Below are 57,671 nucleotides of genomic sequence, written 5' to 3'. Positions count from 1 at the left end.
GCCGCGGTATAGAACTGCACAGCGTCTTCGGCATTGCCGTTGAACCACAGGCACGGCGTAATCGTGGTCATGGTGTTCCTCCTCGAACCCATGTCGTCGCAACGCGCGGCGGCTAATGATCTGAGCCTAAACCCATCTCGGGGCATCCTCTAGAGTGCATGATCTGAAAGGAGCACCGCGGGGGTCGTGCGCCAGTTCCGTATCCTTCCGCTTAAACTGACCGGATGGGATCTTCCGATGCGACCAGCAAGCTCCGCAGTGCGCGCGGTGAGTGGTGGTATGCGTTCCGTCGTGCCTATCACGGCTTCATGCTGCACCGCGGAATCGACTCCGCAGCGACGCTCGCCTTCTTCTCGGCGCTCGCCACTCTGCCGGCCGCGCTGAGCGTCGTCTCTGTATTGGCGATCGCTGAGGGCAAAGATCAAGCCGCCGACACCGTGATTGATCTCGCCACCGAAGTGCTCAAACCGAGCACCGTCGAAGTCTTGAAAGAACCTCTCACGCAGCTGTTCTCCATTGGCAGCCCGGGAGTCGCGCTCACCGTCGGGCTCCTCTTGAGCGTCTGGTCACTGTCGAGCTATGCGACCGCCTTCGGCCGCGCCGCGAACAGCGTGTACGAGATTCAAGAGGGGCGCCGCTTCGTGAAGTTCCGCGGGCTCATGCTCGTGCTGTCGACCTTCTTGCTCGCCGCCTTCGCCGCCGTCGTTGTCCTCCTGCTGACCACCAGAAACGTAGCATCCGCCGTGGGCGAGGCGCTCGGCATCGGCGAGCCCTGGATTACCGTCTGGTCGGTGGGGCGCTGGCCGGTGCTCGCCGTCATCCTCACCATGATCATCGCGGTGCTCTACTACTACACGCCCAACGTGCGACACGAACGGATGCGGTGGGTGAGCACCGGAGCAATCTTTGCGATCGTGACATGGGGGATTGCGACCGCGGGCTTCGGTTTCTACGCCTCCAACTTCGCGAGCTATGACCGTGTGTACGGCTGGCTCGGGGGAGCGCTCGCGCTGCTCATCTGGCTCTACATCAGCAACCTCGCGTTTGTCGCCGGCCTCGAAGTGGATGCCGAATTCACGCGGTTGCGTCAGTTGCTCGCCGGGGTGCCCGCCGAGAACACGGTTCAGTTGCCGCTGCGCGACACCTTCCGCAATCACGTGCTCGCCCGGCGCCAAGCGGAGGATGAGGCGCGCGCGATCGTTATTCGCGAGCGCGATCAGGACCCCAGCAGCGACTAACGCGACGGCCGCAGCGGGCACGGGTGGCGCATCCGGAGCTAGCGGCGCATCACGGGCTAGCGTTCCGCGCGCACGCTCGACTTGAATCCACGCAACCGCAGACTGTTCGTGACGACGAAGACCGACGAGAAGGCCATTGCCGCGCCCGCGATGAGCGGATTGAGCAGGCCAAGCATCGCGATGGGCAGGGCCGCCACGTTGTAGGCGAAAGCCCAGAACAGGTTGCCGCGGATGATCCCGAGGGTGCGCTTAGCGAGGCGAACCGCGTCGGCGACAACCATGAGGTCACCACTGACGACCGTGATGTCGCTGGCGGCGATCGCGGCATCCGTGCCGCCACCCATGGCAATGCCGAGGTCCGCGGCGGCCAGAGCGGCAGAGTCGTTCACTCCATCGCCGACCATCGCAACAACACGGCCTTCGGCCTGCAGCTGGCGGATGACGTCGAGCTTGCCCTGCGGAGTGATGCCGGCGTGCACGTCGGTGATTCCGACCGTTGCGGCGACGGATGCTGCAGCGCCGGCGTTGTCGCCGGTGAGCAACACGGGGCGCAAGCCGAGGCGGATGAACTCGGCTACGGCGTCCGCACTGCTTGCCTTGATGGTGTCGCCGACAACCAGCACGCCTCGCGCTTGACCGGCCCACGCGATGACCATCGCGGTCGACCCGGCAGCCTCGGCCTTCTCGACCAGGCTGAGGGCGGCATCCGACACTGTTTGTTGGTGGTCGGTGGTGAGCCACGAGGGCTTGCCAACGAACACTACGATGCCATCGATGGTGGCTTGAACGCCGGTGCCCGCATGGGCGGCGAAGTCGGTGACAGCGGGGAGCGTGAGGCCTCGGTCGTCGGCTGCGGCAACAACGGCACGGCCGACCGGATGCTCGGAGCCAGCCTCGGCGGCGGCGGCGCGAGCCAGCACGAGCTCCTCGTTTTCGCCCTCGAGCACCTCGATCGGGCTGAGGCGCATTTCGCCGGTCGTGACGGTGCCGGTCTTGTCGAGCACGATGGTGTCGACCGAGCGGGTCTGTTCCAGAACTTGGGGGCCGCTGATCAGGATGCCGAGCTGCGATCCGCGACCGGTGCCCACGAGTAGGGCGGTGGGCGTTGCGAGGCCGAGGGCGCACGGGCACGCAATGACGAGGGTCGTGACGGCGGCAGTGAACGCGAGTTCGATGGGGCCGCCGGCGATCATCCAGCCGACGAAAGCCACGACAGCGAGGCCGAGCACGACCGGAACGAAGATCGCCGAAACACGATCGGCAAGACGCTGGATGTCGGCTTTGCCGGTTTGAGCTTCTTCGACCATGCGACCGAGTCGGGCCAGTTCGGTGTCGCGGCCGACGCGAGTGATTTCGATGACGAGTCGTCCGCCGACGTTGAGGGTGGCGCCGGTGACGCGATCGTCGGGGCCGACTTCGACGGGCACTGATTCGCCCGTGAGCATGCTCGCGTCGACGGCGGAGTTGCCTTCGATGACGAGTCCGTCGCTGGCGATCTTTTCGCCCGGGCGCACGACGACGTGGTCGCCGACGACGAGCGAGGACACGGCAACGCGCTGTTCGACACCACCGCGCAGAACGGCGGCATCCTTCGCGCCGAGCTCGAGCAGGGCACGAAGAGCAGCACCGGACTCACGGCTAGCGCGGGCCTCGATGTACTTGCCGAGCAGAATGAAGACGGTGACGGCGGCGGCAACTTCGAGGTAGATCTCGCTTGAGCCACCGTGGGGTGTTCCGAAGAATGTCATCGTCATGTGCATGCCGGCCTCGCCAGCACCGCCGAAGAAGAGGGCGTAGAGCGACCAGCCGAACGCCGCGATCACGCCGAGGCTGATGAGGGTGTCCATGGTGGCGGCACCGTGGCGGAGGTTCACGGCCGCAGCGCGGTGGAACGGCCACGCACCCCACACGACAACCGGCGCGGTCAGCGTGAGGGCCAGCCACTGCCAGTAGGTGAACTGCAGCGCTGGGATCATCGACATCAAGACGACGGGCACGGCCAGTGCGGTCGAGACGAGCAGGCGGTGCAGCAATTGCGAAGCCCAGTCGTTGTCGCTGCTCGTGGAGTTAGCGTTGTCGTTCTCGTCACGCTCGTGAATGGGCGCCGGGATGATGGCGCTATACCCCGCAGCCTTCACGGTTTCTAGAAACTGCTCGGGATCCATGCCCTCAGGCGCGCGAACGCGAGCCTTCTCGGTGGCGTAGTTCACGGTCGCCTCGACGCCGGGGAGCTTGTTGAGCTTGCGCTCGATGCGGCCCGCGCAGGAGGCGCAGGTCATTCCGGTGATGTCGAGTTCGACATCCAGCAGGTTGACGGTGCTGGGTGCTGCGGTGGTGGCGGTGCCGTCGGTAGTTGTTGCGTTGTCGGATGCCGCGACCATTAGAGACTCTTCACGAACGTGTAGCCGGCCTCCTCGATTGCGGCGCTGACAGTGGCGTCGTCGAGAGGAGACTCAGACGTGACAGAAACGGTGGAGGGAAGGCCCGAGGCGAGGTCAACCGAGACCTCGGTGACGCCATCCACTTCAGAAAGCTCTTCGGTGACGCTGGAGACGCAGTGGCTGCAGGTCATTCCTTCGACCAGGTAATCGGCGGTGTGAGACATGGTTCTCCTTCGATTGCCGCAGGCGCGAGGCGCGGGCGGAAGGTGTTGTTAGGAACGAGTTCTAGGAACGAACGAGGCGCGCGATGGCGGCGCTCGCTTCGCGAAGTTTTTCGTCGGCGACAGGGCCGCCTTCACGGCTGGCTTCGGCGACACAGTGAGTGAGGTGGTCATCAAGCAGCGCGAGCGCTACAGACTCGAGGGCCTTCGTGGCGGCAGACACTTGCGTGAGCACGTCGATGCAGTAGGTGTCTTCTTCAATCATTCGGTGGATGCCGCGAACTTGACCTTCTGCGCGACGAAGGCGCTTGAGCAGCACTTCTTTGTCTTCGACATAACCGACCATGATATTCCCTCCAACTGGATACCCCCAAGGGGTATTCCCATTAGACGCCTCTCGTGCTGAGAAGTCAACCCGAAACCACGTGCGGCGCGAGCTGGCCCGCTGGCTGCGGTGGCGGCGGCGCGGCCGGGGCGCGAGCTGGCCCGGTGGCTAGGCTGCGAGCGCAGGCTGAGTGAGTGCCGACTCGAACGCGTCTACTGAGCCGGCCACGGCATCCAGCTCGCTGTTGTGAAGAACGGTGCTGATGCTGCCATCGGCGTGATGCGCGAGCACGACAGGCAATCCTGTGGTGGCGACGTGTGCGATCTCGGCGGGAGTGATTTCGTTGCGGTGTCGCACGGTGAAGGGCACACCGAGGCGCGCCACCATGGCGTCCCACTGGGGTTTGCGGCGAATCGGTGAGTGCGTGATGTCGCACAGCGAGCACGCGGCGGTGCCGAGCATGTGACCGATCACGTACCGAGTTTCGCCCCAGACGCCGCCATCAGCGTTGTAGATGCCGGTGTAACGGATGATCGCCATGATGCCTCCTCGCCCGGCACGGTGCCGGAACTCCTGTGTGAGGAGTTATTCGGAGACCTGGGCTGGTGCGTTTGGCAAGGCGGGTGTGTGCAGGCCGTGGGTGTCAGTCGGGAACGCTGAACGACCGCGCCCATCGCGCTTTTCTCAACAGGATCACCACGGAGACTACTGTCACGATCGTGATGGAGACGATGATCAGCACCACATTGGCATCGACCCAGGTCGCGAAGAATCGTGCAAAACCAGAGCTGAGGATGCCGCCGGTGCCGCCGTCGTAGAGGTAGGTGAGAAACAGGCTGTACGGGTAGCTGATCGCGGCCGCAATGATCATCGTCACAATGCCGATGCCCGCGGCGACGCCGAAGCCGTGCTCTTGAACGGGAAAGCGGTCGGAGGCGCGAGCGAAGAGCGAGAAGGCAATCAGAATCGCAAAGGGGGCGGTAGCGGCTCCCGCAGTTGGCGAGGCGAGGCCGAATAGTGCGGCGAGTGCGGCAGCAAGGGGGATGGTGAGTAACGTGACGAGCACTCCGCGGCGAAAGCGGTACGGCCCGTCAGGCTCGAGGATTATGTTGCCGCGGCCGTGCTCAGCGGCAGCGATTTGGGCTTCGACTTCGAATACGCGCCCTTGAGCGTGGGCATAGTTGCCGGGGCCAGGGTTCTGATACATCTCTGACACTGTGACCACCTCGTGTGGCGCGGCGGGAGTTTCTCGCCTGGCACCTTTCGCTAGCTCTGAGGATAGCTAAGTATTCCTCCGTTGTGCGCTTTGGAGGCGAGGATCTTGATGCCGCGTCGGTTGCGCGGCTGCTTCGCGTGGCTGTTTCCCGTGGAGGGCTATCTTTCCGTTCGAAGACCTGACCATGCCCTAATCGCCTTGTGGGCGAGGTCGCTCAGCCTCGACGAGAACCCCTGAGTGATTTCTTGTTCATCGAGTGGCTTTCCGTTGAGGATGATGCCGGGGGATGACGCATTGATGGTCATGACGTGATTGGCGAACCGATTGGCTGCGTTCGCCGAGTTGGTGGCGGATGACGACAACGCTTGTCGCGACGTCTCGAAGCGGGTAGTCGCTGATGTTGCTGCAGCATTGGCTTTCGCGATGATGCTTTCGCGGTGCGCAGCGAGGGCTTTGGCGACGTTCATGACAATCACGAGGATGGCGACAACCGCGGTGACGGTAAGCGGAATGGCGACTTGTTCGGCCCTGGTCGGGAAAGGAAAATCGGCGCGCCCCGTGAGGATATCCTCAATGATTCCGGTCGTGCCGCCGTTAGAAACGAAGCTGGTGTAGACGTCAGAGAGCAGGCCGGAGAGGGCTCCGAGAACGGTAGCGATGGTGCCAACGACGAGGGCGAACATGAAGTCACGACCGCGTGTGACGGTCTGGCGAGAACCTAGGGCAAAGAGTTGAAAGGCCGTGAGCATTCCGAGGGCGCCGAAGATGGCTCCGATTCCGAATCCCAGCAGGCCAATAAGGATTGCGGCGGCGATTGCGAGGGGGATCGCGAACAGCGAGAGAAATGCTCCGAGGGCGAAGTTGTAGGGCGTGGTGTCGGTGGAAAGAGTGCGACCGTTGGTGTTTGCGGCGGAGATCATGGCGTCTGAGTGGCGTTCGAGCGAGCGCGCGTATTTGGCGGGGCTCTGCTGTGAGAAGAGACCTGACATCGTGGCGACCTCCGATCGCACCGCAACGGCTTCGTTGCTCGAGTTAACAGAATAGCTTTCTTGCCGGTGAAGCGGCAGGGAGCGTGCGAAGTGCCCGTGGGGCGCGGATGCCCTGTGGTGGGTTCACTGCACACGGTTAACGGTTGCGAGGCCCCGAGGGGTTCGCCGCCTGCGGTTACCCGCGCAGGGTTACCCGCGCAGCGCGAGCGCGAACGGGAGCACGGCATCCGCCCCGGCTTCGCGGAGTGCTTTTGCGGCGATCGTGAGCGTCCAGCGCGAGTCGACCAGATCATCCACGAGCAGGACTGGGCCTTGAGGTAGTTCGTCACCGGCCCACGCGAACTGTCCCCACACGCTCGCGAGCCGGTAGGCACTGTTGCCGCCGGGTTCGCCGTGCGGCCCATCGCCGGTGAGCGAGAGTGCACCGAGGTAGGGCAGCTTGCCGGCACTGGCGAGGGCTTCGGCGACGGATGCCACGAGTTGTGGTCGGCTGCGTGACGGCATCGAGACGACGGCGACGGGTCGCTCATCCCAGCCCCAATCGGCGAGCACCCGGACGCAGGCCGCGACGAGCGCGGGGCTCGCGGGCGCGTCGGGGGTGCCGGGGGCGAAGAGGGTGCGCAGGGTGCCGCCCCAGCCGAGGTCGGTGAGGCGGGCGAGGGCGCGGCCTTCGGTGGCGCGCAGTTCGGGGTTGATGCGTCCGCGCACGGGGACGCCGAGCTTGTCGGCTCCGGTGGGCCATTGGGCGCGGGGCTCGATGGGGACGCCGACTTTGTCGAGGGTGGCGGTGGCGCGGGTGGTGGCATCCGTGCTGATGTCGGTGGGGTACCAGACGCCGGCGCAGTTGTCGCAGCGGCCGCAGGGGGTGGCGGTGTCGTCGTCGAGAGCGCGTTGCAGGAATTCCATGCGGCAGCCTTCGGTGCCGGCGGGCAGTCGTTCGTAGTCGAGCATGTGTTGTTGTTCGGCGCGGCGGGCGGCGGTGACTCCGGCGTAGCGTTCGGCGTCGTAGCTCCAGGGTTGGCCGGTGGCAGTCCAGCCGCCTTGGACCCGGGCGACAGCACCATCCACGTCGAGCACTTTCAGTAGCAGTTCGAGGGGTGTGCGGCGCAGGTTCACGCGGGCTTCGAGCGCGGGCGTGGAGACGGGCCCGGCGCCGGAGTTCGCGGCCTCAGTCAGTTCGGCGATCACGAGTTCGGCGTTGGCTTGGTCGGGCATGGATGCGGTGGCGAAGTATTCCCAAATGTCTTCGTCTTCGCGGCCCGGCATCAGCAGCACGTCGGCATTGTCGGTGGCGCGACCGGCGCGGCCGACCTGTTGGTAGTAGGCCACGGGGGAGGAGGGGGCTCCGAGGTGCACGACGAAGCCGAGGTCGGGTTTGTCGAAACCCATGCCGAGCGCGCTCGTGGCGACGAGCGCTTTCACGGTGTTGTTCTTGAGTGCCTGTTCGGATTCTTCGCGTTCTTGCGGGTCGGTTTTGCCGGTGTAGGCGCGCACATCCATGCCACTGTCGCGCAGCAGCCTCGCGGTGTCTTCGGCGGCCGAAACGGTGAGCGTGTAGATGATGCCGCTGCCGGGCAGTTCGGCGAGGTGGCTTAGCAGCCAGCCGAGGCGAGCTCGGGCATCCGCAAGTTTAAGGACACCCAGGCGGAGGGATGCTCGCGCCAGAGGCCCGCGGATGGTGACGACTTCGGTGCCGCCCGTGGCTGTGTTTTCGGTGCTGTCGCTGCTCCCGGTTTCGAGTTGCGCGGCGATGTCGGCGACGACGCGGGAGTTGGCGGTGGCGGTGGTGGCGAGCACGGGGACACCGTCGGGCATGGTGGCGATGAGTTCGCGCAGGCGGCGGTAGTCGGGGCGAAAGTCGTGGCCCCAGTCGCTGATGCAGTGCGCTTCGTCGACGACGAGCATCCCGATGCGGTTGATCAGTGCGGGCAGTTGGTTGTCGCGAAAGCTGGGGTTGTTGAGGCGTTCGGGGGAGACGAGCAGCACGTCGACTTCATCGTTGGCGAGTTGCTGCTGAACTTCGGCCCACTCGTGGGGGTTGGTGGAGTTGATGGCGACGGCCCGAACTCCGGCGCGGGATGCCGCAGTAATCTGATCCCGCATGAGCGCAAGCAGTGGCGACACGAGCACGGTAGGGCCCGCACCTCGCCGGCGCATGAGCAGCGTGGAAACGAAGTAGACGGCGGACTTTCCCCACCCGGTGCGCTGCACGACAAGCGCGCGGCGGCGCCCATCGACGAGCGTCTCGATCGCCTCAAACTGTCCCTCATGAAAATCGGCAGTCTCGTTGCCCACAAGCGTGCGGAGAACGGCCAGGGCATCGGTGCGGGTATCTGTCACGTGGCTAGTGTGGCAGGGGGTGCTGACTTTTCGGTGCGGGCGTCTTCTTCGTGGGCACATCGCCTTGCTGTCGGGTCACTCTCACCGACCTCCGGCGGAATCAGCTGCCAAGTCGCCAATGCTGGCTGCCCACGTCTCATCAACCTTTTGCATTGGTGCTATACATTCGGGGAAATCCTTGTGTGGCGCGAGATCCGATGTCAACTTGAATCGGAAGATCCACTCGCCCGTTGCCGAATACAAACAAGCAGCCACTACATCGAAAGCGTTGGTGCGATAGAACCTGCTCGATGGGTCGCCTTTGGAAGCTCTAGTCTTTTGGACTTCGACTTTGAAACTTCTGTCCGCATATCTGTTTGGGCTCGCGTTTTTGCATTCGACGCGAAGTGTCTCACCTGACTTCATTGACACGTCGAAATCATGCATGGCGTCGATGTCGAGGCTAGAAACGCGCTCGACCTCCGCGGCTGACTGGAAGAAAGATTGAAGATGGTGCTCCGCCACTCCTCCACGTACCGCAACCGATAATCTCGTTCGACTAGCGATGATCTCCATTATTTGTGAACTGGAGAGCTGAAACTGTTCTTCTAACTCATGCGTCCCGACTAGGTTGACCGAAAAATCAGGCTCCTTGTATTTCTCGGCAGCGCTATGTCTTAGTGCAGTGTCGAGCATCAAGTCTGTGGCTGAACGCTCAAATCGGACGTAGTCAAGCAACCTAGATTTTTCGAACGCAACAACTGTTTCTAGCCCGCTCTCAGACCGGGCAGACCGCTTCTTGCCTGTTCTGTTGTCCTTCTCCCAGACCGACCAACCTGAGTCGCCCATCGAATCTAAGTTTGATTGCTTCGCGTAGAAGGAGATTCCCATAGGGAGCGGGTCCCAGAGGTTAGGGTCAAGCGCGATGAAAAGGCCCGCATCAGGCTGGATGCCAAGCAAGAGAGTGATGTCAACACCTGCGATGTCGTGAGCAACCGGGTGATCCTGGTTCCAGGATTCTTCTGATCCGAATCGTAGCTGGCCACGCACTTCGTCGTCCGGGCGATTTTTCGTCTTTCCATTTACTATTCGGAACGCGTAAATGAGGATACCGAAGCGTTCGCCTCTAAGCGTCTGGATTCCGAAATAGAACGGCGCTCGGGTCGGCGAGCTGGAATATAAGACTTTGCCGCCGGATTCCGAGATTGCTTCGAGGATCGCAGTGTGTAGATCACTCCGTCCGCTGACTTTGTAAACACGGGGATACGAGCGCCCAGCAATGATCGATTCAGGACTCAAGAGCTTCTCCTTCAACGTGGCAGGGCAGCTGGTCTATACACGCGTCATTGTCGGTCGCTGTTGCGAGGATGTATATGGGAGATACTTTATTCGACCATATTGCCACTTGGTGTTGCCGGGCGCTTCTCCACGAAATGTTTATTGAGGTGTACGAAATTGAGTGATGGCATTCCGGTACTGAGCCTTTTTTCTGGGGCAGGCGGCCTAGACCTGGCAGTCGAGCGCGCTGACGCCGAACCTCTGGTTCCTAGCGACCCTGGCACTGGGCTTGCCCATGTCGCTGTTGCCACCGATTACAACTCGCCAGCTCTTGAGACGCTTGCAAAGAACTTCCCGAACACGCACTCAATCAACGGGGACATCCGAACCCTCGACTCTGCTGATTTGCTCGGCGCGGCGGATCTCAAAAGCGGTCAGCCCGTTCTCGTCGTAGGTGGTCCTCCGTGTACGCCGTTTAGTAAGTCAGGATTCTGGCTTGAACAAAAACGAGAGAGTCGTGACCCGAACGCGTCTTTGCTGGACGAATACGTTCGAGTTGTCAAGGACACAAGGCCAGAAGGCTTCATCCTTGAGAATGTGCAGGGTCTCACCTATAAGACCCATAAGGCTCAGTTTGATCGACTGCTGAAGAGCATGACGGAACTAGGCTACAACCCTCAGTGGAAGGTGCTTCTGGCTGCGGACTATGGGGTGCCCCAGCTCCGACGCCGCGTATTTGTCGTGGGCCGGAGGGATGGACTTGCGTTCGAATTCCCTCGCCCGACACACTCAGGCTGGAGCGAACACACTCGTGTGTTCGATACCTCTCTCATTCCTCACGTCACGGCAGCGCAGGCGTTCGAGGGTCTCGAAAGTCGGACTACGAATGATGACTACGTCGCGGGCCGGTACGGTGAGTTGGCTTCGGAAGTCCCTCCGGGAGGAAACTACCTCTGGCACACCGCTCGGAATGCGGGCCGCAATGAATTCGAATGGCGCAGCCGTTATTGGACGTTCCTTCTCCGCCTTGATCCGAATCGCCCGTCTTCTACATTGCAGGCACAGCCTGGGCCGTACGTCGGGCCGTTTCATTGGGAGAACATGCGAACGCCTGAAGGCGATCAGCGCGCTCGCCGCCTTAGGGTTAACGAGCTTCTCCGGCTTATGTCTTTTCCCGACGATTTCAAAGTGCCAGATCGAAAAATTGACACTCAGCGACAACTTGGAAATGCTGTGCCGCTTGAGTTGGGTAAAGCCGTATCTCGCGCGCTGCTCACGCAGCTGGGCTATATACGTCCGATAGCGGACAAATCATCCAAAATCCTCGACAGTTAGTAGAGCTTCAACGAGCAAACACAGAGGAAGCGATCTGATGTCGACCACCAAGCGCAGCTGGATTCTGATCCTCGGAGCGGGCGGCCTCGGGGTTCTCTCAGTTCTTGGCGGTGTCGCGTCAGGAGGACTCTTCGGAGCCGGATACGCAGCTGGCGGCCTTGCCATTTTGTTGACGATATCCGTGCCTACGACTGTGTATGTTTTCATCTCACTGATGTCGTTGGGCATGGCCGCGCCCTATAAGCCTCTCGTGCCACGCGACTCTCTGCTTTGGTCGTGGCTCAACTTTGTGGGCAAAGGATCTGCAGGTGTGTTGCTTTTGGTCTCTGGTTCGCTGATCGGTGGCTTATTGGGCAGCCAAATTGCTTCCCCTAATGGTGATTGGGCCGCTTTGATCGGATTTGCTGCGGTTCTAGTTTTCCTGTGGATGATGGTCGTTGTAGCGCTGTGGACGGTCAGAGCTGTAGTGGATGTAATGCGCCTCGGCGATCAGCGCTGCGAGCTGCTTCGCGTGTGGCTCGACTCTTGGGGCTCACGTAACTCGACGCGCAGAGCTAAAATTTTATCGTTGGGCACAGAATTCACCGCGGTGGTGCTCGCCGGCTTCGTGATGCTTTGTTTGTTGGCTGTCGGGTACTTGGCGCTCGGCAGGGTCGTAGGCTTTTTCCCGCCCACGTAGTCGACATCGCCTCGCGATTCAGTCTTTCACGCAGCTGAAGCCGGCTGTCCGCGGCGCTAAAGACAAACAAGGGGTTCATCTCAGCGTCATCAGATTCAGCTCTGACATGTCTTCCGATTATCACCACGCCAGTTGGGTATCAGTAGCGGCCATGCACGCGGACTCGATGTCATTCGGCTGAGAGGTTTATTGCTGCTGTGACCGAATGCTCGCCGCTTTCTTAATCAGCTCGACGGCTGGGATGTCGGCAGGCGCCCATTCCAGCTGGCTCAGCTCGGCACGCGCGAGCCAGCGAACTTCTGCGTGCTCAGTCAGCGCTGGTGTGCCGGAGAGCAGCTCGCAGTAGAACGTGGTCAGCACGACAATCCCGAAGTCGTATTCATGAGTCGTGGTGGTGATCAGCTCGCCCACGGCCACCTCGCACTCAAGCTCTTCGGTGATTTCGCGTGCGAGTGCATCGCGAGGAGCTTCGCCGGTCTCGATCTTGCCGCCGGGGAACTCCCACATGCCGGGCAAAGCCCCGCCTGATCCGCGCTGAGCACACAAGATCAGGCCGTCGCGAACGATGACCGCACCGACGACATTGATCTGCTTCTTCATGACTGGTCCTTCTGGGGTGCTGATCGATTCCAGAGGCTCTTCTTTTCTGGCTGGATCGCCAGCGGCTCACCATTCAGCAGGGTACCTGGGCTGCTGTGTGGAGCGGCGGATGCTGGAGCGGTTCCGCGGTCAGCGGCGTGAGCATCCGAAGCGTCAGCAGCGTGAACGTCGGTAGCTGCACGACGGGCGGCGACGGCACTTCTGGCCGCGCTCACGATCAGGATTACAGAAAACGCAATCGCGAGGAGCGCCGGGATCAGAACCTCGAGAAGGCTATTGCTGAGCTGGAGTTCGACACGGCGCGCGAAGACGCTGCCGAACAGGCCGCCCTTATCGCCGACCGAAATGAAGGAGCGGTAGACGTCTGCCAGATACCCGCTGATGAATCCCAGGATCACTGCGATAGTGCCGATCACAGCACTCAGAGCGAAGCCGGCGCCACTGATGGCTTTGCGGCGGGAACCGAAGGTGAAGAGCGCGAAGACGGCCAGCATCCCGACCGCGGCGAAAGCGGAAGCGAATCCCAAGCCGAGCGACGCCAGCACCGTTGTCACCATGACCGCCAGCGGGATCGCGAGCAGTGCGAACGCAATGCCGCGCCCGAAACTGTAGGGGCGCGGGGCGGGGTCAAGAACCTCAGTCACAGCAGGGCCTCCATCGGTATTCACTCGAGCCAGTGTGCGGCAGCGGCTGTCGGGCAGCCCCGCAGCCAGTGCACGGGCAGGGTGCGTTCCCTGCGATCATCACCGAGACTACTGGCCGGATGCAGCCGCAGGCTATTTCTGGCAGCTCGGGCACCACCACATGTAGCGGGTGTCGGTGGGGCCGGTGCCGAGCTGATCTGACTCGATGCGGGTGCCGCAGCGCAGACACGCTTCGCCGCGCCGCCCGTGCACCCAGTAGCGGGGTTTGCCGCGCGGCAGACCCGTGAGATTGCGGATGGGGCGGTCCTTGTTCACCATGATCGCCTTGAACGCGAGCGCGACGAGGCGCTTCGGGTCGGCGATCTCGCCGATGGGGGTGTGCGGGCGAACACCGCGCAGAAAGCTTAACTCGTTCGCGAAAACGTTGCCGAGGCCGGCGAGGTTCCGCTGATCGAGTAGCGCGAGCGCAACCGGACGCGCTGGGTCCGACAGTAGGTTCGCCAACGCGAGTTCGGCATCCCAATCGGGGCCGAGCAGGTCAGGGCCCAGGTGCCCCACAATGCTGTCTTCGGATGCCGTGGGCACCACTTCAAGCAGCCCCAGTTCGAAACCTACCGCCGTCTTCGTTGCCGTGCTCAGCACTCCGCGAGCCAAGTAGGACGGCTTACGCCACCGCTCGCCGGCGCCGTAAATCTGCCAGACGCCCTCCATCTTGAGGTGGCTGTGGATGGTGAGGCCCGAGCCCGGGTCACCCGTGGCTGTGGCGGCACCCGCGCTTGCCGAAGCCACGCCGTCAGCATCGTCAGCAACCCGAATCAGCAGGTGCTTGCCGCGCGGGATCACACTCGTGACGGTCTGGCCGCTGAGGTCGAGCGTCGCAAACGCGGGCACCCGAAAGTCGGTGCGGGTGAGCACTTGCTGGTCGAGCGCCGCCCGCAGTTTCGCTGCCGCCTTGTAGACGGAATCACCCTCAGGCACGAAGCCTCAACCCCTGCGGTGTTGCGACAAATCCGGCCTCCACGAGCGCTTTGCCCACCGGGGTGCCGACGGCGAAATCACCGTTGACCTTCTCGATGCGGAGTTTTGGCAGCGTTCCGCGCAGGGTGCTCGTGAGTGAGCGAGTTGCGGCATCCACGACGGCGGGTTCCAGATCGAACGCGAGCAACGACTTGCCGCCGCGCTCTAGGTAAAGGGCAAGGTGCCCATCGACCATCACGACGATCGCACCCGCCTTGCGGCCGGGGCGATGCTTCTTGGGGGAGTCAGCGACGGGCTTTGCGGATGCGGCAGCAGATGCGGATGCCGAAGTTGCAGCCCACGCGTCCGAGCTGTCGTCGCCAGCAGCCCCAGCGCCAGCAGCAGCGGCCGCACCAGCACCACCAGCAGCACCGACTCCAGCGTCACCACTCTCAGCCCCAGCATCCTCGCCACCCAGCCCCGGCCACCCGAGAGCAGCCCCGTAGGGGTTGGCGGGGTCGGTCGCGGCGAGAGTGATCGCCAGAAGCTGGGGCGCAGCATCCGGATCCCGAGTGAAACCACGAAGGCGGTCGACGGTGGCTCCGGTCGCGAACTGCGCTGCACCGAGCCCTTCGATGAAGTAGCCGCGGCGGGCGCGACCGGTCTCTTCGAAGCCGCTCAGCACGCGGTACGTCAGGGCGAATCCACCACGGATGCCCTCGCTCACGACCGCGCCGCGCGTCACGACAGCATGCCGTTCGAGCATCAACTCGGCGGTCGACTTGGCGCGCACCGTCGTCTCGCCCTCGGCCGTCTCGAGCAGTGCCCACCGGCCGGACGCACTCGGCGGCCCCGCCTGCGCGACCGTCGAAACGCGTCCGCGATAGGCGCGAGCCCGCGCCGGACGCGGCGCCCGAGTGGCGCGCACCGTGCCTCCGAGATGCGCGCGCAGGGGCGCAAAACTGTCGTTCGTGATGAGCGACCGCCACACCAAATCCCACAGTTCCTTCAGCAGCACCTTGTCATCTGTGCTGCCCACCTGATTCGAGAGTTGCCTGAAGAAGAACGCACCGCCACCGGCCAGCGCCTCCAGAATGCTCTGCTGCAGCTCGCTCAGCCCATCCCGATCAGGCTCCGGCAACGTCAGCGCTGCGGTCGCGGCGGGGTGCAAACTGATCCAGCCATCGCTACCGGCCAGCGCACCCTGCCCGGCCCACACCACTTCGCCCGAGGTCGTCAGCTCATCGAGCCACGCGGGCGAATAGTCGCGCACGCGCGAACCCAGAATGAAGTTCTCCCACGCGGATGCCGGGGCTGAGTACCCAGCCAGTTGGTCGATCACTTGTGCCAGGCCGTCAATCCCGCGCAGCGAGTCACCGGCGGCGGATACGTGTTGCCACGCGGGCAGGAACCGACCAAGCGTCGCGTGGGACACCGGCTCGACCTCTTGCCGCAGTGCGGCAAGCGAGCGACTGCGCAGGCGACGCAGCACATCAACCGAGCACCATTCGGTGCCGCTCGCGCCGGGGCGGAACTCGCCATCGACGACACGACGGTCGGCCGCGAGGCGACGCAGGGTGTCCTGCACGACGGCGGTTCCGAGACCGAAGCGTGCTGCGGCATCCGCCAGTGTGAAGGGTCCGTGGGTGCGGGCGTAGCGACTGACAAGGTCGCCGACGGGATCATCAACGGGCTCGATGAACGCGGCGGGCACACCAATGGGCAGCGGAACTCCGAGGGCATCCCGCAGTCGCGCGGAGTCTTCGATGCCGGCCCAGCGGCGTTCGCCCGCGATGGTCACTTCGAGGACGCGGTTCGCTTTCGCGAGGCCGGCCAAGTCGGTGGCGAGGGCGGCACCGGTCACGAGCGAGCGCGCCTCGATCTCGGCGACGGTCTGCGGGCCAAGTACGCGCAGCAGATCGACGATGCCCTCGGCATCCCGAGCGTGCCGCTCGGTCACCAGTCGCTGCAGCTCGTTCTCGGTCTGGGCGATCACATCGGGGTCGAGCAGTTCGCGCAGTTCGGCGCGACCGAGAAGCTCAGCGAGCAGCGCTGGGTCGAGCGAGAGGGCAGCCGCGCGACGCTCGGCCAGCGGCGAATCGCCCTCGTATACGAAAGCGGCCATATAGCCGAACAGCAGGCTGCGCGCGAACGGCGACGGCACATCCGTCTCAGTCTCCATGACGCGGATGCCGCGGCTGGCGATGCGCTTTGTCAGCGCCGTGAGTGCCGGTAGGTCGTACACGTCCTGCAGTACTTCGCGCACGGTCTCGAGCACGATGGGGAAGCTCGGGTATTTGCGCGCGACATCCAGCAGTTGCGAGGCCCGCTGGCGTTGTTGCCACAGGGGTGAACGCTTGCCGGGGTCGCGGCGCGGTAACAGCAGAGCGCGAGCGGCGCACTCCCTAAAGCGTGCGGCGAACAGCGCGGAACCGTCCACTTCTTCCGTGACAATCTGTTCGAGCTCGTCAGCGTCGAACACAAAGAGGTCGGCACCGGGCGGCGCGGCATCGGTGTCGGGAATGCGCACGACGATGCCATCGTCACCGGCCATGGCCGCGCCATCCACTCCCAGTTGTTCGCGGATGCGCGCCGTAATCGCCAAGGCCCAGGGTGCGTGCACGGGCATGCCGTACGGGGAATGCAAGATCACGCGCCAGTCGCCCAGCTCATCGCGGAAGCGTTCGACGACGAGCGTGGTATCGCTCGGCACGTGACCGGTGGATGCCTTCTGCTCGGTCACGAGGGCGATCAGGTTGGTGACGGCGTGCTCATCGAGCCCAATCGACTCTGCCCGCGCGCGTGCATCATCGACGGATGCCGTAGCAATTTCTTTAGTGAACGCCCCGATGGCTTCGCCCAGTTCTGCCGGGCGGCCGAGCCCATCGCCCTTCCAGAACGGAACGCGGCCGGGTTGGCCGAAGGCGGGGGAGACGAGCACTTGGTCGTGGGTGATGTCTTCGATGCGCCAGCTTGTGGTGCCGAGCGCGAAGATGTCGCCGACGCGCGATTCGTAGACCATCTCTTCGTCGAGTTCACCGACGCGACGGCCGGGAGCTCCCGCTTCGCCGCCGATCATGAAGACGCCGAAGAGGCCGCGGTCGGGGATGGTGCCGCCCGAGGTGACGGCGAGGCGTTGCGCACCGGGGCGACCGCTGAGGGTGCCGGCGATGCGATCCCACACCACACGCGGTCGCAGTTCGGAGAACTCGTCGCTCGGGTAGAGGCCGCTCAGCAGGTCGAGGGTCGCGTCGAAGGCGCTGCGCGGCAGGGTCGAGAACGGCGCGCTGCGACGTACGGTGTCGAACCACTCTTCGATGTCGATCTCGTCGAGAGCCACGGCGGCGACAGTCTGCTGCGCGAGCACGTCAAGCGGGTTTGTCGGCACGGCCAGCGCTTCGATCTGGCCGCTGCGCATCCGCTCCACCGCGACGGACGTATGGATGAGGTCGGTGCGGTGCTTCGGAAACAGCAACCCTTTAGAGATCTCCCCGACCTGATGTCCGGCTCGCCCAATGCGCTGAAGCCCACTCGCGACTGACGGCGGCGACTCCACCTGAATGACAAGATCGACGGCACCCATGTCGATGCCGAGCTCGAGCGAGCTCGTTGCGACAACGCAGCGCAGCACTCCTGTTTTGAGGTCGTCTTCGATGATCGCGCGCTGATCTTTGCTGACCGACCCGTGGTGCGCGCGGGCGAGCAGCGGGGCAGCGCCCATCGTGGATCCGCCCTGCGCCATCATTTGGGCTGGCGGCTTCCACGGTTGCTGCGGGGCGGCGTAGGCGGCGGCATCCGCACTGGCCTGCGACTGCGCGAGAACGGTCGCGGGGTCACCCGCAGCACCGTCGACACTGCCCTCGCTCATCCGCTCGTCATAGATCTCGTTGAGACGGGCGGTGAGGCGTTCGGCGAGACGCCGCGAGTTAGCAAACACGATCGTGGAGCGGTGCTCGAGAATCGCATCGACAATGCGTTCTTCGACGTGCGGCCACAGGGATGCCGCTGATTCCGGAGTCGCCTCGTCGTCGATGCCGTCGCCGCCGCTGGCCTTGCCGCGCGCGGATGCCACGGTGCCGGGGATGGTCATGTCGGGCACGGGAACAACGACGCTCAACTCGAAGGTCTTCGCCGAGGGTGGGTGCACGATTGTGACCGGGGCGCGTCCGCCCAAGAACCGAGCTACTTCTTCGATCGGTCGCACGGTGGCGGAGAGGCCGATGCGCTGCACGGGTTTCGCGAGCAGGGCATCCAGTCGTTCGAGGGACAGCGCAAGGTGGGCGCCGCGCTTGGTGGCGGCAACCGCGTGAACCTCATCGATGATGACGGTGTCGACGTTCTTGAGGGTCTCGCGGGCCGCCGAGGTGAGCATCAAATACAGCGACTCAGGAGTGGTGATGAGGATGTCGGGAGGGAGCCTTGCGAGCAGGCGGCGGTCTTGCGCGGTGGTGTCTCCGGAGCGCACGCCCACGGTGATGTCGGGCTCGCCGAGCCCAAGCCGGCGAGCGGTTTGGGTGACGCCGACGAGCGGGGCGCGAAGGTTGCGCTCAACGTCAACGCCAAGAGCTTTCAGCGGCGAAATGTAGAGCACGCGAGTGCGCTGTTTGGGATTGGCCGGGGGAGGGCTCGACGCAAGTTGGTCGATCGCCCACAGGAAAGAAGCGAGCGTCTTGCCCGAACCGGTAGGGGCAACGACGAGGGCATTGGCTCCGGACGAGACAGCATCCCACGCACCGAGTTGGGCCGGGGTGGCAGCATCGAACGCGCCCTGGAACCACTCTCGGGTGGCGGGCGAAAATTTGCCGAGCACATCGCTCATTGTTCTATCTTCGTCGCAACCCCTGACAGTGCCCTACGGATTTCGCCGAAGGCGTTCAGTGGGTGCGCCGGCCCGCTACGCGTGTGTGTGCAGAAAGCGCGCACCACAGGCGCGGTCTTGGTGCCAACCCGTTACGCGTGCGTGTGCAGAAAGCTCACAAAGTCGTTGAGTTCGTCGGTCGAGATCGCGTGCGCGAGTCCCTCATAAATGCGGGTTTCGGCGCGCGTGTGGTCAACGAGCCACTCTTCGGTGCGCTCGATCGCCGCCGTCGGAATAACCGGGTCGTCGGTGCCTCGGCCCCAAAACACGGGCGGGCGGATGCTCGAGAGCTTTGCATCTGCGGGATGCTCGGCACTGGCCACGAACCCGGAGAGTGCGACGGCACAGCTGAAGCGTTCCGGGGCGAGCCGCAAGAGTTGGAGCGACATGGCGGCCCCTTGCGAGAAACCGATGAGGCTCACACTCGTGTAGTGCTGGGCATCGAGCCATTCGAGCACGGCGTTGGCCGCGTCATCCACGCCAGAAACCTGGGGGAGGCCGCCACCGCTGAGGTCGATGGGGAACCAGGAGAACCCGCCGCTCTCGGGGAGCGGCGCTCGCAGCGATGCGATCACGGGGCCGAGCGGTAGCGCGGGTGCCAGCGCAAACAGATCGCCCTCGTGAGACCCATACCCGTGCAACAGCACGATGAGCGGACGACCGGCCCGTTCGCGTTCGGGGGCCGACCAGAGCACTGCGGAGGAATCGATCTGCATGACCCAAAGCCTACGCGCCGCGGCTAGGGGCCGACGGGGCTAAGCATCAATCCGTGAAAGCTCCGCACAGCAGGCTTAGGGGTAAACGATCACGGCGAAAATTGTCCGGAGTTGACCGTAGGGCTCAGCTGCTGCAGCGTGCACTGCGGGATCACACGTCATCGTTGCGACGAGCGAGGTGCCGGAGTCGGGCATCGACCGGGCAATGACTTCTGCAACCTGATGTTCGCCAGTTGGTAAGGTGAGTGCCACAGTTCCTGTGGCAAATTCGATTGCAGTTTCCCCTCGCGATGTGGAATAGACAATGTCGATGGTTCCCACGTCAAGAACCGAGGCCTCGGGGCCTTTTTCGGCGAAAGCCTCAATGACGCCATCGACCATTTCTTCTGAGGGAACGCTGTCAGTGGGACTCTCCGCCATCTGGCTAGCAACAGTTTGCGACGTGATGAGCGAACACCCGGTTTCGTCGTGCTGCCACACATTGACGCCGTCGTCGTCGAAGGTGATGTGCTTCCAGTCGGGAGTCATTTGCCAAGCCCACACCGGTTGCCCGTCAAACACCGCTAATGTCGTCAGCGGGATGCGCTCCACGCCGCCAGCCAGCGGCGTTGGCGATTGCGTTGACTTTCCCTTCGTGATCGCTGTGCCTTCAGAATTGCAGCGCGTACCGTCGCAATCTGCGGCTGGTGAAGCGCCAAAGACGAGACTCGCGGACACGACGAACGCTGCGGCGATACCGATGAACACGATTCCTCCGGCGACGATGAGTGCCCACGCCCAGCGCGGCAACCCGCGCCGTGGGGTCGGGCCTCCAACGCTCGCCGGGCGGTGCGCCACGTTACCAGTCGGAACGGGAAGCTGAGGTGGACTATTTTGCGGCGTCTGATCGGTCATGGTTCCCTTTCGCGTAACAGGCGAGTGCCTGAGATAGGAACGCTAATTCGAGGGCTGTTGCCTCCGGCTTGGGGCGGCGCTAGCTGTGCACTGCGCGAATGAAAGTGGGATTGTGGATGACTAGTCAGAGGCCTGGGCAGCCCGCCGCGGCATCCGCCCCGCCTTGGAGTGCACGCCAAACCCGCACGATGGGTGACAATGGAGCATGAGCTCCGTCGGCACACCAGATCCCAACTCGTCTTGGCTTTCAGATGAGGAGCTTGCGGAGACCCGCAGGCGACTGCCGCTGATCTATGTTGAGGCTGTGCCGGTGCGTGTGGATGGGCTGGGTCGCGTCACGGAGGTCGGCACTTTGGTGCGCGGCAACGATGGTGAGATCACCCGCACCCTCGTGTCTGGCCGTGTCATGTTTGGCGAGACGTTGCGCGACGCCCTGTTCCGTCATCTGGAAAAGGATCTTGGCCCGATGGCCTTCCCGCTCCTGCCGGCGAGCCCGACCCCGTTCATGGTCGCTGAATACTTCCCGTGGCCCGGCGAAAGCCAGTTCACGGATCCCCGCCAGCACGCTGTCTCGATGGCCTACGTCGTTCCCGTCACGGGCACCTGCGAGCCGCGTCAGGATGCGCTCGAGCTCACTTGGCTGAGCCCGTCCGCCGCGGTCTCCGACGACGTCACCGCCGACATGGAAGGCGGCCGCGGAGCACTCTTGCGCGCAGCCCTCGCTTCCGTCGGCGTTCTGCCGTAACTCGCGAACCCCACCACCCGTTAAACGCCGAAGGGCGACGAACCCCAACCCAGCATTGCTGGGTGAGATTCGCCGCCCTCAGACGGTAAAACTGTGTTGCGCTGGGCCTCAGCCTTAGCGCCCGCTGCTCGAAGCACGACGGTTGGGTCGCACTACCTGGCCAACGCGAACGGGGCCGCTTCCGGCCTGAGCGCGGCCCTTGCCGCCACGCGGACGCGTGGGAGCTTCAGCCTGCTGCTGGCGCGGCTGCTGAGTCGAACGCTGTTCGCTTGAGCCTGAACCGGCAACGACGGCGCCACGGCCGGAGCCTTGACGATCGTTACGCTGCTGGCCGCCACGAGCGCCATCGCGAGCGCCATCACGGGCCTGGCCATCGCGAGCGGCACCGTTACGGCCACCACGAGAGTTGCCCCCGTTGCCGCCACGACCACCGGCTCCGCCACGGCCACCCTCACGGGCACCGTCGCGTTCGCCTTCGTAGAAGCCGGCTTCGCCGTCACGACGTGAACGCTTGCGCTGGGCGTTTGCGCCCTGCGAACGTCCACCCTGCGACTGGCCACGGGCGGGAGCTGCTGCGCGAGGCGCAGGCTTGACGTATTCGGCTACTTCGCCGGTCAGGGCCACTACGGCTTCTGACTTGGCGTTCACGTGCTGCGGGGTCACCGTGATGGCGGCCTTACGCAACAGCGCTGCGGTGTCTTTGCGCTGGGTAGGAAGAACGATCGTCACAACGTCGCCCTCTTCACCAGCACGAGCGGTACGGCCACTGCGGTGCAGGTATGCCTTGTGCTCGGCGGGCGGGTCAACGTGGATGACCAGCTCAATGTTGTCGACGTGCACGCCGCGGGCTGCAACGTCAGTAGCAACAAGCACCTTCACGTCGCCAGCGGAGAACGCGGCGAGGTTACGGTCACGGGCAACCTGCGAGAGGTTTCCGTGCAGGTCAACGGCGGGGATTCCGGCATCCGTCAACTGGCGTGCCAGCTTCTTGGCGTGGTGCTTGGTGCGCATGAAGAGGATGCGGCGGCCGGTGCCCGAAGCGAGCTTCTCGATGAGAACGCGCTTGGATTCGACGCTCTCAGTCTCGAAGACGTGGTGGGTCATGGCGGAGACGTGTGAGTTTGCTTCGTCAACCGAGTGCAGTACCTCGTTGTGAAGGAAGCGGCGAACCAGCTTGTCTACACCGTTGTCGAGGGTGGCGCTGAACAGCATCCGCTGTCCATCGCTGGGGGTCTTGTCGAGGATGCGGGTCACGACGGGCAAGAAGCCAAGGTCGGCCATGTGGTCGGCCTCGTCAAGCACAGTGATCTCGACGGCGTCGAGGTTCACGAAGCCCTGCTTCATGAGGTCTTCGAGGCGACCGGGGCAAGCAACGACGATGTCGACGCCGGCCTTGAGGGCAGCGACCTGACGGTTCTGGCTAACGCCACCGAAGATCGTGGTGGTGTTCAGGCCATACGCGGCAGCAAGAGGTTCGATCACAGCAGAGATCTGCGTGGCGAGCTCACGGGTCGGTGCGAGCACGAGACCCAGCGGGCGACCCGGGCGACGTTTGCCACCGGAAAGCTTGCCGCCGAGGCGAGCAACCATTGGAAGGGAGAAGGCGAGGGTCTTGCCCGAGCCCGTCTTTCCGCGGCCGAGAACGTCGCGACCGTTGAGGGTGTCAGGCAGGGTGTCGAGCTGGATGGGGAACGGCGTGGTCTTGCCGTCAGCTGCAAGGGCTGCAACCAGCGGGGCGGGTACGCCGAGCGAGCTAAAAGTTTGTTCAGTCAAAGTAATGGTGCCTTTCAGGCATAAGTAACAGATGGGCGTTACACCGGAGGCACACGGGCACAGTTCGAATTGAACGTGGCAGTGCTGATCTACACCGACCCAATCAGGCGTTTCGCACGGGTGCGGCACACAGGTCAGATCTCGAACTTTCGTTCGGCGCGGATTACTCCAGTTCGCCGGAGAAAGTTTTCTACGAGCCGCACGTTTCTGATTGACGTGGGCGAGAAGAGGGAAGCGTTCTACGACGCAGGGAAACACAATTGTTTCGCAAGTAACCCCAGCGTAGCAGTTATGCCCCTAGTAGCGCTCGCCTACCGGCACTTGCCCAGCCAGAATGTTGCCGGCCTGCGCGAGCGGGCACGCCCACGCCGGGTCATAGGCGCACGACGGGTTGTACGCAAAGTTGAAGTCGAGCACGAGCGACTCGGGCGTGCTCCCCGGTCCGAGATCGGCGCCCTTGACTGTGTCGAGAAGGTAGCGGCCACCACCGTAGGTGCCGCCCTTCACGCGAGAGAGAGCATCCTTCACCGGGATGAAGATTCCGCCGCCATAGGACGCCAAGCGCCACACATCGAGCGAGCCAACCGAATCAATCTCGACCGTGCCCAGCAGGTCGAACGGCACCACGCCATCCGTTCCCGTTTCCACGTTCATGTGGCGACCGTCACCCGGAACAATGGATGCCTCGAAACGCCAGTCGGGATTGTACGACTCAAACGGCAGCCCCTTAAAGCCGCGCAGGTCCTCCGGCAATAGCGGCGAAGCTGGATGCGTGGCAAACATCTCATCTCGTCCCGCACGCCAGTCGGCGTGGGCGCTCGCGGCATCCGGGTTCTCACGGATAGCGGCGTAGAGAGCAAAGTTGCGGCGGCGCCAGTCGGCTACTTCAAGAGCGGTCATAGATTCAGGCTAACCCTCGCAGCCGACAGCGAGCTTGATGTCGGCCGCTACTTAGTGCGCGTCAGCAGTGCCCGCACTTCACTCTCCGCGGATGCCAACCGCTGCGGATCGATTGTCTCGCCAGCCGAGAACAGATCAACAATGCGCGGGTCAACGTAACTCTTCTTCGCGATGGCGGGGGTATTGCCGAGCACGTCGGCAGCGGCTTCCATCGCCTCACGGATTGCGCGCGATCGCGCCCGCTGGCTCAGTTTCGGCACCGCGACCTCAGCGGCAGCCGTGCTCACTGCCAAACTCGATGCCGCCGCAATCGTGCCGCGCAGTGTACGAAAGTCCTTGGCCGTGAAGTCACCACCGGTGCGCTCGCGAACGTAGTCATTGATGTCTGCGGCGGTCAGAGACCGGCGCTCGCGGCCTTCCCGCCAGGAGAGAACCGACGCATCGGGAGCGCTGCGAAGCCGACGCCGAATGAATTCGGCGAGGTCGGCATCCACAATTTCGCTTTCCCACTGCTGACCGCTCTTGGCGGGAAAGCAGAGCTGCACGCGGTCGCCGACGACGGTGACGTGGTCGCACAGCAGAGTGGAGAGGCCGTGGCTGCCGTGCTCTTCGGCGTAGCGTTCGCTGCCAACCCGCAATGAGCCGGTGTCGAGCATCCGAAAGGCGGCAGCAAGAGTGCGTTGACGGGGATCGTCGCTCGAGCGCAGAGTGCGAGTGACGACACCGCGGGCGCCGGGCAAGACCGCCGCCAGTTCGAGGGCGCGATCGAACTTCACGCGATCTTGACGCTCACGCCAGGCGGGGTGATAGATGTACTGGCGGCGGCCCGCTTCGTCGAAGCCGGTGGCGAGAACGTGGCCGTTCTCGTACGGGCAAATCCACACGTCGGTCCAGGCTGGCGGGATGCCGAGGGAGGCGAAACGTTCCTTGAGATCGGCCTCGGTTACCGTTGCGCCATCAGGGTCGCGGTAGCTAAACCCTCGCCCTGATCGCACACGCGAATAGCCGCGCCCTGTTGTATTGCTCCGCCGCAGTCGAGGCACCGCGTGTTCCTTTCGCGCCCACGATTCGGCTCACGCCGACGGCTGAAGCCACAACGGTCAACCTAAAGGTTGAGATTACTTCTTCTTGTTGTGCCCCAACTCCACGTTGGTGCCAAGCGCTGAAGCGCTGCACCCCGCCACTGCCAGAAGGCCCAATAGAGCGGCCACAGAAGGGGAGTGACAATGCCGGCGCTGAAGATCAGTTGATCGCGGTACAGAGTTTTTCCGCCGGGAGCGGGGCTGACGGCCATCGTGTGTTCCCACTCGGTGACGAGAGCGAGAGGGCCGCTGAGCCCACGACCACTATCGCGCACGAGGCGAACCCCATCGGGTGTCTCGATGAACGATATGTCGATCACTTGCTGGCCAACAGTGAAGAGCCCTAAGGCCGACATGTTGACCGGATGCTCGCCCGCCTCCCACAATTCAGGAAATCCCCCGACCTCTAACGAGTTGAAGGTCGTCAGCGGAGCCGAAACTTCCTGAAAAACGTGCGGGCTGCGGATGGCACGCCACGCGTCGTCGGGGTCACAATCGAGTACGAGCTTCAGTAGAACGCGCATAGTCATAGTGTCCTCCTGTGTGAATCAGGAATCCAGAGTGGAACGTAAAAGAGCACGCAGGCGAGCGTGAGCAGTAAGCTGTGCGCACCGATTCGGCAGGAGCCTTGATGTCTATTCCTCCGCACGCGAGCTCGAACTCGAGCACCGCAGTGCCTATTCCCGAGACAATGACGGCGGTGACTGCTCGGCGCTATGGCGATACAGATGTGCTCGCGATCGAGACCATTCCGACTCCCAGTGTCGCGCCGGGAAAGCTGCTTGTGCGGGTCTTGGGCTCCTCCGCCAACGCACTCGATTGGCGCCTGCTGAGTGGCACCCCGCTCTTTGTGAGGCTCGTGATGGGGTTGCGCAAACCGAAGCGTCTCAGTCCGGGAGCGGATGTCGCTGGCCGCGTCGTTGCGGTCGGTGACGACGTCACCGGCTTCGCGATCGGAGACGCTGTCTTTGGCGAGGCAGCCGGCGGAGCCTTCGCCGAGTACGCCGCCGTGAGCGCTAAAAACTGTGTGACTCTGCCCGAGGGCGTCGACTTCGTGGCGGCCGGGGCAACGCCGGTCGCTGGCCTCACTGCGCTGCAAGGATTGCGACGCGAAGGCGCAGTGCAGCCCGGCGATCGCGTGCTCATCAATGGTGCCGCGGGTGGGGTGGGCACCTTTGCCGTTCAGCTCGCCCGCATTCTCGGCGCAACGGAGATCACGGCGGTCTGCAGCGGCCGCAACGCCGAGCAATCGCTAGCTCTCGGTGCGACTCGAATCGTCGACTACGAAACCGAGGACTACATCGCGGTCGGCGGCCAGTACGACGTCGTGTTCGACCTCATGGGCAATCGAACCGCAGTCGAGATGCGCACCATCCTCGCTCCCGGTGCCCGTTTCGTGGGCGTCAGCGGCCCCATGACTAACCGGTGGGTTGGCCCCGTCTTCCACCTCATGCGCATGGGCCGGGCCTTCAAGGGGTCGGATGTCTCGTTCCGCCAGTTCACTGCTGCACCCACGCCCGACGACCTCACCTACCTCGCCGAGTTGCTCGCTTCTGGCGAGCTCGTTCCCGCAATCGAACGCGTGGTCGGGCTCGACGGAGTCGTTGACGCGATCGAGCAGATCGCCTCCAGTCATGGCAGAGGCAAGGTCGCGGTCGTGCCGGGCGGGGCTCCGAACGCTGGTGAATAGCTGCGTGATCTCGCCGTTGTGCGAGCCAGCAGCCAGCAGTCAGCATCCGCTCGTCGGCGTCTGATGTCACATTCTGTAACCCAATGTGACCGAGACGACCGCCGCGTTTAGCCTCAAGAAGTGAACGATCCCCGCACCCAACCCCAGTACCAGGTTCGCTTTGGCTTCGGTCGCGCCCAAGCGCATGAGCTGAGCGCCGGTGCCGACGTTGTTGTGTGGGCGGATGCTCTCGCCGACGGTTCCACGCCCGCCCCCGAGTTGCCCGGAACATTCTCGATTCTCAGCGCCGGCACCGGGGCAGCCACGGCCGTCGCCGAATGGGTCATCGCGCAACAGGAACTTAAAGGTGACCGCTTCACCGTCGCCGTTATCGCTGCCGGAAACGCGGACGGCGGGTTCACCGTCGACGACCTCCTGGCGGCGGGTGCGATCGTAGATGCTCTCGCCGATGCCGGCATTGACTACATTTCTCCGGAAGCGGCATCCGCTGTCGCAGCATTTACCGGGCTCAAGTCTGCTCACAACCACCTTTTATCGGCGAGCACGGCAGGCCAGCAACTGATTCTGGATGCCGGACGCGGCGCCCTCGATGAGGCCATTGTCAGCAACGGTGCAGCCAGGTTTGCCATCGTTCGGGAATGACGCTTGCTCCTCGAGCGTTGTTCTGACCAACACCGACTTAATGGAGGACAGTATGAAGGCAGTAATCGGCGACACCGTCATCGCAGAAGCACCCAAGGAAGATCTCCTCAAGATTGAGGGCAACTGGTACTTCCCGCCGGCCAGCGTGAACCACGAACTGCTCGAAAAGAGCCCCACCCCGTACCACTGCCCGTGGAAGGGTGACTGCCAGTACTTCGTTGTCAGCGCCAACGGCCAGCAGTACCAGGACCGTGCGTTCAGCTACCCGAACATCCTCCCGGGTGCAGCAGAGCGCGTCGGCAAGGACTTCTCCAACTACGTCACCTTCTGGAAAGAGGTTCAGTTCGTCGACTAATCGACGACTTTCTCTAGTGCGCAGTTAGCGTGCCGCAGTGCGGGCACGGTGACTGCGCACTTTTGCGCGGTTACCGCAGCGCTGCATCGAGCACCACCGGCGGTTATTGGAGCGTGACTCGTCGTAGAAGACGAGAGCGCAGTCATCGGCAGCGCACTCCCGAATCCGCTCGTGCTGCTCGTCGCCAAACAAGAAGACGGCTTCACGTGCCATCGTCGCAAGGGCCTGGCCGGTGCGAACGCGCGTGCGGCCTGCCTGCAGGTTTCCTCCCGCTAGCCGCGGGGGAACATCCGGTGTCGCCGCGAACAGGTTGATGATGTCGATCTGCTTCGAGTCAGGCGCACCGTTCACGCTCAGCGTGGTGGCGATCGACGCAATCGCTTCGCGTAGGCCCTTCGCATCGGTGAGGTCACGATCGGTGACGGTGCCATCGCAGGCTTCGAAGCGGCCCTCAAGCCACGTCGCGAGGTCGGCTGGGGTGTGCAGGCGCTCCCACGCGGGATTGTTGCCCATCGCGCCGGTGTAGGCGAAGTCGAGCGCGCGGGCGCCAGAATCGAACCACCACTGACGTGACGTGCGCGACGTAAACCATTGCCCGGTCGCGCCGCCAGCGTTCTCGCTCGTAGGCGTAGGCGTAGGCGTGGGCGTGGGGCTGGCTGCGGGCATGCCAATAGGGGACGCGGTTTCGGGATGATGCACCTAACCATTATCGCCGGTTACGAGACACCCCGTGACCGGGTGCGCTCGCGGCTACCCTCGCGGTCGTGACACAACCCGGTGCACCCACTCGATGCGGTTGGCTGTGCTGAAACGACGCGAACACAGTCCACACGCTAGAGGCCTGGTCGGTTTCCGATAGCGAAAGTGTTGGTGGCCGGCGGGGCACGTGCCTACCCACGGGGCAAACTCATCGGCGATCGCGCCGCCATGGAGGCGCTTGCCCTCATAGCCGAGCTCTTTGGCGACGGCTTTCCACTGCGCTCCATGGCCGGCACCGGGGCCAGCCATCGCGTGCGCTATCTCATGCAGCAGGATTTGGTGGATCTCGTCATCCTCGTACCGCGCAGCCAGATACCGGGACACGGAGATGCGTTTGTGCGTGAAGTTGCAGAGCCCCGCGCGCGTCTTGGCGTTGTCGAAGGTGAACTGCCAGCTGTCATCCAAGTGCAATCGGATGAGCGCATCAGCCCACACGCGCACTCGGGAAAGTTCAGCCACCTGTTGAGGCTAATCGAAAAGTTCTAGCCCAACCGCACGCGGTTATCGACCGGCTCGACCGCATCCGCGTCAGTTGCTGCTTCGATGGATGCCGCCCGATCAGCTTCGCGCTGAGCTCGCGCCCGGCGACGCTTGCGCTTGCGGGCGCTCGAGATGATGCCGCTGGTGATCATGAAGCCGGCATAGACGAAGAGTGCAATAGCGATGACGGGAACAAGCCAGGTCTTGGCGTTGCCGTTCACGAAATTGCTGACGTAACCAATCCACGGGACGCTATACCAAAGCTTGCCCTGCACCTGAACGGGCAGTACTTGCAGTTCGTCGGCGACGTCGTTGTTATCGCCCTGCAACGTGAAGGTGCGGCTGCCATCGCTCGAGTTGGTGATTGCGGTGACGCGGTGCGTGATCACACCGGCTTTGCCCGACTCGATTTGGTAGGTGATCACGTCCCCGACAATGATCTCGTTGGTGTCGATGGGCTTGACGACTATGAGCGTTCCCGGGGGAAGGCTCGGTTCCATCGAGCTTGTCAGCACGGTGAGGGGCTGCGCGCCTGCGAGGTTGGGGATGATGATGACGAGGGCGCCGACGAGCAACACCAAGGCGAATAGTCCTCCGCTAATACCCATGCCGAGGTAGTAGAGAACTCCGTGCGATTTTTCATCGTCTGTGACGTTGTTGCGAGCGTCTGCACGCGTCGAAATCTTAGACATCGTCAGTCTCCTTCCGTGAGCGACGACCGACGAGCCACGAAATGCCGGCGCCGATCAGCGCGGCCAAGAACAGGATCAGTACAAGGTACTCCTGGTAGAGCCGCCACGAGTTGGGGTCAAGGTTAAATGAGGTGGGAAAAGTGGGGGTGAGGCCTGACGCCGTGCCGTCCGCGGTGTCGGCTATCGCAGGGCTGGGGCTCGGAGTGGGGATAGGCAGCGTTGATGAGCTTCCGGCTCCCGTCGCTGTTGTACCGGTTCCGTTCGTTGGCCCGGGCACGGCGGGAACCACCGGAACTGTCGAGCCTGAGTTTTCGCACTGCGTTGCTGGCAGGGTTCCCGGCGTCGTATCCGAGAGGGTGAACCGCAGCGATACGGATGCCGTCGCTCCTTGACCTTGCGAGCCAGTCAAGTTGCCGAGGGCGAGAGTTGCGGTCACGGGCACGGTCTGTCCGGCGGCAATGGTCACGCCCTCGTTCGTCACGAGGCAGGGCGAGGCTCCGCTGATGGCGTGGGCTGAGCCCGCATTGCTGGGAGTACTTGTTGTCACGCTGAGCGCGTTCGCAAAGGTGGCATCCGAGTAGGACACATCCTGCATCGTGACGCGGAGGAATCCCGCGGCGGTGCCGGTGTTTCGCACGTACACGATGTCACTTTGGCTGTCACCGGGGCTCAAGAGTGCGATGCTGTCGAAGATCACACCAGGGTAGGTGCGGGCGAACGAGACGCCATCATCGCTGACTTCAACCACTCCAACGCCGGTCGCGGCGCTCGCGGGGGTTGCCCCGAGAACGACACTCAGCGCCACTATTGCTGCGAGGCCGGATGCCCGGCGAAGTCCTAGCCGCATGCGAGACCCCACGGGCCGAAACGTGGCTCAACGGGGATGTTGGCGGAGTCCGCAGATTCGGTGCCGTCCGAGGCAACGGCGCGCACTGTCAGATTCCCGTTGGCACCGTTTCCGCTTAGGCCTATCGAGGTGCTGCTCGTGTTCGCGACGAAGGTGCCGTTGTAGTAAACGTTGTAGCCGCCATTCGGGGTGCTGAAACCGCTCGGGGCGGTCCACGAAATCCGAATTTCGTCGTAAGCACTTTGGTTTGCGCACTGAGTCGCCGTCGGTGCGTTCGGTACGGTGCTCTGGAAGATGTCCTGAGTGAACGACCGGTTCGCCGCGCTCATCGCGTCAGTGGTGTTCCAGTTGGTGCCGGCGCTGGAGTTGATCGCGAACGTGGCGGTTGTGGTCTTGCCTGCCTGCGACGTCATGTTGCCGGTGAAGGTCGTGGAAGCGCACAGCATCGCACTGCCCGTAGACGCGAGGGTGATGTTGAGCGTGCTCAGCGAGACGGTGCCACCGGCAAGTGTCGACGAGACCACGGGGGTCGTAGCGGCGCAAGCGGAGCTTGTGCCCACCCAGAATTTCACGGCGACTTGGTTGCCCGCAAGAGTGCCGTTACGAGAAATCGTGACGCTGGAAACTGAGGCATCAACGGTGCCGGTGTTGCGCACGGTGATGGGCTTCGTCACGGTCTGGTTGGTGGCCGTGTAGGTGTACGGGCCGAGCGCGCTGATTGTGGAGGCGCCACTGGTGGTCGCCGTCGTCAATGCAACCGCGCCGGTGGCGGCGGTGGCGGTCTTGGTGGATGACGCAGTCCAGGCGGCGAAGCTCACCCCAGAAACGAGTGTGAGGAATACGGCAACGCCGGCGATCATCGAGACGCGAGTGGACCGTTTCATGCCGCGGTAGCCCTGAGCGGTCGTGCGCTCTACGGTGCGGATCACGGCTGAACCCCCGAAATCGTTGCGGTGATGGCAACGTTAGTCGACTGGGCGCTTGCGGGAGCGTTAGCGGGAAGGGTGACGACGAGGCAGGCACTCGTGGAGGCGCCGGCGGCGAGCGTGCTGCTCAGCGTTCCCGTAGGAGTTCCTGAGGTGGGGCACGCGCTGTTGGCGACAGAGATCGTGAACGGGTTCGTCGTTGAGGAACCCGTTGCTGTGGAAGCAATAGCGGCGGAAAGTACGAGGGGCACGTCACCCGTGTTGGTGATGGTGAAGGTGCCGGTTACTGACTTGCCGGGCGCGAGCGCCGACCAGTTCAGCGTTTGGTTGCCGACGGTGAGCGCTGCTGTTCCGGCGCTGATGGTCGAACCGGGCGTCGCGGTGACTGACGAGTTGAGGTAGGCGTAGGTTCCGCCGGTGCCGACCAGGCCTAGTGACACGGCGATGGCGAGCACGGCGATTGCTTTCACAACGCCAAGCGTTCCTCCGCCGAAGATGGCGAGGGGCGATGCAGCACGGCGCTGGTGGCGACCGTTAACCATGTCAAGGCGGTGCGAGCCGCGAACTGTTGAAGAGTTCATGGTGCACCGCCTTTCGATGAGAGAAACTTGCTATGAAATGTGAAGAGGATTGCCGGGTGTGCGTCCCCCCAGGCCGCACACCCCGCAGGGTAAAACTAGTTTTGCGTGAGCGTGATGGTGAAGCCGCTGAGCGATACCGCGCCGAGCTTCGAGGGGTTCTCGGTTCCGGCAGTGGCGCTCTTCGGGTACGTGATGGTGACGGTGACCACGACGGGCTGCGTGCCAGTGGCTGCAACGACGCTTGAGGTGGATGCTCCGTTGACCGTGAAGACGGCGGACTTGGTGAGTGCTGCTGCAAGCGCGGTGTCTGCAGCAGATGAGCTTGCAGCGGTGATCGCGGTCGAACCCAGCGCGGCGGTAGCGGCGAGGTTGTCGCCGGTCGCGGTCACGTTGAAGGTCTTGGTGTAGGTGACAGTGTCACCGGGAACGATCTTGAAGCTGGCGGGCGACGCTACGGTCGATGCGGTGCCGAGCTTCCAGCCGTCGGTCGAGCCGCTACCGGCTGCGATGTCGAGCGTGCCGGCGGCGATGCTGCCGGGCGAAGCGACGGTTACTGACGAGTTCCACGTAGCGAGGGTTCCTGCACCGCCGAGGAGAAGAGCGATTCCTGCTGCACCTGCGATTGAGCCTTTGACGAGCTTGTTCATGATTTCCTTTCGCGGCGCAGCAAAGCAGGCCGGGACGAGTGTGGTTCGGGTAGTTCGGGTTATCAGAAGCTGTGTGCTGGTTTCGGGTTCCTGCATCTCGGACTGAGCAAACGCGAGTTTTTTGGGCTCACGCTCAACTTCCTAAGACGAACCTACATGTCCGCACTATGGAGGACAGGCCCCAGTAATGGGGGGCAACCCTTGTCCGCACCATGGGGGACTAGACGATCCTGTTTGGGGGACGAAATACCCCGATTTTGCACGGATGTTCGTCAAAACCCGCGGAAAGGGTACAAGCGTTGTACCCCGAAAGTATCGAAACAATCGGGGTACAAGGGGACAGATCTGTCTATCCTCTACCCGGTTTGACCTGAAAAATACTTTTCGCGGGAGGGGGAGATTTCACCGCAGTGGCGTCTGTGACCACCGGGGAGCTGCCAATAAAGTCCAAAAGTTCGACCCCGGCGATCACTTTCGAGGGGTGCGGGCCGCTCGCAAGCAGGCGCGGCATCCAATGCAGGGGGAGTGCGGATGGCGACCCCACGAGCACAATATTGCCGAAGCGGCGTCCTTTGAGGATTTGGGTCTCGGCCAGCGCCGCGACGTGACCGACCGTGTGCTTGAGCGTGGCGGCCTGGCTGCGAGCAAAAGCGAGCCCTGGGCCATCGGCAACATTGACGACGACGATGCCGTCGGGCGCGAGCAGCGTCATTGCTTCGGTATAGAACTCGATGCTCGTGACGTGCGCTGGCGTGCGGGCTCCGCTGAAGACGTCGACGACAAGAAGATCAACAGCGCCGCGCATCCCGGCCGGAAACTTCCCGAGCACTTCACGCGCATCGCCGTGACGAACGCGGATGGATGCCCGCTTCGACCACGGGAGTTCCTTGCGAACAAAGTCCACGAGATCCGATTCCAGCTCCACGACCTGTTGGCGTGAGCCTGGGCGCGTGGCCTCGACATAGCGGGGAAGGGTGAGGGCTCCGCCGCCGAGGTGGACGGCGGTGATCGGGGCACCCGGTTCGGAGAGCTGATCGATGACGTGTCCCATGCGCTGCACATATTCGAAGAACAGTTCGCTCGGGTCATCCATGTTGACGTGGGATTGCGGGGTGCCATCAACGGTGAGGGTGTACGCGCCGTCTATCCACTTGTCTGGTGCAATTTCTGCATAGTGGCCGCTTAGTTTCAGGGTGGTGCTGGGGTGCTCGGCCATGGCATTGACTTTGCCACACTCCGGTTCGACATGCAGCCACGATCGAGAGCGCTGAGGGTGGTGCGCGGTACGGTGAACCATGGCTGATGTGAACCGCGAACTTCCTCCCCACCTGCAAGCGCAATTGAACGCGCAGTCTTATGTGGGGCCGGCCACCTTTGGCATGCGGCCCATGTTGAGTGAGCCAGAGCAGTTGGATTCGTGGCAGCCCGATGTCGCTGTGGTTGGCGCACCCTGGGATGACAGCACCACGAACCGCCCCGGTGCCCGCTTCGGGCCTCGTGCTCTGCGCGCCAGCGCCTACGACCCCGGCACCTATCACCTCGATCTTGGCGTCGAGATCTTCGACCACCTCAACGTTGTTGACTACGGGGATGCCATCACGAGTCACGGAATGTGGGAGCTATCGAGGGCGGCCATTTTCGATCGCGTCTCTGAAGTTGCCAGTCGTGGCATCATCCCGTTCATCATTGGCGGAGATCACTCCATCACGTGGCCGGCAGCCACGGCGGTTGCCGAGCATCATGGTTTTGGCAATGTGGTCATGATTCATTTCGATGCGCACGCCGATACAGCGAACATCCTCGAGGGCAACCTCGCCAGCCACGGAACCCCGATGCGTCGTCTCATTGAATCGGGCGCCATCCCCGGTCCCAACTTCTTGCAGGTCGGGCTGCGCGGCTACTGGCCAGGTGAAGAAGATCAGAAGTGGATGCGCGACAACGGCCTCAAGCACTTCATGATGCAAGAGTTTTGGGAGCGCGGCGTCAAGGAGATGATTCCTGAGATTATTGCGGCGGCGAAGGCTCGAGCATCCAAGGTCTATATCTCGATTGACATCGATGTGCTCGATCCCGGCTTCGCGCCGGCAACAGGAACGCCCGAGCCCGGTGGCTTCGCGCCCATTGATTTGCTGCGCATCATCCGCCAGATTGTGCTCGAAACGGATGTCGTTGGTTTCGATGTCATGGAGGTCGCGCCGGCCTATGACCACGCGGACATCACCGTCAATAACGCTCATCGGCTCATCTGGGAAGCCTTCGGGGCGATGGCCGCGAAGAAGCGTGCGGCGGGACTCACAGCAAACCCCTAGTCGAATTTGCGATTTAGGTCAAGAATCGAGTGGACACGGCGCGGCATCGAGGCTTATAGTAGATCCTTGCGCTCCCAGACAAATTAAGCGGTCATATTGCGGACAGCTGGGTGCCCCGAGTATAGCGGCGGGGTGTTTCTGGTGAGCATTTCATTACCGACCGTCAATTATCTTGACAGACGAACCCGACGGGGTTCACGGAGGTTGTTCCTTGGCTGCTGCGCGCGATGCGTCCACCAATAAGTCCCCGAAAAACGGCCGCTCAGCTTCGCGGCTTTCTTTCGCAAAAATCACTGACACGCTCACGGTTCCCGATCTGCTCGCCTTGCAGACCGAGAGCTTTGATTGGCTCGTCGGAAACGACATCTGGAAGAACCGTGTAACTGACGGTGTTGCCGCCGGTCGTACCGATCTGCCGACTCGTAGTGGTCTCGATGAGATCTTTGAAGAGATTTCACCGATTGAAGACCTCGGCGAGACGATGCAACTGTCGTTCACTGATCCTGAGCTTGAAGAACCCAAGTACTCGATTGACGAGTGCAAGGAGCGCGGCAAGACTTTCGCTGCGCCTCTCTACGTAAACGCTGAGTTCATGAATCACCTCACCGGTGAAATCAAGACTCAGACCGTTTTCATGGGCGACTTCCCCCTCATGACCGCTCGCGGTACCTTCATCATCAACGGAACCGAGCGCGTAGTTGTTTCGCAGCTCGTCCGTTCGCCTGGTGTGTACTTCGACCGCCAGCCAGAGAAGCTGTCCGATAAGGACATCTACTCGGCTCGCATCATCCCGAGCCGTGGTGCTTGGCTTGAGTTCGAGATCGACAAGCGCGACCAGGTCGGCGTTCGCATCGACCGCAAGCGCAAGCAGTCGGTCACGGTCTTCCTGAAGGCCCTCGGCCTGTCCAGCGAAGAGATCCTCGAGGAGTTCAAGGGCTTCCCGTCGATCGAAGCCACCTTGGAGAAGGACAACATCCTTACCAAGGAAGAGGCCCTCAAGGACATCTACCGCAAGCTTCGCCCCGGCGAGCAGGTTGCTGCTGAAGCCGCACGTGCGCTTCTTGACAACTTCTACTTCAACTCCAAGCGCTATGACCTCGCGAAGGTTGGTCGTTACAAGATCAATCGCAAGCTCGGTCTCGACACTGACATTAAAGAGTCGGTGCTCACCGTTGAAGACATCATCGCGACCATCAAGTACATGGTTTCGCTTCACGACACTTCGGCACCCAACGTTTCGGTAAGCGACAGCGGTGTAGCCAGTGTTAAGGGCGTCCGCGATGGCAAGAAGGTTGCCGTTCGTCTCGACATTGACGACATCGACCACTTCGGCAACCGTCGTATCCGTGCTGTTGGTGAGCTCATCCAGAACCAGGTTCGTACCGGCCTCAGCCGTATGGAGCGTGTAGTTCGTGAGCGCATGACCACACAGGACATCGAAGCGATCACCCCGCAGACCCTGATCAACGTGCGCCCCGTCGTCGCCGCGATCAAGGAGTTCTTCGGAACGTCGCAGCTCTCGCAGTTCATGGACCAGAACAACCCGCTCGCGGGACTGACCCACAAGCGTCGCCTTTCGGCGCTGGGCCCAGGTGGTTTGAGCCGTGAGCGCGCTGGTGTTGAAGTTCGAGACGTTCACCCCTCTCACTACGGCCGTATGTGCCCGATTGAGACTCCTGAAGGCCCCAACATTGGTCTGATTGGTTCGCTCGCATCGTTCGCACGTATTAACGCCTTCGGTTTCATCGAGACCCCGTACCGTCGCCTCATTGACGGCGTTGTTTCGACGACCATCGACTACCTGACTGCAAGCGACGAAGACGACTACATCGTCGCGCAGGCAAACGCACCGCTCACGAAGGACATGAAGTTCGCTGAGCCTCGCGTGCTTGCACGTAAGAAGGGTGGCGAGGTTGACCTCGTTCCCGTTGAAGACATTGCCTACATGGATGTCTCGCCGCGCCAGATGGTGTCGGTAGCGACCTCGATCATCCCCTTCCTCGAGCACGACGATGCAAACCGCGCACTCATGGGTGCCAACATGCAGCGTCAGGCTGTCCCGCTGCTGCGCAGCGAGAGCCCGCTTGTCGGAACCGGTATGGAAGCCTTCGCCGCAATTGACTCTGGTGACGTTGTCACCACGCTCAAGGCTGGTGTTGTCTCTGAGGTTTCAGCAGACGTCGTTGTTGTTCAGCTCGATGAGGGCGGAACGCAGGAGTACTTCCTGCGCAAGTTCGACCGCTCTAACCAGGGCACGAGCTACAACCACCGTGTCATCGTTAGCGCTGGAGAGCGCGTCGAAGTTGGTCAGGTCATCGCTGATGGTCCTGCAACCGAGAACGGCGAGCTCGCCCTCGGAAAGAACCTCCTCGTGGCATTCATGCCGTGGGAGGGTCACAACTTCGAGGACGCGATCATCCTGAGCCAGAACCTGGTCAAGGATGACGTACTGTCGTCGATCCACATCGAAGAATACGAAGTGGATGCTCGCGACACCAAGCTCGGTAAGGAAGAGATCACGCGCGATCTGCCGAACGTCAGCCCAGAACTTTTGGCTGACCTCGACGAGCGTGGAATCATCCGTATCGGTGCTGAGGTTCGTCCAGGCGACATCCTCGTCGGCAAGGTCACGCCTAAGGGTGAGACTGAGCTTTCGGCTGAAGAGCGCTTGCTCCGTGCCATCTTCAACGAGAAGAGCCGCGAAGTTCGCGACACCTCGCTGAAGGTTCCCCACGGTGAGCAGGGCACAATCATTGCTGTCAAGGAATTCTCCGCAGACAACGATGACGAGCTCGGCTCGGGTGTCAACCAGCGTGTTGTTGTGTACATCGCCCAGAAGCGCAAGATCACCGAAGGTGACAAGCTCGCTGGTCGTCACGGCAACAAGGGTGTTATCTCCAAGATTCTGCCTGTCGAAGACATGCCGTTCTTGGCCGATGGAACCCCGGTCGACATCATCCTGAACCCGCTCGGTATCCCCGGTCGAATGAACTTCGGTCAGGTACTCGAAACTCACCTCGGTTGGGTTGCGAAGCAGGGTTGGGAAGTTGAAGGCAAGCCGGAGTGGGCGAAGAACCTTCCTGAGGAAGCGTTCAGCGCTGCACCAGGAACCAAGGTTGCTACCCCTGTATTCGACGGTGCGTACGAAGAGGAAATCGCGGGTCTTCTTGACTCCACGACTCCTACTCGTGACGGCGTTCGTCTCATCGACCACACGGGTAAGACCCCGCTGTTCGATGGTCGTTCGGGTGAGCCGTTCCCGGCTCCCGTTTCAGTCGGTTACATGTACATCCTCAAGCTGCACCACCTCGTTGACGACAAGATCCACGCTCGTTCAACCGGTCCGTACTCCATGATTACTCAGCAGCCACTCGGTGGTAAGGCTCAGTTCGGTGGACAGCGCTTCGGTGAGATGGAAGTGTGGGCACTCGAGGCCTATGGTGCCGCATACGCTCTGCAGGAGCTTCTGACGATCAAGTCGGATGACATCCTCGGTCGCGTCAAGGTATACGAAGCCATCGTTAAGGGCGAGAACATTCAGGAGCCCGGTATCCCCGAGAGCTTCAAGGTTCTTATCAAGGAAATGCAGTCGCTGTGCCTCAACGTCGAAGTTCTTTCGGCCGACGGTTCAACGGTCAACCTGCGCGACACGGACGATGAAGCGTTCCGTGCCGCTGAAGAGTTGGGCATCAACATTTCCGCGCGGTTCGAGTCCTCGTCTGTTGACGAGATTTAACTCGACCGACCACGACTGCAGAACTTTCGAAGAGAGAAGATAAATTGCTCGACGTTCACGCGTTTGATGAAATCAAAATCGGTCTCGCTACCGCCGACGACATTCGTCGCTGGTCGCACGGTGAAGTAAAAAAGCCAGAGACCATTAACTACCGCACACTCAAGCCGGAGAAAGATGGTCTGTTCGGCGAACAGATCTTCGGACCTTCGCGCGACTGGGAGTGCTCCTGTGGCAAGTACAAGCGTGTCCGCTTTAAGGGCATCGTTTGTGAGCGCTGTGGTGTTGAAGTAACCAAGTCGGCTGTGCGCCGTGAGCGCATGGGCCACATCGAGCTTGCTGCTCCGGTTACCCACATCTGGTACTTCAAGGGTGTTCCGAGCCGTCTCGGTTACCTGCTTGACATGGCACCGAAGGACCTCGAAAAGGTCATCTACTTCGCTGCATACATGATCATTTCGGTTGACGAAGAAGGCCGTCACGCTGACCTGCCTGCGCTTGAGAACGAGATCCGTCTCGAAATCAAGACGCTTGAGGGACAGCGCGATTCCCGCATCGCTGACCGCTTGACCAAGTTCGAGGAAGACCTCGCCGCTCTTGAAGAAGAGGGTGCGAAGGCCGACCAGAAGCGTCGTGTCAAGGATGCTGCTGAGAAAGAAATGTCTCAGCTGCGCAAGTCGATCGATGAGCAGATTGCTCAGCTTGAGCGCGTGTGGGAAGACTTCCGCACCCTCAAGATCGGTGACCTGAAGCCTGAAGACTCTGTCTTCCAGGAACTGCAGGACCGTTTCGGTAGCTACTTCGAAGCATTCATGGGTGCCGAGGCAATCAAGAAGCGCCTTCAGGCCTTCGACCTTGCTCTCGAGAGCGTTGAACTGCACGACCAGATCGCGAACGGTAAGGGTCAGAAGAAGATCCGCGCCATCAAGCGCCTGCGTGTAGTCAACTCGTTCCTTCAGACCGGCAACTCGCCGGCCGCGATGGTGCTCGACGTTGTTCCGGTTATTCCTCCGGAGCTGCGCCCGATGGTTCAGTTGGATGGTGGCCGCTTTGCGACCTCCGACCTCAACGACCTCTACCGTCGTGTGATCAACCGCAACAACCGTCTGCGTCGACTCCTTGACCTCGGTGCTCCCGAGATCATCGTCAACAACGAGAAGCGCATGCTTCAGGAAGCCGTTGACGCACTGTTCGACAACGGTCGTCGTGGTCGCCCCGTCACCGGTACTGGCAACCGTGCCCTCAAGTCCCTGAGCGACATGCTCAAGGGTAAGCAGGGTCGTTTCCGCCAGAACCTGCTCGGAAAGCGCGTTGACTACTCCGGTCGTTCGGTGATCATCGTTGGACCGCAGCTCAAACTGCACCAGTGTGGTCTCCCGAAGCAGATGGCTCTCGAGCTGTTCAAGCCGTTCGTTATCAAGCGCCTGATCGACCTGAGCCACGCTCAGAACATCAAGAGCGCCAAGCGCATGGTTGAGCGTGCACGTCCGCAGGTTTGGGACGTACTCGAAGAGATCATTCGTGAGCGCCCCGTGCTGCTGAACCGTGCACCAACACTGCACCGTTTGGGCATCCAGGCATTCGAACCTCAGCTCGTTGAGGGTAAGGCTATTCAGCTTCACCCCCTCGTCTGTGCTGCGTTCAACGCTGACTTCGACGGTGACCAGATGGCTGTTCACCTTCCGTTGTCGGTTGAAGCACAAGCTGAAGCTCGCATCCTGATGCTCGCAAGCAACAACATCCTCAAGCCGTCTGACGGTCGCCCAGTGACTCTGCCCACCCAGGACATGATCATTGGTCTGCACCACCTGACCACGCTCAAGGAAGACGTTGCTGGCGAAGGCCGTGCGTTCTCGTCGGTTGCTGAAGCGATCTTCGCGTTCGATCAGCACTCGCTTGACCTCAACGCCAAGGTGCGTCTGCGTCTCGACAACGTGTACCTCTCTGAAGAAGATGCCCCTGAGGGCTTCGTTCAGGGTCAGTCCAAGCTCATGGAGACGACCCTCGGTCGTGCCCTCTTCAACGAGGCGCTTCCGAAGGACTACCCGTACATTGAGGCACTCGCTGACAAGGGCCAGATTTCGGCTATCGTCAACGACCTCGCTGAGCGGTACGTGAAGGTGGATGTTGCATCAGCTCTTGACGCGATCAAGGATGCTGGATTCCACTGGGCTACTCGCTCCGGTGTAACCGTTGCGCTGTCTGACATCGTGACCCCGCCGAACAAGCCGGAGATCATTGGCCGCTACGAGAAGATCGCAGCCAAGGTTCAGGGCCAGTACGAGAAGGGACTCACGACCGACGCCGAGCGTCGTCAGGAGCTCATCGAGATCTGGAACAAGGCAACCGCAGAAGTAGCGACTGCCATGCAGTCCAACTTCCGCACCGACAACAACATCAACCGCATGGTGTCGTCTGGTGCTCGTGGTAACTGGATGCAGGTTCGTCAGATCGCCGGTATGCGTGGTCTGGTATCGAACCCGAAGGGTGAGATCATCCCTCGCCCGATCGTCCACTCCTACAAGGAGGGCCTGACTGTAGCCGAGTACTTCATCTCGACTCACGGTGCTCGTAAGGGACTGGCTGACACCGCACTGCGTACTGCAGACTCGGGATACCTCACGCGTCGACTCGTCGACGTGTCGCAGGATGTCATCATTCGTGAAAACGACTGTGGCACCCGCAAGGGACTCGACATGCCTATCGCAGCGCAGAACGCTGATGGCAAGTGGATCCTCGACGACAACGTTGAGAACTCGGTCTACGCTCGCAGCCTTGCTGCGGAGGCCACCAACGACAAGGGCGATGTAGTCGCTGCTGCTGGTGCAGACGTCGGAGACGTTCTGCTCGAGAAGCTCGTTGCTGCTGGTGTTCACAGCATCAAGGTTCGTTCGGTGCTCACGTGTGAGTCCGCTGTTGGTGTGTGTGCAGTCTGCTACGGCCGCTCGCTCGCAACGGGACTCCTCGTTGACATCGGTGAGGCTGTCGGAATTATCGCCGCACAGTCGATCGGTGAGCCCGGTACTCAGCTGACCATGCGTACCTTCCACACCGGTGGTGTTGCTTCGGCAGATGACATTACGCAGGGTCTTCCCCGCGTTACGGAACTCTTCGAAGCTCGTACCCCTAAGGGTGCAAGCCCCATCGCAGAAGCCGCTGGTCGCGTCACGATCGAAGACACCGACCGCAGTCGCAAGCTGATCCTCACGCCAGACAATGGTGACGAGCCCATCGCTTACCCGATCCTGCGTCGCGCAACCCTCCTCATCGAGGATGGCGAGCACGTAGAACTCGGCAAGCAGCTGCACGTCGGAAACGTTGACCCGAAGGAAGTTCTTCGTGTTCGCGGTGTCCGTGCCGTTCAGCAGCACCTCGTCGATGGTGTCCAGGGCGTTTACCGCTCGCAGGGTGTACCGATTCACGATAAGCACATTGAGGTCATCGTTCGTCAGATGCTCCGCAAGGTGACTGTTGTTGACCACGGTGACACTGGACTCCTCCCGGGTGAGCTGGTCGATCGTTCGAAGTACAACGAGCTCAACCGCGGTGTTCTCACCGAGGGCAAGGCAACGGCATCCGCGCGTCAGGAGATCTTGGGTATCACCAAGGCTTCGCTGGCAACCGAGTCGTGGCTGTCGGCTGCGTCGTTCCAGGAGACCACCCGCGTTCTTACGCAGGCGGCTATGGAAGGCAAGTCCGACCCGCTCATGGGACTCAAGGAGAACGTCATCATCGGTAAGCTCATCCCGGCTGGTACGGGATTGCCGCGCTACCGCGATGTATCGGTCGAGGCAACGGAAGAGGCGAAAGCTGAACGTTACCCCAACCGCATCTTCGCTGATGATGCAAGCCTCACCGAGAGCGACTTGAGCTTCGTCGACTTCGACAGCTTCAGCTCGAATGATTCCACGCCGGGAACCTACAACTAAGTAGTCTCGGCATCACCTCCGGGTGATACCACGAAGGGCCCTCGTCATTGCGACGGGGGCCCTTTGTCGTGCGACTGAAGTTCGCCGCTAGAGCGACGGAATCTCGATGCGGGAGTACTCGTCGTCATCCGCCACGAGCGTGGCCAGCAGCGGCCGGCCAGCGGGAAGCAAACGAATCGTCACCGCTCCGGTGCTGGCGGAGTCCAGGATTCGCACCGCCGCCTCCGTGATGAGGGGCAGTGTTCCAGGGGGGAGAGGATGCGGGTAGCGGTCATCGAGCAAGACCACTGAAATTCCGCGCCGACGAGTGCGTTGCACTGCGGCCACAATCTCGGGCAGGTCGAGTTGACGTGCGCGCAGGCTATCTCGCAAGCGAGCCTCAGCGATGAGGAGTTCGTCGCGTTCCGCCGTTGTCAACTCAACTCCATCCGCTATGCGTTGCAGCTGGGGCCCCACGGCAGAGTCGAGGGCAACAAGCCGGCGGGAACGTTCTGCTGTGCGAGCGAGTGCCGCAGCTTCCGCGGCGGCGCGGGCCGTCTCAGCCCCATGGATGCCGTCCAAGCGTTGGCTGGTGCGGCGCATGCCGAGCGAGAACAGAGAGCCGACCAGCACAAAGGGTGCTTGGCGGGCAACGAGCACAATTGCTTCGAGGAGCCGGTCGTCGGTCGTGAAGCCCCACAGGATGACGGTAGCGCCGATCGCGGCGAATCCGATCCAGGCGAGAAGGTCACGACGGCGCAAACTGAGGTAGAACATCGCGATGGCTCCGGCGCCGACGTACCACTGCGAGAAGCCGCCCGTGATGGCGTTGTCGGAGGAGATGGCAGAGGCGGCAACGCTGGCGACGATGACGTACACGCTCACGCCGACCCCTACCCGCGGTTGAGTGTCTCGGGTGAGAACGAGCCAGATGGTGGCGAAGAGCGCGATGGTTATATAGACGGGCACAGGGGAGCGCACGTCGTCCAGTGAGAGCAACGCGAGTGCTGACATCGTGACGAAGTAAATCCAGATCAAGGCGTGGGCGCCGCGGCCCGTAATCTGCGGCAGCTCAAGACGTCGGGATTGAGTAGCGTCTTGCCTCATTCGATCCACCCCACCGTTACGCAGGTACCTTCGCCTGGTTCGGACTGCACGGTCGCGTACGCACCGGGCAGCGCCTTCACGCGGCCGAGGATGCTCACCACGATGCCGAGGCGGTTGGCGGGAACCCTGTGCGGCTCAAAGCCGCGGCCATCGTCGGTTACCGTGATTTCGACGCGGTCAGAGTCGAGGCGCAAGAGCACGCCCCGATTGACGGGCTCGACGGCCGCTGCCGCATGAACCACGCTATTGCGCAAGGCTTCGACGGTGGCTTCGATGAGCGCACTCGCGATCGACGACGGGAGCGGCGCTCGACGGGTGCCCTCGACGACGAGAGCGGCGGCATCCGTGATCTCGCTGATCGACGATGTCAGCCCTTGAATCAGGTAGTCGACATGGATGAGTTCGGGAACGCTCGCCGTGGCGTGCTTGAGCTCACTCAGTCGAGCGATGGTGCGGGCAGCCTGATCCCGGGTGGAGGTGGAATCACTGCGGCCGGCACCCGCCGCCGCAAAGATGGTGGCGATTACTTCGTCGTGAACGAGGGCATCAAGGTGCGCCTGTTCTTCGCCGCGGGCGGTGAGGGCTGCTGCTCGCATGGTTGAGGTGCGGGCGGCGGCTGTGGCGACATCCACTTCCCGTCCTGCCGTCATAGCGACGGTGGCTACCGCGGTGAAAGCGGCGCACACCGTGATGGTGAAGAACGCATATTGGATAGCGAGAGAGACGTCAGCGCCGCCGTCAGCAAGAATGCGGATGGGGGTTATCGCAAATGAGTTGCCGAGCAAAAACGCCCACGCTGCGGCAGGGCGCCAGGCAATAGCGGCGGGGACGGTGCCGAGGGCGGTGAGGCCGACGGTCCACGGGGCCATCTCGGCGGGCATGGGAGCGTTGATGAAAGCGGGAACCCAGCTGAGCACTGCCACGGTGAAGATCACGGCATATGCTCCGTGGAGAATGCGAAGCTGGTGCAGCGAGCTCCACGGGGCCACTGCCACCATCACCATCGGCGTTCCGAAGACTGCGATGCCGGCCACGAGTTGCCAATACGGGTAGGCATACTCCGCTTGATCGAAGAATGAACTGATGGTGAGCGCCAAGAAGAAGAGGGTTGCCGCCGCCAGCACGGTGGTCATGCTGCGCACGACCCCGAGTTCTGCACCGTCTGCCGTGGGCGACAGGCGGGTGAAAGTACTCACGCTGCGGCGGACTCTCATGAGCTCGGTGGAGGCAGGATGCCGTCTTCGACCGCGCGCTTATAGAGGTCTACTTTGGTGTGGGCGGGGCGCCCAGCCATCGCGTACTTATGACGGATGCGGCGCACGTACTCTGCCACGGTGCTGGTGGAAAGCCCGGCACGGTGCGCGACCGCTACCGACTTATCTCCCGACGCATAGTGGGCGAGCACTTCTTGCTCTTTCGGGCTCAGGCCGGCAGCCGGCAGTTCCGGATCGGAGTCGAGTGCGGCGGCCCAGTCGGTCGTCACGACGGGGTTGCCGAGCGCGGCTTCACGCACAGCATCCACAATGATGTCTCGCGATTCAGACTTGCGCACAATGCCAAGCACGCCAGCCCGGGATGCCGCCCGCACTTCAGAGGCGTTGTCTGCTGCTGTGAAGACCAGGACGTTGAGACCACGCTCGCGCAGCCACGCCACGTTCTGTTCGACGGAGCTGCCGTCAGAGAGGCGCACGTCGAGCACGACAAGGTCGAGGAGATCAATAACCGACTCGAGCTCGACCACGCTCGACGCGGAGGCAAGGAGCGTGATGTCGGGGCAGTGACCGAGAAGAGACGCGAAGCCGAGTTGTACTGTTTCGTGGTCGTCCACGTGTGCCACTCGGTAGGTGCGTGGCGGTTGATCCTGCGTTGTCAAAGGTGCCCCGTTCGGATCAGGGTAAGAAAGTGGTTGGCAAGGAATTGCAGTTACCCCACACAAATCTACCGGAACTTTCAGTCTGTCCCCCAAACGGGTGTCATTGATAATGACGACTGTCAGAAGTGGGCACCCAGTGACACGATCAGTCTGTAGGACTACCAAGGGGGCAGAAGGCTCGTGAATCGTCACGCCGTAAACGATCTGATCGACTGCTCGCTTCACCGTTGGTACCGCATGGTGTCGGAGTGGCGCAGCCCGGCTCCCGGAAGCGAAGCAGGATGCGTGGCTTGCCGCGAATCTGAATTTGCCACGGTGGACCGTCGCGGCCACTGGCCGCACGACCTCATCCACTCGTTCGTGGAAACTCTCGAACTTGTGACCTTTCAGCTGGCAGTCTCGATCCACGAAGAGCGTCACTGCCCCGGTACGGATGCGCGTTCGACGAAGCCGTGCTCGACCTGCCTGGCTGCGGCCCGGTCTACGGTGCAGGCCTGCGCTCACCGCCATGCGCAAGACATCTCTGACGTAATGACGGAATGTGCGCTGCCGCGATTGGCTGTTTACGTCGAAAAAAACATCAATTTGGCACTTAATGCTGCGACTCGCGGTGAATGGGCTTCCTGAAACGTCCTGACTACCCCTCACAAGTGGGGCTAGTGGTGCAGATGTGAGTCGATTAGCGTTGGACTCCGCTAGGACCTTGGGGGGAGGCACGCGTGACAACACTTGCTGAAGTATTGATTCTTCGCGGAATGATGCCGATTGAGAGCATTGATTCTGTAGGAACTTCGCACTCTGATGAGGAAGCCCTCGTCAGAAATCTACTCGACAGCGGAACAATTTCGCCGGCACAACTCGCGTCCGCGCGTGCTGCGCAGGCTGGAGTGCCGTTCGTTGAGCTCGTTGACTTTGCGGTCGATCACCAGGCTGTTGCGCTTGCACCGGCCTCGATTTGCCGCCGCCACGAGGTTTTGCCCATCGCGTTCAGCGAGGGATACCTCGTGCTCGCCATGGTCGATCCCGGCAACATCTTTGCCCTCGATGACATTCGTGCAGCTACCGGTCGCCAAGTGCGCACCGTCGTTGCTGAGCGCAGCGACCTCCAAGCAGCCCTCGACCGGTTCCACCGCGCTGATGGCGAACTCTCTAGCCTCTCCAGTGAACTTGAGCAAGAAGCGACCTCCACGGATGTCGCGCTCGCCTCGAACAACAATGAGCCGACTGAAGACGACGCCCCTATTGTTCGCTTCGTGAACCTGCTGATTAGCCAGGGCATCCAAGACAAGGCGTCGGATATTCACATCGAGCCCGGTGAGCATGACCTCGGCGTCCGCTACCGTATTGACGGCGTTCTGCACGAAATGCAGCGAGCTCCGCGTCAGATTCAGAACGGTGTTATCTCGCGCCTCAAGATCATGGCTGAGATGGACATCGCCGAGCGTCGCAAGCCTCAGGATGGTCGTATCTCGGTCATCCATGGTCAGAAGAAGATCGACCTTCGTGTCGCGACCCTGCCGACCGTGTACGGCGAAAAAGTCGTTATGCGTATTCTCGACAACTCGAACACGACGCTCGACCTCAGCCAGTTGTACCTGCTCGAGCACAACGCCAAGATTTACAAAGAGGCGTACACGAAGCCGTACGGCATGATCCTCGTTACCGGTCCTACGGGTTCCGGTAAGTCGACGACGCTGTACACCACCCTTAATGCCGTTGCTCGCCCGGAGATCAACGTCATCACGGTTGAAGACCCGGTGGAGTACCGCATGGCGGGCATCAACCAGGTGCAGGTCAACCCGAAGGCGGGGCTCACGTTCGCGAGTGCGCTGCGCTCGATTCTGCGTTCTGACCCGGATGTTGTTCTCATCGGTGAGATCCGAGACCAAGAGACGGCGCAGATTGCGATCGAAGCCGCTCTCACCGGCCACCTCGTGTTGAGCACCCTGCACACCAACGGCGCACCTGCCGCTATCACCCGATTGATCGAGATGGACATTGAGCCATTCTTGGTCGGTTCGGCCATCGACTGTGTCGTCGCTCAGCGACTTGCGCGACGCCTCTGCGATCGATGCAAGCAGCCTGCGGCTCACAACCCGCAGGATCTCGTGAACTTGAAGGTCGGCTTCAACCCAGAAGGTCCGATGCCGACCCTGTATGCACCTGTCGGGTGCACCGTGTGTTCCAAGACGGGATACCGCGGTCGAATTGCACTGCACGAAGTGATGGCAGTGTCCGAAGAGATCGAACGTCTTGCTGTTGCTCGTTCGTCGAGCGCGGAAATTAGCCGCGTCGCGATCGAGCAGGGGATGCGCACTCTGCGCATGGACGGTTGGGCGAAGGCTCAGCTGGGCTTGACGTCCATCGAAGAGATTTTGCGCGTCGTCGCATAAGACGAAGTACCTGGGGGAATTATGGCTAAGCGGATTTACGACATCCCGTCGCAATCGGTAGACGAAAGTTTGTTCACACCGAAGGGGCAGAGCGCACCGTCGGCTCAGAGTGTCCCTGCGGATGCTCCACCGCCCACACCAGGAACCAGTGTTCCCGGTGTTGGCAGCCCGCAGGCTTCAGCGGCATCGGCGTTCCCCGAGTGGGCGCAAACGGGTGCTGCACCGTCGGCTTCGGCCGCAACGGTGCCAGCATCGCCGCTCCCGACGATTCCACCGCCGTCTGGCTCGATCAAGAGCACCGACACATCTGCCGCTTCGGCGCCTCCCGCACCTCCTGCCCCGCCTGCACCTGCAGCGCAGGCTCCGGCTGAGCCCGCCGCTACGCCGTCAGCGGATGCCGCTGCCGAGGGTGGGCGTCGCGCACGCCGCATGGCTACCGAACCGGTCACTTCGATCGACTCGCTCGACGAACTGTTCCGCCAGGCTGCCGCCGGCGCGATGTCTCAGACCTCGGCGGCGACCTCAGCCGCTGGTGCTTCGATGCCGGTGCCGGAGGCTGCACCTGTTGCCGAGGCTCCGCCCGCAGCACCCGTTCCGTCGCCGACAGCTGCCGAGGTTCCGTACTTCACGGAGGACTCCTCCGGCGCCGGCGATAGCCCGACCGAAGTTCTGAACGAGGTCCCGTTGGATCCACCCACGATGGCATTCCCGCCACCGTCGGCTGCTGCCCAGGGAGGCCTTCTGGATCTCCCGGATGCCGCGCCTGAGGTTGATGAGGCGCTGAACTTCCCGCCGCCCGGAGTGGACGAGGGGCTCTTGAGCTTCACGAGTGGTTTCGGCGCTGCCGAGCCAACGCCTTCGCGTGAGTCACAGCTTCTCTCGGTTCCTGAGATCGTTGAAGAGGCTCGCGAAGCGCGCCCCGACATGGAACTCACGGCACGTGAGGGGTCGAGCCCTGAGCTGCTCGACGCGCTCAAAGAAGTTGTGTACACCGGCGCTTCTGACCTTCACATTTCCTCGGGTGCTGTTCCCATGATCCGTGTGGATGGTGGGCTTCAGCCGCTGAAGGGAATCGGCGAGTGGGATAAGGATCGCACTCGCGAGGCCCTGTTCAGCATCCTGGACGCAAAGCAAGAAGAACAGTTCCTCGAAGTGCTTGAGCTCGACTTTGCTTTCGAACTGTCTGAAGCTGCTCGTTTCCGCGTGAACTTCTACATGGATCGTGGAAACCTTGGCGCTGCTTTCCGAATCATTCCTACCGAGATCAAGCAGCTCAAGGATCTCGGTATCCAAGAATCCGTTGGCCAGTTCGCTGGCCTGCCGCGTGGACTCGTTCTCGTAACGGGCCCGACCGGTTCGGGAAAGTCGACGACGCTCGCCGCGTTGATCGACCTCGTCAACCGCACGCGTGCTGACCACATCGTTACGGTCGAAGACCCGATCGAGTTCTTGCACGGAAACCAGAAGTCACTCGTCAACCAGCGTGAAGTTGGCCGCGATACTCATTCCTTTACGGCAGCGCTCAAGCACGTTCTTCGTCAAGACCCCGACGTCATCTTGATTGGTGAGCTTCGAGACCTTGAGACGATCTCGATTGCGCTCACCGCAGCAGAGACCGGTCACCTTGTGTTCGCAACGCTGCACACGCAGGACGCTGCTCAAACCGTTGACCGCATCATTGACGTCTTCCCGCCGCACCAGCAGGGCCAGGTTCGTACGCAGCTTGCGGCCGTGCTCCAAGGCATCGTCTGTCAGACTCTCGTGCGGAAAGCCAGCGGCAAGGGCCGAGTTGCGGCCACTGAGGTGCTCACGATGACTCCGGCTATCGGAAACCTCATTCGTGAGGGCAAGATCTATCAGATCCCGTCGGCGATGCAGGCGGGTCGTAGTGGCGGAATGCACACGATGGACCAGCACCTTGCCGGTCTGGCTAAGTCGGGCGCTATCACCGAAGAAGCCGCACTTGCAAAGTCGCATGACCCTGAGGGCATGCATCGATTGATGAGCGATAGCTCGACGAGAGTACCCAACTAATGGCTGCACCTTCTTCCACCACCAAGTCGTATGAATACAAGGCCCGTGACCACTCGGGCAAGGTCGTCAAAGGCCGGATCGACGCCTCGAGCGAGAACGCCGTGCTCACCCGCTTACGCTCGATGGAGATCAGCCCGATCTCGGTCACAGAAGCAGGCGCCGGCACTGGACTGAACAAGGAGATCAATATCTCCTTCTTCCAGAAGGGTGTTGGTCTTGATGATCTCGCGGTGATGAGCCGACAGATGTCGACGATGATCTCCTCGGGTCTCTCTCTGATCCGCGCGCTCGTCATTTTGTCGGAGCAAACCGAGAACCCGACCCTGGCTAAAGCCTTGGCTGAGATTCGCCAGGATGTCGAAACCGGTGGCACACTCTCGGACGCGTTCGCGAAGCACGGCACTGTCTTCCCGCCGATCATGATCCACCTCGTTCGCGCCGGTGAAACCGGCGGGTTCCTCGACAACGCACTTGAGTCGATCGCTAACAACTTCGAGGGCGAGGTTAAACTTCGCGGAACTATTAAGTCGGCGCTGACCTACCCCGTCGTGGTGCTCATCATGGCGATTGCCGCTGTCGTCGGCATGCTGCTCTTCATCGTTCCGGTCTTCGAGCAGATGTTTGCGGACCTCGGCGGTGAACTCCCGCTGCTCACCCAGATGCTGGTGTGGATGTCGGATGCTATGACGATCGTCGCTCCGATCTTGCTCGTCGGAGGGATAGCCTTCAGCGTCTGGTGGGGGAAGAACAAACACACCGAACGAGTGCGTAAATTCCTTGATCCTTGGAAGTTGCGGATGCCGGTCTTCGGCCCACTGTTCCGCAAGGTTTCCATCTCACGTTTTACCCGCAACTTCGGCACCATGCTCGGCGCCGGCGTGCCTATTCTGCAGGCACTTTCGATCGTGGGAGAGACCTCGGGCAACTATGTGATCGAGGAAGCTCTGCGCCGGGTCGCGGATGCTGTTCGCTCGGGTCAGTCGGTTTCGGCCCCTCTCGCAAAGGAGTCGGTGTTCCCGTCAATGGTGACCCAGATGGTCGCCGTGGGTGAGGACTCCGGTTCGATGGAGGTCATGCTGTCGAAGATCGCTGACTTCTATGACGATGAGGTTCAGAAGACTACGGAACAGCTCACAGCGCTCATTGAGCCCCTCATGATTGGCGTGATCGGTGCGATCGTCGGCGTCATGGTTATCGCCCTGTACATGCCTATCTTCGCGATTTTCGATCAGATCAAGTAGTACCTAGTCAATAGGCACCTAGCAGCCCCAGGCGGGGGTATCGCGACCCGAGTCGCGGTGCCCCCGTTTGGCCTTTAACAAGTGGGGAAATCGAGCTGCGTGAGATGAACTATCCGCCTCGGTTTACGTAACTGAGCTGCCGGCTCAACCGTGCTCGTGAGGGTCTCTGTACTCCTGAAAAAGGCACAAAATGCGCTGCGACGCGCTTATGACCCCTCAGACTGGGGGCGTGATTCGGGCAGTTCACCCCCGTTTGTGGGATTCTCAGGTAGCCCACATGTTGAGAGTATTTTTTGTGGGGGGCTGAGAAGCTAATTTTTTCTGGGGGCCCCTGTCCAAGATCCGAACCACAGACAGGAAATCCAAAATGATTGCACGTTTGAATGACGCACTGCGCAGCAAGCGCTCCGACCTCGAGAACGACCAGAAGGGCTTCACCCTTGTTGAGCTCCTCGTTGTTGTTCTGATCATCGGTATCCTTGCCGCGATCGCTATCCCCTTCTTCCTCAACCAGCGCCAGGGCGCTTGGGAATCACAGGTCAAGTCGGATATCGCCAACTCCGTTATCGCAGCAGAAACCTTCGCCGTGAGCAACAACGGTTCGTTCACCGGTCTCGACGAGACCGAGCTCGAGGCGAACGGCTACCAGCAGACTCCGAGCGTTGTAATCGACTCGGTCACGCCGACCGCTACCTCCTACGTTCTTGTCTTCTCGCACCTCGATTACGTCGACGAGACCTGGACCTACAACAGCGAGAACGGCACCACCGTATTCTCCGGTGACCCGACTCCGTAACCCTTAGTTAGAGCGTGAACGGGGCGTCGCCAAGCGGCGGCGCCCCGTTTTCACACCCGGAGAGTGATCGCTCTCCCGAGAGAATTTGTCTCTCGTGCACTGCCCACAAACCCTTAACACCCGCACGAAAGGGCTCATCATGTACAAGGTTCTACAGCGTCTTCGTAGCTCTGACGCAGGAATGAGCCTTCTTGAGGTTGTCGTGGCGATGATGATCTTCGCGATTGTCTCGCTCGGAGTTCTTCAAGCACTGTCTACGGTGCTCGCCATTACCCGCGACAATCGAGCTCGCGTAGTCGCCGCGAACCTCGCTGCACAAGAGGTCGACCTGGCCAGAGATGCCGGCGACGTCTTCACGCTCTCCAACGATACTTACACCAAGACGCTCAATGGCGACGTCTTCACAGTGACTCGTTCCACTGCTTGGGTTCCATCAAGCAACGTCGACGCGACCTGCGGTTCGGGCGGCGGCACCCTCCAGTACAAGCGCGTTAACGTTGAGGTCTCATGGCCCAACATGCGTGCAGGCACTGAGGCTGTTCAGTTTGACACGCTGCTCGCTCCGAATGACCGCATCAACGACCCCGACCTCGGAACTATTCTGGTGTCGGTTATCGGCGGATCTGGAGAAGGCTCGTCTGGCGTAAGCGTAAGCGCAAGCCCGGCATCGCCTTCTGAAGGCGCACAGAGCCTGACAACGTCTCCTGCCCCGACAGACGATGAAGGATGCACGTTCATCCTGAAAGTGGCGCCAGGCAACTACGACGTGAGCGTCTCCCGTTCCGGCTATATTTCGGACGATGGCCAGTCGAGCTCGCCGAGTCAACTCACTCAGGTCGTAGCAGGTACAGCAAGTTCGGTGTCGTTCAACTATGACGAGGAAGCGACTTTCGATGTGGACTACATCGCGGCGACTGCTCCCGCAGACGTCGAGATTTCGCGCGATATGGATACCTCCTTCGTGAGCACGTACGGAGTCCATTCTGAGTCAAGTAGCTCGTCGAGCCTCTCGCGCAGCGTAGATCTTTTCCCTTGGCGCTCAGGTTATGTCGGGCTTGCCGGCACATACATCGCCAAGCCTGAAGACCCTGACAGCACCGCAGATTATTGCGCTTCGCCTAATCCTGCTTTGTGGCCAGAAGAAGTGGTTGCCGGCGTCACTTATCGCTCTCCCGCTCCCGCGCCCGTCGCGGCAAATCCAGGCGACAGTGTCGACATGGTTGTGCCGATGGGCCTCGTTGATGTGAGGTCGATCGCTGGCTCCCGCATCCGGGCCACGTCGACAGCTCCAGTCGTTGGAAGCAGCGATCCTGGTTGCACAGAGTCGGTCAGGCTGAATTTTGACAGGCTGAACTCGAGCACGCAATACGTCGCCCTGCCTTACGGAACTTGGGAGATCGAGCGTCGGGTCTCTGGATCCTGGGTTTCTCTTGGACTCGGCGATATCCTCAGCCCGATTGTGGGCGCCACGGATACCGTCGCCAGTGTCGTCACAGTAGACCCGCGGGTGGCATCCTAATGGGGCAACTGCGGGCAGTACTTTTCCGCAGAGTGTCGCGACTGCAGCGAGAAGAGGCGGGCGTTACTCTCGCCGAATTGATTGTGACAATCGCGCTCATGGGCATGCTCATGGCGATGGTGATGACGATTTTCATCACGTTTACACGAACGTTCGCAGTAGAGCGTTCCGCAACCGCTAACACTTCTGCGGCGACGATCGCGATGAATGAACTGACACGAGTTATCCGCTCCGGTACGGAAAACCCCGTGGCGTCTGTGACGTTGAACGAGCCTGTGTTCAGTGCCGCGAGCCCCGAGAACGTCGTGTTGCAGGCGTATCTCGACACCGACGCGCTCAATCCTGAGCCGGTCAAGGTCCAGTTTCAGATCACCGCTGACCGCACGTTGGTAGAAACTCGCTGGGACGCGCGCGTTCTGTCATCGGGATATTTTTCGTTCTACAACACCCCCGCTTCTGAGCGCACCGTCGTACGTCAAATCGCGCCCGGCAGCACGCCGGTTTTTCAGTTCTACACGAAAGAGAACGTTGAGCTGACGATACCGGCGAGTGGAACGCTTTCTGAATCGGACCGTCGACTGATTGCCGCAGTAAAGGTAACAATGACTGTTCAAACCGACCCCTCGGGCGAAGCAAAAACTGCGACTCTCGAAAACACCGTAGGTATCCCGAACCTAGGGTTCTCCAGGATTGGAATCGATCGATGATCCGTTTTCTTCGCGCCCGTATTGGCGGCGAACAGGGTGTAGCGCTCCCGATGGTGATCGGCATCACCGTCGTACTTGGCTTGCTTGTAACGACCGCCGTTGCTTATGCGACGGGTGGCTTTCGCCAAGCTGCTGCCACCCAGGAGTGGTCAGCGTCACTCGCGGCAGCCTATGCCGGTGTCGAGGATTACCAGAGCCGGTTGTCCGAAGATACGTCGTATGTGCAGTACGGAAATCCCGCCGCAGCGTTCTCTGCGGTCAGTGACGTTCGACTTCCCACAGGAACGAATGCAAACGCGGCGTTCAATGTCGCTGCGGGCGACCCGTGGGTGAGTATTCAGGGAAGTAACGACAACTCTTCCTTCCGGTATGAAGTCGACAACTCCGCGTACCAGAGCAGCGGAACAATTCGGGTTCGCTCCACCGGCAAGGTGGGCAGCGAAACCCGCACCATCGTGGCAGACCTACGCCAATCTGGATTTATCGACTTCTTGTACTTCACCGACTACGAAATCATGGACCCTACTTTTAGCAGCGCTAGTAATAGCTGCGTCAAGTACTGGTGGGATGGTCGAGACGGCATCTCTGGAAACTGTGGTGAAATCGCGTTCTCGGGAGGCGACACCATCGACGGTCCGGTGCACTCCAACGACACGATTCGAATTTGCAGCGCAAGCTTCCTCGGTGCCGTAACAACGAGCTACCGCCCCTCGAGTGGCAACAAGTACAACTCCCGCGACTCCAACGGCAACTACTGCAGCGGACAGTACTTCGAGGTTCCTGGTTCTCCGAGCTTCAGCCCGGTGATCGGCATGCCCGCGACTAACTCACAGCACTTGCGTGAAACCCGGTCCGATTTGACAACAGATGGCGTAGCTCGCCCAGGATGTCTCTACACGGGGCCAACTCAGATCACCCTGAACTCGAACGGCACCATCAACGTTCGCTCACCGTGGACTAAGAAAACTCAGATAACCGGATCGCCGGCAACTGGCGGTAGCACGCCTGCCGCCTGTGGCAGCATCACCGCCCTAAACAGCACCTCAGGAGCAACTTTCACGCTGCCGCCAAGCAACGTCATTTACATTCAGAATGTGCCAAGCGTGTCTAGCGATCCCAACTACTGGTCGAGCTCCAGCCGTCCGAGCGGTTTGAGTTGCGTTGGTGCCAACAACCGCACCGACTCGAACGGCAACGGCAATGGCATCGGCTACCCGATCAGCTCGGAAACAGCTCCGAGCGGAAGCTACGGATGCCGCAACGGCGACCTCTTCGTCAAGGGCACCCTCAGCGGCCAGACCACGCTGTCGGCGGAACATTACATCTATATCACCGGCGATATTAAGTACAACAATGCAGACGAAGACGTCTTGGGCCTTGTCGGAAACGACGCGGTCTGGGTCTGGAACCCGACTACCGGCGACAACCGCTACTACCACAGCACCTTGCTGAGCGGCACGAACCGTCGTATCGATGCGGCTATTCTCTCCGTCGGCCACACCTTCGCAGTGCAGAACCCGAGTATCGGAAGTGGCCGCGGAACACTCACGGTCAACGGTGCTATCGCGCAGAAGTTCCGTGGAATTGTGCGCAGCGGTAGTGGTGGATACGTCAAGAACTATGTTTACGATGGCCGCCTCAAGTACACGGCGCCGCCGAAGTTCCTTTCGCCCGTGACCACCACCTATGGTGTGAACGTGTGGATTGAGGTGGAGCCGGCCTACGAGGCATCGGGTGCCGCTCGATGACAGCAACTGCTCTACTCGTCATCTTCGCTGTGATTCTTGGACTTGCCGTTGGCTCCTTCTTGAATGTCGTGGTGTGGCGGCTGCCGCGTGGGGAAAACCTCACGTCACCGCCGAGCGCGTGCCCGAAGTGTGAACACCGCATCCGCTGGTACGACAACGTCCCGGTGCTCGGCTGGCTGATGCTCCGTGGTCGTTGCCGCGATTGCTCCGAACCCATCGCGGTTCGTTACCCCCTGGTCGAAGCAGCGACGGCAATCTCCTTTGGTCTTGTCGCGGCGGTAATCGGCGCCGAAACCAGTCTTATTTGGGCATTGCCGGCGTTCCTTTACTTGGCAGCCATTTCAATCGCGCTGACTCTCATCGACCTTGACACGCAGACGTTGCCCAATCGCATTGTGTTGCCGTCAATCATCGTCGGTATTGTGCTTCTAGCTGTCGCGAGTGCTGGCACCGGAGACTGGGGAGCGCTCATCGGAGCTCTTCTCGGCGGCGCTGCACTCTTCACTTTTTACTTCATCGTCGCCATCATCCAGCCTCGCGGGATGGGCATGGGGGACGTCAAACTAGCTGCCGTGCTTGGCCTCTACCTGGGGTGGCTCGGATGGGGGGTCGTAGCAGTGGGTGCCTTTGCGGCATTCTTGCTCGGGGGCATATTTGCAATCGCACTGCTCATTATTCGACGAGCAGGCCGACGCACAGCCATCCCATTTGGACCGTGGATGATCGCGGGCGCGTGGGTAGGCATTGCTTTCGGTTCACAACTGTGGAATGGATATATGGTGGCCGCCGGTCTCGTTTGACCGTGGCCCGGGGGGAACTATGGGAAAGAAATTAGTGGGGCTGGATATCGGCTCAACAGCAATCCGTGCTGTTGAAGTCGAAAACCCGCACCTTCAGAAGCCAACGGTGCTTCGCTTCGGCGAAGTGTCATTACCAGAGGGCGCCGTTCGCGCCGGTGAAGTTATCGACTCCGCCACCGTAACGGCATCCATCAAAAAGTTGTGGTCGGCGAACGGCTTCCGCACTCGCGACGTAGTGATCGGCTTTGGTAATTCCAAAGTTGTCGCGCGCGATGTCACGGTGCCACGTCTGCCGCTGAACCAAGTGCGCGAGTCGCTGCCCTTCCAGGTGCAGGATCTCTTGCCGGTTCCCGCATCGGATGCCCTCCTAGACTTTTATCCCGCTGCTGAGGCAGTGGGCGAGAACGGCCCGATGTTGCAGGGCATGCTGGTCGCCGCGATCAAGGCTCCCGTTCTTGTGAACGTGAATGCCGCATCCGCTGCGTCGGTCACTCCCGTCAATGTGGATCTCGCACCCTTCGCTCTTACGCGTTTGTTTTCCACACCGGAGCTTTCGACGATGACCACACTGTTGGTCGACATCGGAGCGTCGACGACCACGCTGGTCGCGTTGGAGGGGCACGTTCCTCACTTCATCCGTTTCTTGCCTAACGGTGGTGCGGACATCACTAAGGGCATCTCGCAGCGCCTGGACATCTCAACGCGAGACGCAGAAGCAATCAAACGCTCCGTGG

General features: G+C 61.7%; 50 protein-coding genes (2 of these 50 only partly in view). 20 read left to right on the top strand and 30 right to left on the bottom strand.

The window, feature by feature from the left end; genetic code table 11:
• Positions 1–71 carry the 5' end (the start) of a VOC family protein gene (locus ACWFSR_RS12335; RefSeq protein WP_447522486.1) on the bottom strand. The gene continues 820 nt to the left of window position 1, outside the view, so the window shows 71 of its 891 coding nt (coding positions 1–71); it begins with the start codon at positions 69–71; the stop codon falls past the left edge of the window.
• Positions 72–224: 153 nt separating this feature from the next.
• On the opposite strand from ACWFSR_RS12335, the gene ACWFSR_RS12330 reads away from it, so the two are divergent.
• The gene (locus ACWFSR_RS12330; protein ID WP_447522485.1) at positions 225–1,238 is read left to right on the top strand and encodes a YihY/virulence factor BrkB family protein; all 1,014 of its coding nucleotides are present in this window, start codon (positions 225–227) and stop codon (positions 1,236–1,238) included.
• Between the two features lie 56 nt (positions 1,239–1,294).
• On the opposite strand, the gene ACWFSR_RS12325 is transcribed toward ACWFSR_RS12330, so the two are convergent.
• The 8 genes from ACWFSR_RS12325 to ACWFSR_RS12290 form a co-directional block, all read right to left on the bottom strand.
• The gene (locus tag ACWFSR_RS12325; RefSeq protein ID WP_447523448.1) at positions 1,295–3,517 is read right to left on the bottom strand and encodes a heavy metal translocating P-type ATPase; all 2,223 of its coding nucleotides are present in this window, start codon (positions 3,515–3,517) and stop codon (positions 1,295–1,297) included.
• Between the two features lie 101 nt (positions 3,518–3,618).
• A complete protein-coding gene (locus ACWFSR_RS12320) occupies positions 3,619–3,843 on the bottom strand; it encodes a heavy-metal-associated domain-containing protein (RefSeq protein WP_197106514.1) in 225 nt (74 codons plus the stop codon).
• A 61-nt stretch (positions 3,844–3,904) separates the two neighbouring features.
• Positions 3,905–4,186: a metal-sensitive transcriptional regulator gene (locus ACWFSR_RS12315; RefSeq protein ID WP_197106513.1), complete on the bottom strand. Its 282-nt coding sequence runs from the start codon at positions 4,184–4,186 to the stop codon at positions 3,905–3,907.
• A 147-nt stretch (positions 4,187–4,333) separates the two neighbouring features.
• Positions 4,334–4,705: a hypothetical protein gene (locus ACWFSR_RS12310; protein WP_447522484.1), complete on the bottom strand. Its 372-nt coding sequence runs from the start codon at positions 4,703–4,705 to the stop codon at positions 4,334–4,336.
• 103 nt (positions 4,706–4,808) lie between these two features.
• Positions 4,809–5,372 (bottom strand): hypothetical protein, encoded by a 564-nt coding sequence (locus tag ACWFSR_RS12305; RefSeq protein WP_447523447.1) that lies wholly within the window; start codon positions 5,370–5,372, stop codon positions 4,809–4,811.
• Between the two features lie 167 nt (positions 5,373–5,539).
• Positions 5,540–6,370 carry a hypothetical protein gene (locus ACWFSR_RS12300; protein ID WP_447522483.1) on the bottom strand — a complete coding sequence of 277 codons (831 nt, stop codon included), beginning with the start codon at positions 6,368–6,370 and terminating at the stop codon, positions 5,540–5,542.
• Positions 6,371–6,559: 189 nt separating this feature from the next.
• On the bottom strand, positions 6,560–8,710 hold the full coding sequence (locus ACWFSR_RS12295) for a DEAD/DEAH box helicase (protein ID WP_447522482.1): 2,151 nt from the start codon (positions 8,708–8,710) through the stop codon (positions 6,560–6,562).
• Positions 8,711–8,791: 81 nt separating this feature from the next.
• Positions 8,792–9,988, bottom strand: a complete 1,197-nt coding sequence (locus ACWFSR_RS12290) for a hypothetical protein (RefSeq protein WP_447522481.1) — start codon at positions 9,986–9,988, stop codon at positions 8,792–8,794.
• Positions 9,989–10,144: 156 nt separating this feature from the next.
• Here ACWFSR_RS12290 and ACWFSR_RS12285 point away from each other — a divergent pair, with 156 nt between their 5' ends.
• On the top strand, positions 10,145–11,302 hold the full coding sequence (locus ACWFSR_RS12285) for a DNA cytosine methyltransferase (protein WP_447522480.1): 1,158 nt from the start codon (positions 10,145–10,147) through the stop codon (positions 11,300–11,302).
• Positions 11,303–11,339: 37 nt separating this feature from the next.
• Positions 11,340–11,981, top strand: coding sequence for a hypothetical protein (locus ACWFSR_RS12280; RefSeq protein WP_447522479.1), 642 nt, complete (start codon positions 11,340–11,342; stop codon positions 11,979–11,981).
• A gap of 186 nt (positions 11,982–12,167) precedes the next feature.
• On the opposite strand, the gene ACWFSR_RS12275 is transcribed toward ACWFSR_RS12280, so the two are convergent.
• The 6 genes from ACWFSR_RS12275 to ACWFSR_RS12250 all read right to left on the bottom strand — a co-directional run bounded on the left by ACWFSR_RS12275 (position 12,168) and on the right by ACWFSR_RS12250 (position 20,650).
• Entirely contained in the window at positions 12,168–12,581 is a 414-nt protein-coding gene (locus ACWFSR_RS12275; protein ID WP_447522478.1) for a (deoxy)nucleoside triphosphate pyrophosphohydrolase, read from the bottom strand.
• A complete protein-coding gene (locus tag ACWFSR_RS12270) occupies positions 12,578–13,225 on the bottom strand; it encodes a hypothetical protein (RefSeq protein ID WP_447522477.1) in 648 nt (215 codons plus the stop codon). The genes ACWFSR_RS12275 and ACWFSR_RS12270 overlap by 4 nt, the downstream gene beginning before the upstream one ends.
• A gap of 132 nt (positions 13,226–13,357) precedes the next feature.
• Complete coding sequence (locus tag ACWFSR_RS12265) at positions 13,358–14,203, bottom strand: DNA-formamidopyrimidine glycosylase family protein (protein ID WP_447522476.1); 846 nt, start codon at positions 14,201–14,203, stop codon at positions 13,358–13,360.
• A complete protein-coding gene (locus ACWFSR_RS12260; protein WP_447522475.1) occupies positions 14,196–19,001 on the bottom strand; it encodes an ATP-dependent helicase in 4,806 nt (1,601 codons plus the stop codon). The genes ACWFSR_RS12265 and ACWFSR_RS12260 overlap by 8 nt, the downstream gene beginning before the upstream one ends.
• Positions 19,002–19,132: 131 nt before the next feature.
• Positions 19,133–19,756, bottom strand: coding sequence for an alpha/beta hydrolase (locus tag ACWFSR_RS12255; RefSeq protein ID WP_447522474.1), 624 nt, complete (start codon positions 19,754–19,756; stop codon positions 19,133–19,135).
• A gap of 75 nt (positions 19,757–19,831) precedes the next feature.
• Positions 19,832–20,650 (bottom strand): hypothetical protein, encoded by an 819-nt coding sequence (locus tag ACWFSR_RS12250; RefSeq protein ID WP_447522473.1) that lies wholly within the window; start codon positions 20,648–20,650, stop codon positions 19,832–19,834.
• Positions 20,651–20,855: 205 nt separating this feature from the next.
• Between ACWFSR_RS12250 and ACWFSR_RS12245 the strand changes: the two genes are divergently transcribed.
• Positions 20,856–21,395, top strand: coding sequence for an NUDIX hydrolase family protein (locus ACWFSR_RS12245; protein ID WP_197106502.1), 540 nt, complete (start codon positions 20,856–20,858; stop codon positions 21,393–21,395).
• Positions 21,396–21,509: 114 nt separating this feature from the next.
• On the opposite strand, the gene ACWFSR_RS12240 is transcribed toward ACWFSR_RS12245, so the two are convergent.
• From ACWFSR_RS12240 to ACWFSR_RS12225, 4 genes are all read right to left on the bottom strand, one after another.
• Positions 21,510–23,168 carry a DEAD/DEAH box helicase gene (locus ACWFSR_RS12240; protein ID WP_447522472.1) on the bottom strand — a complete coding sequence of 553 codons (1,659 nt, stop codon included), beginning with the start codon at positions 23,166–23,168 and terminating at the stop codon, positions 21,510–21,512.
• A 297-nt stretch (positions 23,169–23,465) separates the two neighbouring features.
• Complete coding sequence (locus ACWFSR_RS12235; RefSeq protein ID WP_447522471.1) at positions 23,466–24,068, bottom strand: DUF1684 domain-containing protein; 603 nt, start codon at positions 24,066–24,068, stop codon at positions 23,466–23,468.
• Between the two features lie 47 nt (positions 24,069–24,115).
• Positions 24,116–25,111 (bottom strand): DNA topoisomerase IB, encoded by a 996-nt coding sequence (locus ACWFSR_RS12230; RefSeq protein ID WP_447522470.1) that lies wholly within the window; start codon positions 25,109–25,111, stop codon positions 24,116–24,118.
• A 62-nt stretch (positions 25,112–25,173) separates the two neighbouring features.
• Positions 25,174–25,680, bottom strand: a complete 507-nt coding sequence (locus tag ACWFSR_RS12225) for a hypothetical protein (RefSeq protein ID WP_231599644.1) — start codon at positions 25,678–25,680, stop codon at positions 25,174–25,176.
• Between the two features lie 101 nt (positions 25,681–25,781).
• On the opposite strand from ACWFSR_RS12225, the gene ACWFSR_RS12220 reads away from it, so the two are divergent.
• The 3 genes from ACWFSR_RS12220 to ACWFSR_RS12210 all read left to right on the top strand — a co-directional run bounded on the left by ACWFSR_RS12220 (position 25,782) and on the right by ACWFSR_RS12210 (position 27,837).
• On the top strand, positions 25,782–26,840 hold the full coding sequence (locus tag ACWFSR_RS12220) for an NAD(P)-dependent alcohol dehydrogenase (protein WP_447522469.1): 1,059 nt from the start codon (positions 25,782–25,784) through the stop codon (positions 26,838–26,840).
• A 120-nt stretch (positions 26,841–26,960) separates the two neighbouring features.
• The gene (locus tag ACWFSR_RS12215) at positions 26,961–27,482 is read left to right on the top strand and encodes a 2-phosphosulfolactate phosphatase (RefSeq protein ID WP_447522468.1); all 522 of its coding nucleotides are present in this window, start codon (positions 26,961–26,963) and stop codon (positions 27,480–27,482) included.
• A gap of 52 nt (positions 27,483–27,534) precedes the next feature.
• Entirely contained in the window at positions 27,535–27,837 is a 303-nt protein-coding gene (locus tag ACWFSR_RS12210; protein WP_010203891.1) for a DUF427 domain-containing protein, read from the top strand.
• A gap of 24 nt (positions 27,838–27,861) precedes the next feature.
• Here the strand turns inward: ACWFSR_RS12210 and ACWFSR_RS12205 are convergent, their stop codons facing one another.
• From ACWFSR_RS12205 to ACWFSR_RS12170, 8 genes are all read right to left on the bottom strand, one after another.
• Positions 27,862–28,536: a CGNR zinc finger domain-containing protein gene (locus tag ACWFSR_RS12205; protein ID WP_447522467.1), complete on the bottom strand. Its 675-nt coding sequence runs from the start codon at positions 28,534–28,536 to the stop codon at positions 27,862–27,864.
• 51 nt (positions 28,537–28,587) lie between these two features.
• Positions 28,588–29,055 carry a SprT-like domain-containing protein gene (locus ACWFSR_RS12200; RefSeq protein WP_197109464.1) on the bottom strand — a complete coding sequence of 156 codons (468 nt, stop codon included), beginning with the start codon at positions 29,053–29,055 and terminating at the stop codon, positions 28,588–28,590.
• A 23-nt stretch (positions 29,056–29,078) separates the two neighbouring features.
• A complete protein-coding gene (locus tag ACWFSR_RS12195) occupies positions 29,079–29,768 on the bottom strand; it encodes a signal peptidase I (RefSeq protein WP_197106494.1) in 690 nt (229 codons plus the stop codon).
• Positions 29,761–30,615, bottom strand: coding sequence for a hypothetical protein (locus tag ACWFSR_RS12190; RefSeq protein WP_447522466.1), 855 nt, complete (start codon positions 30,613–30,615; stop codon positions 29,761–29,763). Before ACWFSR_RS12190 ends, ACWFSR_RS12195 begins: the two co-directional genes overlap by 8 nt.
• On the bottom strand, positions 30,606–31,544 hold the full coding sequence (locus ACWFSR_RS12185) for a hypothetical protein (RefSeq protein ID WP_447522465.1): 939 nt from the start codon (positions 31,542–31,544) through the stop codon (positions 30,606–30,608). The genes ACWFSR_RS12190 and ACWFSR_RS12185 overlap by 10 nt, the downstream gene beginning before the upstream one ends.
• A complete protein-coding gene (locus ACWFSR_RS12180) occupies positions 31,541–32,122 on the bottom strand; it encodes a TasA family protein (protein ID WP_447522464.1) in 582 nt (193 codons plus the stop codon). The genes ACWFSR_RS12185 and ACWFSR_RS12180 overlap by 4 nt, the downstream gene beginning before the upstream one ends.
• Positions 32,123–32,217: 95 nt before the next feature.
• Positions 32,218–32,769: an alternate-type signal peptide domain-containing protein gene (locus ACWFSR_RS12175; RefSeq protein ID WP_447522463.1), complete on the bottom strand. Its 552-nt coding sequence runs from the start codon at positions 32,767–32,769 to the stop codon at positions 32,218–32,220.
• Between the two features lie 349 nt (positions 32,770–33,118).
• A complete protein-coding gene (locus tag ACWFSR_RS12170) occupies positions 33,119–33,985 on the bottom strand; it encodes a spermidine synthase (protein WP_197155555.1) in 867 nt (288 codons plus the stop codon).
• 79 nt (positions 33,986–34,064) lie between these two features.
• On the opposite strand from ACWFSR_RS12170, the gene speB reads away from it, so the two are divergent.
• The 3 genes from speB (at position 34,065) to ACWFSR_RS12155 (ending at position 42,740) form a co-directional block, all read left to right on the top strand.
• Positions 34,065–35,078: an agmatinase gene (gene speB, locus ACWFSR_RS12165; protein ID WP_197109469.1), complete on the top strand. Its 1,014-nt coding sequence runs from the start codon at positions 34,065–34,067 to the stop codon at positions 35,076–35,078.
• 211 nt (positions 35,079–35,289) lie between these two features.
• Positions 35,290–38,814: a DNA-directed RNA polymerase subunit beta gene (gene rpoB / locus ACWFSR_RS12160; protein ID WP_197106487.1), complete on the top strand. Its 3,525-nt coding sequence runs from the start codon at positions 35,290–35,292 to the stop codon at positions 38,812–38,814.
• Between the two features lie 44 nt (positions 38,815–38,858).
• Entirely contained in the window at positions 38,859–42,740 is a 3,882-nt protein-coding gene (locus ACWFSR_RS12155; RefSeq protein ID WP_197106486.1) for a DNA-directed RNA polymerase subunit beta', read from the top strand.
• Positions 42,741–42,827: 87 nt separating this feature from the next.
• Here ACWFSR_RS12155 and ACWFSR_RS12150 read toward each other — a convergent pair whose 3' ends face one another.
• From ACWFSR_RS12150 to ACWFSR_RS12140, 3 genes are read right to left on the bottom strand one after another with little or no spacing between them, the layout of a single operon-like run.
• Positions 42,828–43,826 (bottom strand): hypothetical protein, encoded by a 999-nt coding sequence (locus ACWFSR_RS12150; protein WP_447522462.1) that lies wholly within the window; start codon positions 43,824–43,826, stop codon positions 42,828–42,830.
• Positions 43,823–45,022 carry a sensor histidine kinase gene (locus tag ACWFSR_RS12145; RefSeq protein WP_447522461.1) on the bottom strand — a complete coding sequence of 400 codons (1,200 nt, stop codon included), beginning with the start codon at positions 45,020–45,022 and terminating at the stop codon, positions 43,823–43,825. Before ACWFSR_RS12145 ends, ACWFSR_RS12150 begins: the two co-directional genes overlap by 4 nt.
• Positions 45,023–45,036: 14 nt before the next feature.
• Positions 45,037–45,654: a LuxR C-terminal-related transcriptional regulator gene (locus ACWFSR_RS12140; protein WP_307783793.1), complete on the bottom strand. Its 618-nt coding sequence runs from the start codon at positions 45,652–45,654 to the stop codon at positions 45,037–45,039.
• A 225-nt stretch (positions 45,655–45,879) separates the two neighbouring features.
• On the opposite strand from ACWFSR_RS12140, the gene ACWFSR_RS12135 reads away from it, so the two are divergent.
• The 10 genes from ACWFSR_RS12135 to pilM all read left to right on the top strand — a co-directional run.
• Positions 45,880–46,326: a hypothetical protein gene (locus ACWFSR_RS12135; RefSeq protein WP_197109472.1), complete on the top strand. Its 447-nt coding sequence runs from the start codon at positions 45,880–45,882 to the stop codon at positions 46,324–46,326.
• 92 nt (positions 46,327–46,418) lie between these two features.
• Positions 46,419–48,092, top strand: a complete 1,674-nt coding sequence (locus tag ACWFSR_RS12130) for a GspE/PulE family protein (protein WP_197106481.1) — start codon at positions 46,419–46,421, stop codon at positions 48,090–48,092.
• A 21-nt stretch (positions 48,093–48,113) separates the two neighbouring features.
• On the top strand, positions 48,114–50,126 hold the full coding sequence (locus ACWFSR_RS12125; protein WP_447522460.1) for a PilT/PilU family type 4a pilus ATPase: 2,013 nt from the start codon (positions 48,114–48,116) through the stop codon (positions 50,124–50,126).
• On the top strand, positions 50,126–51,367 hold the full coding sequence (locus tag ACWFSR_RS12120; RefSeq protein WP_447522459.1) for a type II secretion system F family protein: 1,242 nt from the start codon (positions 50,126–50,128) through the stop codon (positions 51,365–51,367). Before ACWFSR_RS12125 ends, ACWFSR_RS12120 begins: the two co-directional genes overlap by 1 nt.
• Before the next feature lie 367 nt (positions 51,368–51,734).
• Positions 51,735–52,163 carry a prepilin-type N-terminal cleavage/methylation domain-containing protein gene (locus tag ACWFSR_RS12115; RefSeq protein ID WP_447522458.1) on the top strand — a complete coding sequence of 143 codons (429 nt, stop codon included), beginning with the start codon at positions 51,735–51,737 and terminating at the stop codon, positions 52,161–52,163.
• Between the two features lie 139 nt (positions 52,164–52,302).
• Positions 52,303–53,682, top strand: coding sequence for a type IV pilus modification PilV family protein (locus ACWFSR_RS12110; protein WP_447522457.1), 1,380 nt, complete (start codon positions 52,303–52,305; stop codon positions 53,680–53,682).
• Positions 53,682–54,389 (top strand): pilus assembly FimT family protein, encoded by a 708-nt coding sequence (locus ACWFSR_RS12105; RefSeq protein WP_447522456.1) that lies wholly within the window; start codon positions 53,682–53,684, stop codon positions 54,387–54,389. Before ACWFSR_RS12110 ends, ACWFSR_RS12105 begins: the two co-directional genes overlap by 1 nt.
• Positions 54,386–56,137 (top strand): hypothetical protein, encoded by a 1,752-nt coding sequence (locus tag ACWFSR_RS12100; protein WP_447522455.1) that lies wholly within the window; start codon positions 54,386–54,388, stop codon positions 56,135–56,137. The genes ACWFSR_RS12105 and ACWFSR_RS12100 overlap by 4 nt, the downstream gene beginning before the upstream one ends.
• On the top strand, positions 56,134–56,937 hold the full coding sequence (locus tag ACWFSR_RS12095; protein ID WP_447522454.1) for a prepilin peptidase: 804 nt from the start codon (positions 56,134–56,136) through the stop codon (positions 56,935–56,937). The genes ACWFSR_RS12100 and ACWFSR_RS12095 overlap by 4 nt, the downstream gene beginning before the upstream one ends.
• A gap of 19 nt (positions 56,938–56,956) precedes the next feature.
• Positions 56,957–57,671: the 5' portion of a type IV pilus assembly protein PilM gene (gene pilM, locus ACWFSR_RS12090; protein ID WP_447522453.1), read on the top strand. 326 nt of this gene lie beyond the right edge of the window; 715 of the gene's 1,041 nt are visible here — the first part of the coding sequence; its start codon is at positions 56,957–56,959; its stop codon lies off the right edge, out of view.

The sequence above is a fragment of the Salinibacterium sp. NYA9b genome, from assembly GCF_976973725.1.
The sequence above is the reverse complement of the archived record's forward strand: the minus strand, read 5'-3'. Positions and strand labels throughout refer to the sequence as shown.

Bases quoted from the DNA above. Each gene is read 5' to 3' on its own strand.
- ACWFSR_RS12255 (WP_447522474.1), bottom strand. From the start codon at position 19,756: ATGCAGATCGATTCCTCCGCAGTGCTCTGGTCGGCCCCCGAACGCGAA.
- ACWFSR_RS12210 (WP_010203891.1), top strand. From the start codon at position 27,535: ATGAAGGCAGTAATCGGCGACACCGTCATCGCAGAAGCACCCAAGGAA.
- speB (WP_197109469.1), top strand. From the start codon at position 34,065: ATGGCTGATGTGAACCGCGAACTTCCTCCCCACCTGCAAGCGCAATTG.
- ACWFSR_RS12325 (WP_447523448.1), bottom strand. From the start codon at position 3,517: ATGACCTGCGCCTCCTGCGCGGGCCGCATCGAGCGCAAGCTCAACAAG.
- ACWFSR_RS12175 (WP_447522463.1), bottom strand. From the start codon at position 32,769: ATGAACAAGCTCGTCAAAGGCTCAATCGCAGGTGCAGCAGGAATCGCT.
- ACWFSR_RS12105 (WP_447522456.1), top strand. From the start codon at position 53,682: ATGGGGCAACTGCGGGCAGTACTTTTCCGCAGAGTGTCGCGACTGCAG.
- ACWFSR_RS12305 (WP_447523447.1), bottom strand. From the start codon at position 5,372: ATGTATCAGAACCCTGGCCCCGGCAACTATGCCCACGCTCAAGGGCGC.
- ACWFSR_RS12100 (WP_447522455.1), top strand. From the start codon at position 54,386: ATGATCCGTTTTCTTCGCGCCCGTATTGGCGGCGAACAGGGTGTAGCG.
- ACWFSR_RS12280 (WP_447522479.1), top strand. From the start codon at position 11,340: ATGTCGACCACCAAGCGCAGCTGGATTCTGATCCTCGGAGCGGGCGGC.
- ACWFSR_RS12235 (WP_447522471.1), bottom strand. From the start codon at position 24,068: ATGACCGCTCTTGAAGTAGCCGACTGGCGCCGCCGCAACTTTGCTCTC.
- ACWFSR_RS12190 (WP_447522466.1), bottom strand. From the start codon at position 30,615: ATGCGGCTAGGACTTCGCCGGGCATCCGGCCTCGCAGCAATAGTGGCG.
- ACWFSR_RS12250 (WP_447522473.1), bottom strand. From the start codon at position 20,650: ATGACCGATCAGACGCCGCAAAATAGTCCACCTCAGCTTCCCGTTCCG.
- ACWFSR_RS12260 (WP_447522475.1), bottom strand. From the start codon at position 19,001: ATGAGCGATGTGCTCGGCAAATTTTCGCCCGCCACCCGAGAGTGGTTC.
- ACWFSR_RS12315 (WP_197106513.1), bottom strand. From the start codon at position 4,186: ATGGTCGGTTATGTCGAAGACAAAGAAGTGCTGCTCAAGCGCCTTCGT.
- ACWFSR_RS12150 (WP_447522462.1), bottom strand. From the start codon at position 43,826: ATGAGGCAAGACGCTACTCAATCCCGACGTCTTGAGCTGCCGCAGATT.
- ACWFSR_RS12225 (WP_231599644.1), bottom strand. From the start codon at position 25,680: ATGACTATGCGCGTTCTACTGAAGCTCGTACTCGATTGTGACCCCGAC.
- ACWFSR_RS12125 (WP_447522460.1), top strand. From the start codon at position 48,114: ATGGCTAAGCGGATTTACGACATCCCGTCGCAATCGGTAGACGAAAGT.
- ACWFSR_RS12120 (WP_447522459.1), top strand. From the start codon at position 50,126: ATGGCTGCACCTTCTTCCACCACCAAGTCGTATGAATACAAGGCCCGT.
- ACWFSR_RS12310 (WP_447522484.1), bottom strand. From the start codon at position 4,705: ATGGCGATCATCCGTTACACCGGCATCTACAACGCTGATGGCGGCGTC.
- ACWFSR_RS12275 (WP_447522478.1), bottom strand. From the start codon at position 12,581: ATGAAGAAGCAGATCAATGTCGTCGGTGCGGTCATCGTTCGCGACGGC.
- ACWFSR_RS12330 (WP_447522485.1), top strand. From the start codon at position 225: ATGGGATCTTCCGATGCGACCAGCAAGCTCCGCAGTGCGCGCGGTGAG.
- ACWFSR_RS12195 (WP_197106494.1), bottom strand. From the start codon at position 29,768: ATGTCTAAGATTTCGACGCGTGCAGACGCTCGCAACAACGTCACAGAC.
- ACWFSR_RS12220 (WP_447522469.1), top strand. From the start codon at position 25,782: ATGTCTATTCCTCCGCACGCGAGCTCGAACTCGAGCACCGCAGTGCCT.
- ACWFSR_RS12180 (WP_447522464.1), bottom strand. From the start codon at position 32,122: ATGAACTCTTCAACAGTTCGCGGCTCGCACCGCCTTGACATGGTTAAC.
- ACWFSR_RS12300 (WP_447522483.1), bottom strand. From the start codon at position 6,370: ATGTCAGGTCTCTTCTCACAGCAGAGCCCCGCCAAATACGCGCGCTCG.
- ACWFSR_RS12170 (WP_197155555.1), bottom strand. From the start codon at position 33,985: ATGGCCGAGCACCCCAGCACCACCCTGAAACTAAGCGGCCACTATGCA.
- ACWFSR_RS12110 (WP_447522457.1), top strand. From the start codon at position 52,303: ATGTACAAGGTTCTACAGCGTCTTCGTAGCTCTGACGCAGGAATGAGC.
- ACWFSR_RS12095 (WP_447522454.1), top strand. From the start codon at position 56,134: ATGACAGCAACTGCTCTACTCGTCATCTTCGCTGTGATTCTTGGACTT.
- ACWFSR_RS12115 (WP_447522458.1), top strand. From the start codon at position 51,735: ATGATTGCACGTTTGAATGACGCACTGCGCAGCAAGCGCTCCGACCTC.
- ACWFSR_RS12320 (WP_197106514.1), bottom strand. From the start codon at position 3,843: ATGTCTCACACCGCCGATTACCTGGTCGAAGGAATGACCTGCAGCCAC.
- ACWFSR_RS12245 (WP_197106502.1), top strand. From the start codon at position 20,856: ATGAGCTCCGTCGGCACACCAGATCCCAACTCGTCTTGGCTTTCAGAT.